58 protein-coding genes, 2 tRNA genes and 2 pseudogenes (2 of these 62 only partly in view) are annotated in these 55,349 nt (G+C 67.8%); 34 read left to right on the forward strand and 28 right to left on the reverse strand.

From position 1 onward, the window contains the following. The 3 genes from ASC77_RS09150 to ASC77_RS09160 all read left to right on the forward strand — a co-directional run. Window positions 1–1,048, forward strand: partial view of a purple acid phosphatase family protein gene (locus ASC77_RS09150; protein ID WP_056151272.1) — the 3' portion only. The gene continues 779 nt to the left of window position 1, outside the view; only the last 1,048 of its 1,827 coding nucleotides appear in the window; its start codon lies beyond the left edge, outside the window; its stop codon occupies window positions 1,046–1,048. Between the two features lie 140 nt (window positions 1,049–1,188). Next, window positions 1,189–1,265 (forward strand) — tRNA-Asp (locus ASC77_RS09155). Window positions 1,266–1,343: 78 nt separating this feature from the next. Then, complete coding sequence (locus tag ASC77_RS09160; RefSeq protein WP_056151274.1) at window positions 1,344–1,697, forward strand: metallopeptidase family protein; 354 nt, start codon at window positions 1,344–1,346, stop codon at window positions 1,695–1,697. Here ASC77_RS09160 and ASC77_RS09165 read toward each other — a convergent pair. Genes ASC77_RS09165 through ASC77_RS09175 form a run of 3 tightly spaced genes read right to left on the reverse strand, consistent with a single transcriptional unit; the run spans window position 1,688 to window position 3,317 of the window. Next, window positions 1,688–2,017 carry a fluoride efflux transporter FluC gene (locus ASC77_RS09165; RefSeq protein ID WP_056151276.1) on the reverse strand — a complete coding sequence of 110 codons (330 nt, stop codon included), beginning with the start codon at window positions 2,015–2,017 and terminating at the stop codon, window positions 1,688–1,690. The two genes, ASC77_RS09160 and ASC77_RS09165, sit on opposite strands and share 10 nt — an antisense overlap. Continuing rightward, window positions 2,014–2,436, reverse strand: a complete 423-nt coding sequence (locus tag ASC77_RS27700; RefSeq protein WP_056151278.1) for a fluoride efflux transporter FluC — start codon at window positions 2,434–2,436, stop codon at window positions 2,014–2,016. The genes ASC77_RS09165 and ASC77_RS27700 overlap by 4 nt, the downstream gene beginning before the upstream one ends. Continuing rightward, a complete protein-coding gene (locus ASC77_RS09175; protein ID WP_235547555.1) occupies window positions 2,433–3,317 on the reverse strand; it encodes an ATP-binding protein in 885 nt (294 codons plus the stop codon). The genes ASC77_RS27700 and ASC77_RS09175 overlap by 4 nt, the downstream gene beginning before the upstream one ends. Window positions 3,318–3,623: 306 nt before the next feature. Between ASC77_RS09175 and ASC77_RS09180 the strand changes: the two genes are divergently transcribed. Then, window positions 3,624–5,117, forward strand: coding sequence for an NAD(P)/FAD-dependent oxidoreductase (locus ASC77_RS09180; protein WP_056151282.1), 1,494 nt, complete (start codon window positions 3,624–3,626; stop codon window positions 5,115–5,117). A 3-nt stretch (window positions 5,118–5,120) separates the two neighbouring features. On the opposite strand, the gene ASC77_RS09185 is transcribed toward ASC77_RS09180, so the two are convergent. Further along, a complete protein-coding gene (locus ASC77_RS09185; protein ID WP_056151284.1) occupies window positions 5,121–5,726 on the reverse strand; it encodes a PaaI family thioesterase in 606 nt (201 codons plus the stop codon). A 50-nt stretch (window positions 5,727–5,776) separates the two neighbouring features. Between ASC77_RS09185 and ASC77_RS09190 the strand changes: the two genes are divergently transcribed. Next, window positions 5,777–6,322, forward strand: a complete 546-nt coding sequence (locus ASC77_RS09190; RefSeq protein ID WP_082574603.1) for a GNAT family N-acetyltransferase — start codon at window positions 5,777–5,779, stop codon at window positions 6,320–6,322. Window positions 6,323–6,457: 135 nt separating this feature from the next. Here ASC77_RS09190 and ASC77_RS09195 read toward each other — a convergent pair. After that, a tRNA-Lys gene (locus ASC77_RS09195) sits at window positions 6,458–6,533 on the reverse strand. 197 nt (window positions 6,534–6,730) lie between these two features. Next, window positions 6,731–7,405: a GAP family protein gene (locus ASC77_RS09200; RefSeq protein ID WP_056151286.1), complete on the reverse strand. Its 675-nt coding sequence runs from the start codon at window positions 7,403–7,405 to the stop codon at window positions 6,731–6,733. Window positions 7,406–7,698: 293 nt separating this feature from the next. Between ASC77_RS09200 and ASC77_RS09205 the strand changes: the two genes are divergently transcribed. The 4 genes from ASC77_RS09205 to ASC77_RS09215 all read left to right on the forward strand — a co-directional run bounded on the left by ASC77_RS09205 (window position 7,699) and on the right by ASC77_RS09215 (window position 8,811). Beyond that, window positions 7,699–7,902 carry a cold-shock protein gene (locus tag ASC77_RS09205; RefSeq protein WP_028644610.1) on the forward strand — a complete coding sequence of 68 codons (204 nt, stop codon included), beginning with the start codon at window positions 7,699–7,701 and terminating at the stop codon, window positions 7,900–7,902. Between the two features lie 204 nt (window positions 7,903–8,106). Then, the gene (locus tag ASC77_RS27175) at window positions 8,107–8,271 is read left to right on the forward strand and encodes a hypothetical protein (RefSeq protein WP_200944944.1); all 165 of its coding nucleotides are present in this window, start codon (window positions 8,107–8,109) and stop codon (window positions 8,269–8,271) included. 46 nt (window positions 8,272–8,317) lie between these two features. Then, window positions 8,318–8,611: a metal-sensitive transcriptional regulator gene (locus ASC77_RS09210; protein ID WP_056153920.1), complete on the forward strand. Its 294-nt coding sequence runs from the start codon at window positions 8,318–8,320 to the stop codon at window positions 8,609–8,611. Further along, a complete protein-coding gene (locus ASC77_RS09215; protein ID WP_056151288.1) occupies window positions 8,608–8,811 on the forward strand; it encodes a heavy-metal-associated domain-containing protein in 204 nt (67 codons plus the stop codon). Before ASC77_RS09210 ends, ASC77_RS09215 begins: the two co-directional genes overlap by 4 nt. A 14-nt stretch (window positions 8,812–8,825) precedes the next feature. Here the strand turns inward: ASC77_RS09215 and ASC77_RS09220 are convergent, their stop codons facing one another. Then, window positions 8,826–9,884, reverse strand: coding sequence for a hypothetical protein (locus ASC77_RS09220; protein ID WP_156391009.1), 1,059 nt, complete (start codon window positions 9,882–9,884; stop codon window positions 8,826–8,828). Window positions 9,885–9,929: 45 nt separating this feature from the next. On the opposite strand from ASC77_RS09220, the gene ASC77_RS09225 reads away from it, so the two are divergent. From ASC77_RS09225 to ASC77_RS09250, 6 genes are all read left to right on the forward strand, one after another. Further along, window positions 9,930–10,790, forward strand: a complete 861-nt coding sequence (locus tag ASC77_RS09225) for an NUDIX hydrolase (RefSeq protein ID WP_056151292.1) — start codon at window positions 9,930–9,932, stop codon at window positions 10,788–10,790. 168 nt (window positions 10,791–10,958) lie between these two features. Further along, window positions 10,959–12,068, forward strand: coding sequence for a phosphate ABC transporter substrate-binding protein PstS (pstS, locus tag ASC77_RS09230; RefSeq protein WP_056151293.1), 1,110 nt, complete (start codon window positions 10,959–10,961; stop codon window positions 12,066–12,068). 83 nt (window positions 12,069–12,151) lie between these two features. Then, window positions 12,152–13,072, forward strand: coding sequence for a phosphate ABC transporter permease subunit PstC (pstC, locus tag ASC77_RS09235; RefSeq protein ID WP_056151295.1), 921 nt, complete (start codon window positions 12,152–12,154; stop codon window positions 13,070–13,072). Next, on the forward strand, window positions 13,069–14,163 hold the full coding sequence (gene pstA, locus ASC77_RS09240) for a phosphate ABC transporter permease PstA (RefSeq protein ID WP_056151297.1): 1,095 nt from the start codon (window positions 13,069–13,071) through the stop codon (window positions 14,161–14,163). Before pstC ends, pstA begins: the two co-directional genes overlap by 4 nt. A 26-nt stretch (window positions 14,164–14,189) precedes the next feature. Beyond that, window positions 14,190–14,969, forward strand: coding sequence for a phosphate ABC transporter ATP-binding protein PstB (pstB, locus tag ASC77_RS09245; RefSeq protein ID WP_056151299.1), 780 nt, complete (start codon window positions 14,190–14,192; stop codon window positions 14,967–14,969). Between the two features lie 80 nt (window positions 14,970–15,049). Further along, window positions 15,050–15,784, forward strand: coding sequence for a response regulator transcription factor (locus ASC77_RS09250; RefSeq protein ID WP_235547556.1), 735 nt, complete (start codon window positions 15,050–15,052; stop codon window positions 15,782–15,784). Here ASC77_RS09250 and ASC77_RS26555 read toward each other — a convergent pair. The 3 genes from ASC77_RS26555 to ASC77_RS26975 are packed head-to-tail and all read right to left on the reverse strand — an operon-like array spanning window position 15,760 to window position 17,170. Continuing rightward, complete coding sequence (locus ASC77_RS26555) at window positions 15,760–15,933, reverse strand: hypothetical protein (RefSeq protein WP_156391010.1); 174 nt, start codon at window positions 15,931–15,933, stop codon at window positions 15,760–15,762. The two genes, ASC77_RS09250 and ASC77_RS26555, sit on opposite strands and share 25 nt — an antisense overlap. Beyond that, window positions 15,930–16,511, reverse strand: a complete 582-nt coding sequence (locus tag ASC77_RS26970) for a signal peptidase I (protein ID WP_056151304.1) — start codon at window positions 16,509–16,511, stop codon at window positions 15,930–15,932. The genes ASC77_RS26555 and ASC77_RS26970 overlap by 4 nt, the downstream gene beginning before the upstream one ends. Continuing rightward, window positions 16,508–17,170, reverse strand: coding sequence for a hypothetical protein (locus ASC77_RS26975; RefSeq protein WP_056151306.1), 663 nt, complete (start codon window positions 17,168–17,170; stop codon window positions 16,508–16,510). The genes ASC77_RS26970 and ASC77_RS26975 overlap by 4 nt, the downstream gene beginning before the upstream one ends. A gap of 266 nt (window positions 17,171–17,436) precedes the next feature. Here ASC77_RS26975 and ASC77_RS09265 point away from each other — a divergent pair, with 266 nt between their 5' ends. After that, window positions 17,437–18,486: a hypothetical protein gene (locus tag ASC77_RS09265; RefSeq protein WP_056151308.1), complete on the forward strand. Its 1,050-nt coding sequence runs from the start codon at window positions 17,437–17,439 to the stop codon at window positions 18,484–18,486. Window positions 18,487–18,573: 87 nt separating this feature from the next. Here ASC77_RS09265 and ASC77_RS09270 read toward each other — a convergent pair whose 3' ends face one another. The 3 genes from ASC77_RS09270 to ASC77_RS09280 form a co-directional block, all read right to left on the reverse strand. Further along, entirely contained in the window at window positions 18,574–19,584 is a 1,011-nt protein-coding gene (locus ASC77_RS09270; protein WP_056151310.1) for an inorganic phosphate transporter, read from the reverse strand. Between the two features lie 6 nt (window positions 19,585–19,590). After that, complete coding sequence (locus ASC77_RS09275; RefSeq protein WP_156391011.1) at window positions 19,591–20,208, reverse strand: DUF47 domain-containing protein; 618 nt, start codon at window positions 20,206–20,208, stop codon at window positions 19,591–19,593. A gap of 100 nt (window positions 20,209–20,308) precedes the next feature. Beyond that, window positions 20,309–22,462: an RNA degradosome polyphosphate kinase gene (locus tag ASC77_RS09280; protein ID WP_056153923.1), complete on the reverse strand. Its 2,154-nt coding sequence runs from the start codon at window positions 22,460–22,462 to the stop codon at window positions 20,309–20,311. 43 nt (window positions 22,463–22,505) lie between these two features. On the opposite strand from ASC77_RS09280, the gene ASC77_RS09285 reads away from it, so the two are divergent. Continuing rightward, on the forward strand, window positions 22,506–23,534 hold the full coding sequence (locus tag ASC77_RS09285) for an alpha/beta hydrolase (protein WP_235547557.1): 1,029 nt from the start codon (window positions 22,506–22,508) through the stop codon (window positions 23,532–23,534). A 285-nt stretch (window positions 23,535–23,819) separates the two neighbouring features. Here the strand turns inward: ASC77_RS09285 and ASC77_RS09290 are convergent, their stop codons facing one another. Both ASC77_RS09290 and ASC77_RS09295 read right to left on the reverse strand, forming a co-directional pair. Then, on the reverse strand, window positions 23,820–26,348 hold the full coding sequence (locus ASC77_RS09290; RefSeq protein ID WP_056151314.1) for a hypothetical protein: 2,529 nt from the start codon (window positions 26,346–26,348) through the stop codon (window positions 23,820–23,822). Window positions 26,349–26,398: 50 nt separating this feature from the next. Then, window positions 26,399–26,758, reverse strand: a complete 360-nt coding sequence (locus ASC77_RS09295) for a DsrE family protein (protein ID WP_056151316.1) — start codon at window positions 26,756–26,758, stop codon at window positions 26,399–26,401. Window positions 26,759–26,793: 35 nt separating this feature from the next. Between ASC77_RS09295 and ASC77_RS09300 the strand changes: the two genes are divergently transcribed. Genes ASC77_RS09300 through ASC77_RS09315 form a run of 4 tightly spaced genes read left to right on the forward strand, consistent with a single transcriptional unit; the run spans window position 26,794 to window position 29,394 of the window. Next, window positions 26,794–27,489, forward strand: a complete 696-nt coding sequence (locus ASC77_RS09300) for a hypothetical protein (RefSeq protein ID WP_056151318.1) — start codon at window positions 26,794–26,796, stop codon at window positions 27,487–27,489. 9 nt (window positions 27,490–27,498) lie between these two features. Next, a complete protein-coding gene (locus ASC77_RS09305) occupies window positions 27,499–27,993 on the forward strand; it encodes an FABP family protein (protein ID WP_056151320.1) in 495 nt (164 codons plus the stop codon). A 5-nt stretch (window positions 27,994–27,998) separates the two neighbouring features. Continuing rightward, a complete protein-coding gene (locus ASC77_RS09310; protein ID WP_056151322.1) occupies window positions 27,999–28,421 on the forward strand; it encodes a Fur family transcriptional regulator in 423 nt (140 codons plus the stop codon). Beyond that, entirely contained in the window at window positions 28,414–29,394 is a 981-nt protein-coding gene (locus ASC77_RS09315; protein WP_056151324.1) for a YgfZ/GcvT domain-containing protein, read from the forward strand. The genes ASC77_RS09310 and ASC77_RS09315 overlap by 8 nt, the downstream gene beginning before the upstream one ends. Here the strand turns inward: ASC77_RS09315 and mshD are convergent. Next, a complete protein-coding gene (gene mshD / locus ASC77_RS09320) occupies window positions 29,391–30,197 on the reverse strand; it encodes a mycothiol synthase (protein ID WP_056151325.1) in 807 nt (268 codons plus the stop codon). The genes ASC77_RS09315 and mshD overlap by 4 nt on opposite strands. A gap of 163 nt (window positions 30,198–30,360) precedes the next feature. On the opposite strand from mshD, the gene ASC77_RS09325 reads away from it, so the two are divergent. Continuing rightward, complete coding sequence (locus ASC77_RS09325) at window positions 30,361–30,555, forward strand: hypothetical protein (RefSeq protein WP_056151328.1); 195 nt, start codon at window positions 30,361–30,363, stop codon at window positions 30,553–30,555. A gap of 19 nt (window positions 30,556–30,574) precedes the next feature. Here the strand turns inward: ASC77_RS09325 and ASC77_RS09330 are convergent, their stop codons facing one another. Next, complete coding sequence (locus ASC77_RS09330; RefSeq protein ID WP_056151330.1) at window positions 30,575–31,312, reverse strand: response regulator transcription factor; 738 nt, start codon at window positions 31,310–31,312, stop codon at window positions 30,575–30,577. 138 nt (window positions 31,313–31,450) lie between these two features. Here ASC77_RS09330 and ASC77_RS09335 point away from each other — a divergent pair, with 138 nt between their 5' ends. Then, entirely contained in the window at window positions 31,451–31,702 is a 252-nt protein-coding gene (locus ASC77_RS09335) for a MoaD/ThiS family protein (RefSeq protein WP_235547558.1), read from the forward strand. Here the strand turns inward: ASC77_RS09335 and ASC77_RS26095 are convergent. Further along, on the reverse strand, window positions 31,643–32,095 hold the full coding sequence (locus ASC77_RS26095) for a VanZ family protein (RefSeq protein WP_056151334.1): 453 nt from the start codon (window positions 32,093–32,095) through the stop codon (window positions 31,643–31,645). The genes ASC77_RS09335 and ASC77_RS26095 overlap by 60 nt on opposite strands. Window positions 32,096–32,188: 93 nt before the next feature. On the opposite strand from ASC77_RS26095, the gene ASC77_RS26980 reads away from it, so the two are divergent. Then, complete coding sequence (locus ASC77_RS26980; protein WP_162249811.1) at window positions 32,189–32,425, forward strand: hypothetical protein; 237 nt, start codon at window positions 32,189–32,191, stop codon at window positions 32,423–32,425. Here ASC77_RS26980 and ASC77_RS09345 read toward each other — a convergent pair. Then, on the reverse strand, window positions 32,407–33,426 hold the full coding sequence (locus tag ASC77_RS09345; protein ID WP_056151336.1) for a GDP-mannose 4,6-dehydratase: 1,020 nt from the start codon (window positions 33,424–33,426) through the stop codon (window positions 32,407–32,409). The genes ASC77_RS26980 and ASC77_RS09345 overlap by 19 nt on opposite strands. 94 nt (window positions 33,427–33,520) lie before the next feature. Here ASC77_RS09345 and ASC77_RS09350 point away from each other — a divergent pair, with 94 nt between their 5' ends. The 7 genes from ASC77_RS09350 to ASC77_RS26100 all read left to right on the forward strand — a co-directional run bounded on the left by ASC77_RS09350 (window position 33,521) and on the right by ASC77_RS26100 (window position 40,938). Beyond that, window positions 33,521–33,997: a thioredoxin family protein gene (locus ASC77_RS09350; protein WP_056151338.1), complete on the forward strand. Its 477-nt coding sequence runs from the start codon at window positions 33,521–33,523 to the stop codon at window positions 33,995–33,997. Window positions 33,998–34,231: 234 nt separating this feature from the next. Continuing rightward, window positions 34,232–34,693 carry a DUF4395 domain-containing protein gene (locus ASC77_RS09355; RefSeq protein WP_056151339.1) on the forward strand — a complete coding sequence of 154 codons (462 nt, stop codon included), beginning with the start codon at window positions 34,232–34,234 and terminating at the stop codon, window positions 34,691–34,693. 48 nt (window positions 34,694–34,741) lie between these two features. Next, a complete protein-coding gene (locus ASC77_RS09360) occupies window positions 34,742–35,590 on the forward strand; it encodes a sulfurtransferase (protein ID WP_056151341.1) in 849 nt (282 codons plus the stop codon). Window positions 35,591–35,733: 143 nt separating this feature from the next. After that, entirely contained in the window at window positions 35,734–36,030 is a 297-nt protein-coding gene (locus ASC77_RS09365) for a DUF1416 domain-containing protein (RefSeq protein WP_056151343.1), read from the forward strand. 313 nt (window positions 36,031–36,343) lie between these two features. Continuing rightward, the gene (locus tag ASC77_RS09370) at window positions 36,344–36,745 is read left to right on the forward strand and encodes a hypothetical protein (protein WP_056151345.1); all 402 of its coding nucleotides are present in this window, start codon (window positions 36,344–36,346) and stop codon (window positions 36,743–36,745) included. Between the two features lie 123 nt (window positions 36,746–36,868). Continuing rightward, window positions 36,869–38,611, forward strand: a complete 1,743-nt coding sequence (locus ASC77_RS09375) for a DUF4012 domain-containing protein (RefSeq protein WP_056151347.1) — start codon at window positions 36,869–36,871, stop codon at window positions 38,609–38,611. Window positions 38,612–38,904: 293 nt separating this feature from the next. Beyond that, entirely contained in the window at window positions 38,905–40,938 is a 2,034-nt protein-coding gene (locus ASC77_RS26100; protein ID WP_268788422.1) for an acyltransferase family protein, read from the forward strand. A 184-nt stretch (window positions 40,939–41,122) separates the two neighbouring features. On the opposite strand, the pseudogene ASC77_RS09380 reads toward ASC77_RS26100, so the two are convergent. The 7 genes and pseudogenes from ASC77_RS09380 to ASC77_RS26560 form a co-directional block, all read right to left on the reverse strand. Beyond that, window positions 41,123–42,119: pseudogene (locus ASC77_RS09380) on the reverse strand (IS3 family transposase); the annotation flags it as partial. Between the two features lie 486 nt (window positions 42,120–42,605). After that, window positions 42,606–43,997 carry a polysaccharide biosynthesis tyrosine autokinase gene (locus ASC77_RS09390; protein ID WP_056151352.1) on the reverse strand — a complete coding sequence of 464 codons (1,392 nt, stop codon included), beginning with the start codon at window positions 43,995–43,997 and terminating at the stop codon, window positions 42,606–42,608. Window positions 43,998–44,423: 426 nt separating this feature from the next. After that, entirely contained in the window at window positions 44,424–45,503 is a 1,080-nt protein-coding gene (locus tag ASC77_RS26105) for an acyltransferase family protein (protein WP_162249812.1), read from the reverse strand. Window positions 45,504–46,859: 1,356 nt separating this feature from the next. Beyond that, on the reverse strand, window positions 46,860–48,233 hold the full coding sequence (locus ASC77_RS09395) for a hypothetical protein (protein ID WP_321163699.1): 1,374 nt from the start codon (window positions 48,231–48,233) through the stop codon (window positions 46,860–46,862). A gap of 13 nt (window positions 48,234–48,246) precedes the next feature. Then, window positions 48,247–48,408, reverse strand: a pseudogene (locus ASC77_RS27780) (DapH/DapD/GlmU-related protein); the annotation flags it as partial. A 262-nt stretch (window positions 48,409–48,670) separates the two neighbouring features. Continuing rightward, window positions 48,671–49,384, reverse strand: coding sequence for a glycosyltransferase (locus ASC77_RS26115; RefSeq protein WP_082574608.1), 714 nt, complete (start codon window positions 49,382–49,384; stop codon window positions 48,671–48,673). A gap of 386 nt (window positions 49,385–49,770) precedes the next feature. Next, complete coding sequence (locus ASC77_RS26560; protein WP_156391014.1) at window positions 49,771–50,028, reverse strand: hypothetical protein; 258 nt, start codon at window positions 50,026–50,028, stop codon at window positions 49,771–49,773. Window positions 50,029–50,073: 45 nt separating this feature from the next. Here ASC77_RS26560 and ASC77_RS09400 point away from each other — a divergent pair, with 45 nt between their 5' ends. Genes ASC77_RS09400 through ASC77_RS09410 form a run of 3 tightly spaced genes read left to right on the forward strand, consistent with a single transcriptional unit; the run spans window position 50,074 to window position 53,335 of the window. Continuing rightward, window positions 50,074–51,327, forward strand: a complete 1,254-nt coding sequence (locus ASC77_RS09400) for a glycosyltransferase (protein ID WP_056151357.1) — start codon at window positions 50,074–50,076, stop codon at window positions 51,325–51,327. Beyond that, window positions 51,324–52,367 carry a GDP-mannose 4,6-dehydratase gene (gene gmd / locus ASC77_RS09405; protein ID WP_056151358.1) on the forward strand — a complete coding sequence of 348 codons (1,044 nt, stop codon included), beginning with the start codon at window positions 51,324–51,326 and terminating at the stop codon, window positions 52,365–52,367. Before ASC77_RS09400 ends, gmd begins: the two co-directional genes overlap by 4 nt. After that, on the forward strand, window positions 52,364–53,335 hold the full coding sequence (locus ASC77_RS09410) for a GDP-L-fucose synthase family protein (RefSeq protein WP_056151360.1): 972 nt from the start codon (window positions 52,364–52,366) through the stop codon (window positions 53,333–53,335). The genes gmd and ASC77_RS09410 overlap by 4 nt, the downstream gene beginning before the upstream one ends. Before the next feature lie 174 nt (window positions 53,336–53,509). Here the strand turns inward: ASC77_RS09410 and cysN are convergent, their stop codons facing one another. Together cysN and cysD are read right to left on the reverse strand one after the other, a co-directional pair. After that, window positions 53,510–54,784, reverse strand: coding sequence for a sulfate adenylyltransferase subunit CysN (cysN, locus tag ASC77_RS09415; RefSeq protein WP_235547560.1), 1,275 nt, complete (start codon window positions 54,782–54,784; stop codon window positions 53,510–53,512). After that, window positions 54,784–55,349, reverse strand: the 3' portion of a protein-coding gene (gene cysD / locus ASC77_RS09420) for a sulfate adenylyltransferase subunit CysD (protein ID WP_056151362.1). 349 nt of this gene lie beyond the right edge of the window; only the last 566 of its 915 coding nucleotides appear in the window; the start codon falls outside the window, past its right edge — the gene reads right to left on this strand; the stop codon is at window positions 54,784–54,786. The genes cysN and cysD overlap by 1 nt, the downstream gene beginning before the upstream one ends.

Raw genomic sequence — 55,349 nt, forward strand, 5'->3', positions numbered from 1 at the left:
GACGCTGTCCGGCGGTGACTACTGGTACAAGTGGAAGGGCGTCCTGTTCATCGACCTGAACTCCAACGCCTACTCCGCCGTCAACGGCAGCGACCCGGCGCACGTCGCGTTCGTCACCCAGACGATCCAGGCACAGAAGGACGCCAACACCAAGCACGTCGTCCTCGTCTACCACCACTCGATCTACTCGCCGGCCGACCACGCCAACGACACCGACAACCAGCAGCGGCGTGGCGACTTCACCAAGGCGTTCTCCGACCTCGGCGTCGACCTGGTCCTGCAGGGCCACGACCACTCCTACTCGCGCAGCTACGCCCTCAAGGGCACGGCGCTCGGCTCGGCGCCCGTGAAGGCCGACGCCAACGAGCAGCCCGGTCAGGAGACCGTCGTCGAGAAGGTGGGCGGCGTCGTCTACGTCACCGCCAACTCGGCCTCGGGCTCCAAGTACTACGACCTGACGGAGCCGGACGCGAGCAAGGGTGGGTACGGCGCCGACACGAAGATCGGCGGACCGCAGTCGGTGCAGTCCGGCAACCACGCCCTGGCCCACGCGCGGCACTGGACGAACTCCGTGGAGAACCAGGAGCACGTCCAGACCTACATCGAGGTCACGGTCAACGACAAGGGCCTCCAGGTCAAGAACATCCGGGCTAACGACAACTCGACCAAGGCCGGCACCACGGCCGCGAACAAGACCCTGAACCCGGCGCTCGACCGGGGCAACGTCACCGGCGTCGGCCCCGAGCTGTCGGACTGGACGGCGCCGATCGGCTCCGTCCAGGACGTGTTCAGCGTCTTCCGCAACGCGAGCGACGTGTCGCCGATCTTCCCGCCGGCGGACGTGGTCACGAAGACCGAGACCGTCACCAACACGGTCGTCGAGAACCACACCGTGGTCAAGGAGGTCGTCCCGGCCAAGGTGAAGGCCAAGGTCGCGGCCAAGATCAAGCAGCTCACGAAGCAGGTCAAGAAGGCGAAGGGCTCCAAGAAGACGGCCCTCAAGGCCGAGCTCGTGGCGTACCGCGCGATCTGGAAGCAGCTGCACTGACGTTCTTCAGGTCGACCTAGCTCCACCCAGGACGGCCCCCGGAGTCACTCCGGGGGCCGTCGTGAGGCTCACTCCTCCCCGATTGGGACACCGGCGGTGGCGTGGGTTAGAGTTCCCTCGCTTCACCAGTGAAGTCACCTGGCCCCGTAGCGCAGTTGGTTAGCGCGCCGCCCTGTCACGGCGGAGGCCGCGGGTTCGAGTCCCGTCGGGGTCGCCAACGAAACGCTCCGGATCACCACGATCCGGAGCGTTTCTGCTTGTCCGGCACCCTCCACCCGTCCAGCACAATGGCAGCATGCCGGTCGAGATGGGTCCCGCCGAGTTCGACGCCCTCGTCGACCGCGCCCTGGACGGCATCCCCGACGAGATCGCCGCGCTCGTGCGCAACGTCGCCGTGCTCGTCGAGGACGAGCCGCCGGCCGACGACCCCGACCTGCTCGGCCTCTACGAGGGCATCGCGCTGACCGAGCGCTGGGGCGACCCGTCCATGCAGCTGCCCGACCGCATCTTCATCTTCCGCAACCCGCTGCTCGACATGTGCGAGAGCGAGGAGGAGCTGGAGACGGAGGTCCGGATCACCGTCGTCCACGAGGTCGCCCACCACTTCGGCATCGACGACGACCGCCTGCACGACCTGGGCTATGCCTGACCGATCGTGAACCCCAGCGCACACGCGAGCAGCCCGCCACCGATCGTCGCGACGGCGTACGCCGTGGCCCGCAGCCGGCCCAGGCCGTGGGTCTGCACGGCGAACGCCGAGTAGGTCGTGAAGCCGCCGCAGAAGCCGGTGCCGAGCAGTGCGAGCGGGTGCTGACCGAGCGCGAGCGCCGACACCAGCCCGAGCACGAAGGAGCCGAGCACGTTGACGGCCAGCGTGCCGACGGGGAAGCGCCCGTCGTACCGGCTCGCGACCTCGAAGCGCAGCGCGGCGCCGACGGCGGCGCCGAGGGCGACCAGCAGCGCCGTCACTCGTCGCCACCCTCGTAGGCGAAGACCCGGCGCTGCCGCGCCGTCGACCAGTGGTCGGCCACCCGGACGGCGACCAGGCACGCGGCCAGGGTGCCGACGACGTACACCGCGGCGACGAGGGCATGACCCCCGGCCAGCAGCGCGCGGGACTGCTCGGAGTAGGCCGACAGCGTGGTGAAGCCGCCGAGGATGCCCGGGCCGAGGAAGACGGTGAGGGTGCGGCTGCCGCGGACGGCGGCGAGGGCCGGCAGCAGCGCCAGCGCGAACGAGCCGACCACGTTGATCGCGAAGGTCGACCACGGGAAGTCGGCGCCGTGCGTGGGGAAGGCGTCGGTCAGGGCCCACCGCGCCACGGCGCCGATCGCGCCACCGGCCGCGACCACGGCGAGCAGCCGGGCGGGCGGTGACCCGGCGGTCACGACAGGGTGTTCTGGTCTTCGGGCTGCGACACGGGCGCATCCTGCCACGCGAGCGCGGGCTCGCCGCGCTCCTGCCGCACGAACTCACTCAGGAACCAGCGCTGGAAGCGCTGCTGCTCGGGGGTCCGGGCCAGCGAGAGGAGACGCTTCTCGCGGCAGAACTCGTCCGCGAGGTCGAGCAGCTCGATGAACCGTCCGATGGTCGCGGCGGTCGCGTGCGGCATCGCGACGCGGACGTCGGCGCTGGCCGCCCCGGTCGCGAGCGCCTCATCGATCTGGTCGGCGCCGATGCCGTCGCGCAGGTCGCGGTCGAGCGCCCCGAAGAGGTCCGAGAGGTCCTTGGCGAGCGGGTAGTCGGTCTCGTGGGCCAGGGAGAGCAGCCGGACCTCGCGACGCAGCTCGCGGTAGTGCCGCTGGAACTCGATGTACATCCGCAGCGGTACGCCGAGGATCGAGATCCGCATCTCGTCCGGGTCCGGGTCGTGGGTGGTCACGGGCGGCACCCCGGTCACGAGCCCCTCGACCGGGTCGCCGCCCGGCTGGTCGGCCGGCGCGAACCAGACGGTCTTGCCGTCGGGCTCGAGGTCGACGCCCCAGGCGGTCGCGCAGCGGGCGACGATGCCGAGGCCGCGCCCGAAGGTGAGCAGCAGGTCGTCGTCGTCCGGGTCCTCCGTCGGCATCAGCGGTGCGTCCGGGGAGCCGTCGTGGACCTCGACCCGGGGGTGCTCCACGGTGCCGCGCACCCGCACGGTCAGCGGCGGACTCGCGTGCAGGAGGGCGTTGGTCACCAGCTCCGAGACGCCGAGCTCGGCGCACTCGACCAGGTCGTCACGACCGATGTCGTGGCACGTCTCGACCACCCATCGGCGTGCGTCTTGCACGCCGCGGGGACCGGAGCCCAGCGAGAGGGCGGGCCGGTTCAGCGGCAAGGTCGTTCTCCACGTGACGGCTGATCAAGTTGTTGCCAGACGCGGCTCGTGTACCCATGGGATTTCTCAGCGAAACCTCGTCTGGACCACTGATTTCAGCGGTCCAGACCGGTGTTGACCACGGAACTCGTGGTCCGTCTCCACTGTGATCAAGGAGACCACCCCGATTGCGGGAATCGCGGTCGGGAGCGGAACAATGGGTACGGCGGAGCGTGTTCTCTTGGCACGATCCAAACGAGCGGAAGTGAAAGGTCCGTCATGGCAGCGACGCAGACGACCCAGCAGGCAACCGACCGACACCGGGTGGTGATCATCGGCTCGGGCTTCGGCGGTCTCTTCGGGACCAAGCAGCTGCGCCGCTCCGACGTGGACGTCACCATCGTCGCGAAGACGACCCACCACCTCTTCCAGCCGCTGCTCTACCAGGTGGCGACCGGCATCCTCTCCCAGGGCGAGATCGCGCCGCCCACCCGCGAGATCCTCAGTGGCCAGAAGAACGCCCAGGTGCTCCTGGGCGAGGTCACCGACATCGACCTCGACGCCCACACCGTCACCTCGCAGGTGCTCGGCCGGTCGACGGTGACGCCGTACGATTCGCTGATCGTGGCGGCCGGTGCCGGCCAGTCCTACTTCGGCAACGACCACTTCGCCGAGTTCGCGCCCGGCATGAAGAGCATCGACGACGCCCTCGAGCTGCGCGGCCGGATCTTCGGCGCCTTCGAGATGGCCGAGATCGGCGCGACCCGCGGCGAGAACGTCGACCACCTGCTGACCTTCGTGGTCGTCGGCGCCGGCCCGACCGGCGTGGAGATGGCCGGCCAGATCGCCGAGCTCGCGCACCGCACGCTGCACAAGGACTTCCGGGCGATCAACACCCGCCAGGCCCGCGTGATCCTGGTCGACGCCGCGCCCCAGGTGCTGCCGCCGTTCGGCGCGAAGCTGGGCGCCAAGGCCAAGACCGAGCTGGAGAAGCTCGGTGTCGAGGTCGTCCTCGGCGCCATGGTCACCGACGTCGACGAGCGCGGCATCGAGATGAAGTTCAAGGACGGCCGCGTCGAGCGCATCGAGAGCGTCGCGAAGATCTGGGCGGCCGGCGTGCAGGCCAACCCGCTCGGCCAGACCCTCTCCGAGCAGACCGGAGCCCCACTCGACCGGGCCGGCCGGATCGCGGTCAACCCCGACCTCACGCTGCCGGGCCACCCCGAGGTCTTCGTGGTCGGCGACATGATCAACCTCGACCACCTCCCCGGTGTCGCGCAGGTCGCCATCCAGGGCGCCAAGTACGCCGCCAAGGAGATCGACAACCGGCTCAAGTCGAAGGCCTCGCAGGGCCCGTTCCACTACTTCGACAAGGGCTCGATGGCGATCATCAGCCGGTTCCGCGCGGTCGCCCTCATCGGCAAGCTCCGGGTCACCGGCGTGCTGGCCTGGCTGATGTGGCTGGCCCTGCACCTCATCTACATCACCGGCTTCAAGAGCCGCGTCACCGCGCTGCTGCACTGGGCGGTCTCGTTCATCGGCCGCGGCCGCTCCGAGCGGACCACGACCGAGCAGCAGATCTTCGCCCGCTCGGCGCTGAGCCGGCTCAAGCGCGGCGCGACCGACCTGGTCTCCGACCCGGGGGCGTACGACGCCGCGCGGGCCATGCTGGAGACGACCCGTCGGGCCGAGCTCGAGGAGCGCGCGCTCGAGGAGGCGCGGCTCACCGACGCCGGCGAGCGCGGCGTGCCGGTCGAGTCCAGCGTCGGCTGAGCCCTACCCGTCCTGCCGCAACCAGCGCGGCACGATGAGCAGGCCCTCGGCCTCGACGGTCACGCCGTCCGCGTCGCTGATGTGACCGCGAGCCCAGGTCTTGATGCCCTCGTCGCGCTCCACCCACGCCTCGGCGCGCAGGTCGCCCAGCCGCGTGGGGCGGCGGTAGGTCAGGGTGAGGCTGGCGGTCATGCCGGGCTTGCCGCTCGCGCCCGTCGCCTCGCCGACCATCTGGTCGAGGATCAGCGACGAGACGCCGCCGTGCACGAGTCCCGGAGGGCCCTCGTACGCCGCGCCGAGGTGGAAGTCGGCCCACACCCGGCCGGTGCTCTCGCGGACCACCTCGAGCGGCGGCGCGAGCGGGTTGCGCAGGCCGACCACCGCGTTGCCCCAGGGCCGGCCGCGGGCGGCGGGGCCGTGGCTGGCGGCGTACGCGCCGTCGAGCTGCCGGGAGCGCAGCCGGGCCACGATGTCCTCGAGCTCGGCCTGGATCGTCCGGGCCTCCTCGTCGTCGACCTCGGTGCGGATCGTCGCGTCCACGAGCTCGCGGACGACCTGGGTGAACGGGCCGTAGAGCGCGGCCTCGTGCTCGATCTTCTCCAGGGTCACCGGCCGATCCTAGAACACGTTCCAGTTCCCCGGTCTGATGGGATGAGCCCATGACCGAGCTCGTGCCGCCCGACGTCCGCCTCCACGAGTCGTGGGCGGCGGCCGTCGCCGAGTTCGACGCGGCCGGTTCCACGCAGCACGGCTACGGGCTGTGGGACTTCCTGCCCCTCGACACGACCGAGGCGGGCTGCCGGAACGCGGTGGAGTTCCTGCTCGCACAGGCCGACCCGGCCACGCCGCTGCCCGAGCACCTGGTGCACTGCACCTACTTCTGGATCACCGAGGACGACACGTTCGTCGGCTACCTCGCGATGCGGCACTCGCTGACGCCGTGGCTGCTCGAGGAGGGCGGGCACATCGGCTACTCGGTGCGGCCGTCGCGCCGCAACGAGGGCCACGCGTCACGAGCCCTCGCGCTCGCCGTACGCCGTGCGCGGGAGCAGCTCGGCATCGACCGCGTGCTGGTCACCTGCGACGACGACAACGAGGCCTCGCGGCGCACCATCGAGCACTGCGGTGGCGTCTTCGAGGATGAGCGTCAGGGCAAGCTGCGCTACTGGATCGACACCGCGGGAGCCGCACCCGAAATGAAGTGAACCGCCGGGGTCTCGGGCCACCGACGGTTCAACTCTGGGGAAGATTAGGGGTCCCTGAGCGCGCTGGAAAGGTCTGGGCTGAAACCCTGGGGTCCGAGTAGCCCGCCCGCTCGACCAGGTGGACAGGGCTCCCACTGGTAGGCCCCGTGGGACTCGAACCCACAACCCGCGGATTAAAAGTCCGATGCTCTGCCAATTGAGCTAGGGGCCCCGCGGCCGAGCCTACCGGCGGCGCGCGGCGTGCAGGATGCCCGGTGGTTGTTTCTTCAAGGTTTCCGCAAGGGTTGCGGCATCCCCTTGGGAGCACCCAGGCGCGCGGCTAACGTTGTCCTCACAAGCCGCGCTGGTGACCCGAGACGCCAGCGCGGCTTGTTTCTATTTCGCCCGCGTCTCGCGCCGTACGTCGGGTCAGAGGCCGCCGACGCCCTGGCCGAGCAGCACGGTGCCGATCACGAGCAGCAGCACGCTCATCACGGCGACGTTGTTGGCCTGCAGCCAGACGCGCAGCTCGTCGAGGGGCCCGCGCAGTCGCTCGTGCGCGACGAGGAAGCCGAGCACCGGGAGGGCGACGGTGCTCGCCGCGATCAGGGTGAAGACTGCGATGGCTCCGACGGCCTGCCCCGTGCCGATGCCGGCGCCGCCGACGGCCGACCCGGCAGCCACGCACATGAGCAGGTTCTTCGGGTTGATCGCGGACAGCACGAACCCGAGCCCGACAGCCTTGACCGGGGTGAACGAGTCGATCGCCGCCATCCACCGGGGCAGGGGCGCGTCCTCGCCCGGCCGCGGGCGTCGGCGCCACTGCCGGACCGCGACGAGCAGCAGGAGGACGCCCAGCACGACCTTGATCCACGACGAGGCCGTCGAGGAGTCGTCGCTGCCGTCGTCCAGGCCAGCCGACGAGGCGATCAGCGTGAACACGGCTGTCGCCGCGACGATGCCGGAGACCCACCCGGCGAGGAAGCCGATGCTGGTCCCGCGGGCCCGCGGCGCGAGCAGCATCAGGATCGTGGCGATGATCGGGACGGGGCTGATCGCGACGCCGAGGGCGAGGGGCAGCAGGTCCCCGAGGACTCGGTTCACCTCCCCAGAGTGGCGCACGGATGACCGGTTCGTCACTGCGCCGTAGCACAACCTTCATCCGCGAACTGAGAAAAGGCGGCCGAGAAGGTTCGTTCTCCAGCGATGGTTGGTAACGTGTGTTCTGCAACAGGTGCAAGTTCCAGCAGGTATGACGCCGGCGGAGTTTGTGATCCAACGGCGTTTCTTCTTGCGTGTGTCTACCACTCACGTGAAGTCGGAGCGACGTGTCACCGCATCTGGTGTGGGACCGTCGAAGTGACGGTCTCTCGCCCCGACAGAGGAGTAACGAGCACATGGCTCAGGGCACCGTTAAGTGGTTCAACGCAGAAAAGGGCTTCGGCTTCATCGCTCAGGACGGCGGCGGCGACGACGTCTTCGTTCACTACTCGGCGATTCAGACCCAGGGCTACAAGTCCCTGGACGAGAACCAGAAGGTCGAGTTCGAGGTCACCCAGGGTCCCAAGGGCCCGCAGGCGGAGAACGTCCGCGCGCTGTGATCTGACGGCCGTCCGAGCGACGGCCTGAAGGGGTCCCACCTTCGGGTGGGGCCCCTTCATCAATTTCGACGGGTCCCCTCGGAGCAGGAGGCATGGCCCGTTCGGGTCAGATTTCGGGTGGTCGCGTTTGTGGGCGTGACGGTCGGGCACGCTGGGCGTTAGGGAGGTCACCGGGTGAAGCAGTCGAGAGCAGGGAGAGATCACGTGCACGATCAGTTCGACATCTCCCTCGAGGACTCGGATCTCCTCGGCGAGGTCGAGCTCACGACCAACCTGATCATCGCGGCCAGTGAGTCCGACGATCACCTCTCCGTCGACGAGATCGACCGGATCCTCGGGGTGGTTCCCCCACCGCGGAGCGAGGCCTGACCTCGAGCCCTCTGGTCCTATACCCCTCAGGGGTATGCTCGGGACCATGACTGAGCACCAGCACGGGTACATCCAGCGCAAGGATGACTACCTCCGCCGACTGCGTCGCATCGAGGGCCAGGCTCGCGGCCTGCAGCGCATGGTCGAGGAGGAGCAGTACTGCATCGACATCCTCACCCAGGTGGCCGCGATGACGAAGGCCCTCCAGGCGGTCTCCATCGGCCTGGTCGAGGAGCACCTGAGCCACTGCGTCGTCGACGCCGCTCGCTCCAGCGACGCGGAGGCCCAGGAGAAGATCGGCGAGGCCGTCGAGGCCATCACCCGGCTGGTGAAGTCATGACGACGTCGGTGTGGCAGGTGAGCGGCATGACGTGCGAGCACTGCGTCTCCGCCGTGCGCCAGGAGGTCGGCGAGCTCGGTGGGGTCCACGCGGTCGACGTGGTGCTCGAGACCGGCGCGGTCACCGTGACCGGGGAGGCGCAGCCCGACCGGGCGTCGATGGCGGCCGCGGTCGAGGAGGCCGGCTACCAGCTGGTCTGAGGCAACCGGCTGACTCAGCAGGTCGCGAACAGCACCGGGCCCGACGACAGGTCCGAGAAGACGTACTCGCCGGAGCGCGGCACGAGGTCGAGGGTGACCAGGTCGCCCTCCGCCGTGGCCGATCCCACCGAGAACCGGTCCGTGAAGTCCCCGCCCTGGCCGGGCGCCGGACCGGCCGCCAGCGCCGCCCGGCTCGCCGCGTTCGTCCGGGCCTGGTCGTCGCTCGCGAACGCCATCACCGCGCGCACGTGGCCGCCGGGCTGGACCGAGAGGGCGTACGCCGTCATCGGGTCGACCGTCCCGGCCTCCTCGACGAGCCGGTCGGCGGTGGCCTGGTCGTCGGCGTCCGCCTGGCTCATCGCCAGCGTCGAGCAGGCGTTGTCGCCGTCGTACACGGCGGCCGTCACCGGCTCCCCGGAGGCCTCGACCACCGACCTGACCGGGTCGGACAGGTGGTCGTCGCCCATCCCGTCGACCACCTGCTGCAGGTAGTCGCTGCGATCGCTCGTCAGGACGAGGCCGCGGTCGGCGTCGAGCGCGACGTACTGGAGCTCGGGGGACAGGTCCGCGCCGATCTCCGGCAGCAGGGAGTCCCCGCCGATCCAGACCCCGTCCTCGGTCCCGGGGCGCGTGAACCCGGCGTCCTCCAGGTCGTCGCCGACGGCGTCCAGGTCGTCGTCCGGGAGCCGGAGGATGACGACCGCGCCGGCGGTGGACTGGCTGAAGAGCTCCCACTCGACGTTGGCGGGGGAGAAGCCGAAGTGCGCCTGGAGCACCGGCGCCGACTGCACCAGTGCCGACGCGGAGGTGAGGTCCTGGTCGAACGCGTCGTCGAGGAAGCCCTGCACGTCGTCGGCCGACGAGGTCGCGTCGAGGTCGGCACCGGTCTTGCCGCGCACCGCGGCCCAGTCCGTCCACGACAGCCGAGCGGCGTCGGCGGGGGCGTACGACGCGGCCTGCGCGAACGCGGTCGTGTCCCGGTCGCGCCACCAGTGGACGCCGACGACGGCGAGTGCCGCGAGCAGGGCCAGACCCACCACCGCCACCACGACCACGGTCACGCGCTTGGACAAGGGTCGGGTCTCCTCTTCGGGCCGGGCTGGTGTGAGACTAGCCGCATGGCCACGAAGGACGTGCTCGCCGCGGGTGCCGTCGTCTTCCGCCCCGGCAAGCGGGTGCTCCTGGTGCACCGCCCGCGCTACGACGACTGGTCCTTCCCGAAGGGGAAGCTCGACCGGGGCGAGCACGTCACCGGGGCGGCGGTCCGCGAGGTCGCCGAGGAGACCGGCCTGCACGTGCGGCTCGGGGTGCCGCTGTCCCCGCAGCGCTACCCGGTGACCGGCGGGCGCACCAAGCAGGTGTCGTACTGGGTCGGTCGCGTGGTCGGCAGCGACGACGTGTCCGACTACCGGAGCAACGACGAGATCGACGTCGTCGAGTGGGTTCCGTACGACGAGGCGATGGACCGGCTGACCTACGACTACGACCGGTCGACGCTGAAGGAGGCCCGGCCCCGGCGGCGTCGTACCCACGCGGTGATCGTGCTCCGGCACGGCGCGGCCCGGTCCCGGCGGGGCTGGGGCCAGGACGATCGGCTGCGGCCGCTCATCCAGCTCGGCCGGAGCCAGGCGCAGCGGCTGGTGCCCGTGCTCGCGGCGTACGACGTCACGAAGATCGTCAGCTCGAGCAGCATGCGCTGCCTCGAGACCGTCACGCCGTACGCCGACACGACGGGGTGGGACCTCGAGCTGGACGACGGCGTGAGCGAGGAGGGAGCGAGCGCCGACTCGGTGGTCGACACGATCGACACGCTGATGGCGGCCGACGAGTCGTCGGTGCTCTGCACGCACCGCCCGGTGCTGCCCTCCGTCTTCGACGCGCTCGGTGTCGCGGACACCAAGCTGGACCCCGCGACGATGCTCGTGGTCCACCTGCGTCAGGGCACAGTGACCGCTACCGAACTCCACCGACTGGCCTGAGTCAACCGCTTCCGGGGCTTGTTCACGTGATTGCCGTCTCGTAAGCGACTGTCGGTCTCCGACTGGCCTATCCGAGTTCACCGCTCGTTCACCGACGACCCCGGAACCGTCCACTTCCGCTCCTTAACTTCGATGGCGTCACAGACATAGAAGACAGAGGAGTCTGAAGTGATCCGCACTTCCATCCGCCGGGCAGTCGTGCCCGGCATCGCCGTCATCGCGCTCGCCGTCACCGGCTGCGGTGCCAGCAACGAGAGCGACGGCGGCAGCGCCTCCGACGGGGACAGCGGCACGAGCCTCAGCGGCGAGCTCGCCGGCGGCGGCGCCAGCTCGCAGGACTCGGCCCAGCAGGCCTGGCGGGCCGCCTTCCAGGGCGAGAACTCCGGCGTCACGATCACCTACGACCCGGTCGGTTCGGGCGCGGGCCGCGAGAGCTTCATCAGCGGCGCCTACCTGTTCGCGGGCACGGACTCCTACATCTCGGACGACGAGGGTGAGCTCACGAAGGCCACCGACACCTGCGGCGCCGAGCCGATCGAGGTCCCGGCGTACGTCAGCCCGATCGCCGTCATCTTCAACCTTCCGGGCGTCGACTCGCTCAACCTGGACGCGAAGACGATCGCCGGCATCTTCGCCGGCAAGATCACGACCTGGGACGACGCGGCCATCGCCGCGCTCAACGACGGCGTCGACCTGCCGAGCACCAAGATCGCCCCGGTGCACCGCTCCGATGACTCGGGCACGACGAAGAACTTCACCGACTACCTGAGCAAGGCCGGCGACGGTGCCTGGACCGACGACCCGTCCGACACGTGGCCCCTCAAGGGTGGCGAGTCCGCGGAGGGCACCTCCGGCGTCGTCGCCGCGGTCAAGGGCGGCGAGGGCACCATCGGCTACGCCGACGACAGCCAGGCCGGCGGCCTCGGCAAGGTCTCGATCAAGGTCGGCGAGGCGTTCAACGCGCCGAGCGCCGACGGTGCCGCGAAGGCGCTCGAGGTCTCCAAGCCCGTCGAGGGCCGGGGCGAGGGCGACATGGCCTTCGACATCGACCGCACCACGACCGAGGAGGGCGCGTACCCGCTGCTGCTGACGTCGTACCTGCTGGCCTGCCCGACGTACGACGACGCGAACGACGCCGAGCTCGTGAAGGCGTTCCTGACCTACATCGTCTCCAGCGACGGTCAGCAGGCCGCCGCCGACGCCGCCGGGTCCGCCCCGCTGCCCGACTCGATCGCCCAGCAGGCGACCGACGCGGTCAGCGTCATCGCCGGCAAGTAGTCAGCACGTCCAGATACACCTGTGGTGTGCGGCGGCCCGGATGCACCGGGTCGCCGCACTCCCATGAACCCCAGGAGCCATGAGTGCCCCGCAACAAGCCGGTGACCAGCGTCGGCGACACCGTGTTCGCCGGCGTCGCCCGGACCGCCGCGTTGGCCATCATGCTGGCGCTGGCCGGCGTCTTCGTCTTCCTCTTCATCGAGGGCTTCCCGGGCCTCAGCGCCCCGACCGACGTCTACCGGCCCGCCGAGGACTTCCTGTCGTACGTCGGTCCGCTGGTCTTCGGCACGATCTGGGCGGCGCTGGTGGCCCTGATCATCGCCGTGCCGTTCGCGATCGGGATCGCGCTCTTCATCTCGCACTACGCGCCCGCGCGTCTGGCCGTGCCGATCGCCTACGTGATCGACCTGCTCGCCGCCGTGCCGAGCGTCGTCTACGGCCTCTGGGGTGGCCTGGCGCTGGCGCAGGCGCTGAAGCCGGTCCTGGTGTGGCTCGACACCCACCTCGGCTTCATCCCGCTCTTCGTCGGTCCCGCCTCGGTGACCGGTCGCACCATGCTCACCGCGGCCATCGTGCTCGCGATCATGATCGTCCCGATCGTCACCGCGATCTCGCGTGAGATCTTCGCCCAGACGCCCCGCCTCCACGAGGAGGCCGCGATGGCCCTGGGCGCCACGCGCTGGGAGATGATCCGGCTGGCCGTCTTCCCCTACGCGCGATCCGGCGTCATCTCGGCCGTGATGCTCGGCCTGGGCCGGGCCCTCGGCGAGACGATGGCCGTCGCCATGGTCCTGTCGGCGACGCAGGTCGTGACCCTGAACCTGATCTCGGACACCAACCCCGCCACCATCGCGTCCAACATCGCCTCCAACTACAAGGAGGCGAGCCCGGACCGGCAGGCCGTGCTGATCGCGACGGGCCTGGTGCTCTTCGCGGTCACCTTCGCGGTGAACTTCGCCGCCCGGATGGTGATCGCCCGCGGCGAGAGGAAGATCGCGCGATGACGACCACTCCGATCGAGCCCGAGCTCACCGGGATCGCCGCCGGTCTCGCGGCACCCCGCCTGCCGCGCATCGCGGTCATCCTGACCGCCGTGCTGGCGCTCGCGGTCTCCGGGCTGCTGGCCCTGCTCCTCGGCTGGGGCATCATCGCCCTGCTCGTCGTGGCGGTCATCCTCTTCGACATCGGGCTGCCGGTCTGGTCCCGGATCGTCGAGGGCGCGCGGTACGCCGCGGACCGCCTGACCACCTGCCTCGTCTACACGTCGTTCCTCGTCGTCCTCGTCCCGCTGGTCTGGCTGATCGGGCTGGTGCTCAAGAACGGCCTGTCCGCGATCAGCGTCGAGTTCCTCACCTACTCGATGCGCGGCGTGGTCGGCGAGGGCGGCGGCATCTACCACGCCCTGATGGGCACCCTGCTGGTGACGCTGGCGACCGCGATCATCTCGGTGCCGATCGGCATCTTCGCCGCGATCTACCTCGTCGAGTACGGCAAGGGCAACCGCCTCGCGCGGACGACGACGTTCCTGGTCGACGTGATGACCGGCATCCCGTCGATCGTCGCCGGCCTCTTCGCGCTGTCGCTCTTCGTGATCATCTTCGGCCCGGCGATCCGGATCGGCTTCGCCGGCTCGGTCGCGCTGTCGCTGCTGATGATCCCGACGGTGGTCCGCTCGACCGAGGAGATGCTGCGGCTGGTGCCGAGCGACCTGCGCGAGGCGTCGTACGCCCTGGGCATCTCGAAGTGGCGCACCATCGTCAAGGTGGTGCTGCCGACGGCCGTCGGTGGCATCGTGACCGGTGTGGTGCTGGCGATCTCCCGCGTGATCGGCGAGACGGCTCCGCTGCTGGTCGTGGCCGGCGCGACCGACTCGGTGAACATGAACCTGTTCAGCGGCCGGATGATGACGCTGCCCGTCTACATCTTCCAGCAGTACTCCCAGCCGGGCATCGTCCCCCACGACGGCGGCGACCCGCCCGGCTACGCGCGCGCCTGGGGCGCCGCGCTCGTCCTGATCGTCCTGGTGATGCTCCTGAACCTGATCGCCCGGATCATCGGCAAGATCTTCGCCCCCAAGACCGACCGGCGCCGTTGAGCCCGAAAGCTGAAACGAGAAATTCCATGGCCAAGAGCATCGACGTCTCCGACCTGAACATCTACTACGGCGACTTCCTCGCCGTCGAGGGTGTCAACATGACCATCCGCGCCAAGGCGGTGACGGCCTTCATCGGGCCGTCCGGCTGCGGCAAGTCGACCTTCCTGCGCACCCTCAACCGGATGCACGAGGTGATCCCGGGCGCGCGCGTCGAGGGCAAGGTGGTCGTGTCCGGCCAGTCGCTCTACGACTCCTCGGTCGACCCCGTCGCCGTACGCCGGCAGATCGGCATGGTGTTCCAGCGCCCGAACCCGTTCCCGACGATGTCGATCTACGACAACGTGATCGCGGGCTCGAAGCTGAACTCGAAGCGGCTCAAGAAGGCGGACGCCGACGCGATCGTCGAGAAGTCGCTGCGCGGCGCCAACCTCTGGACCGAGGTCAAGGACCGGCTGAGCAAGCCCGGCATGGGGCTCTCCGGCGGCCAGCAGCAGCGCCTCTGCATCGCCCGCGCCATCGCGGTCGAGCCCGACGTGCTGCTCATGGACGAGCCCTGCTCGGCGCTGGACCCGATCTCGACCGCGGCGATCGAGGACCTGATCCAGGAGCTCAAGTCCGAGTACACGATCGTGATCGTGACCCACAACATGCAGCAGGCGGCGCGCGTCTCCGACGACACCGGCTTCTTCAACCTCAAGGCGACCGGCGAGCCCGGGCACCTGGTCGAGTTCAACCCGACCACGAAGATGTTCACCAACCCGGACGAGGAGTCCACCGAGGCCTACATCTCGGGTCGCTTCGGCTGATTCGTCCACCGAAATCCTCAGGAACTCGTCGCCCGGACCGATGGTCCGGGCGATGAGTGTCTTCTGACCTGGGGGATTCGGTGCCTCGCTGTGCAGTGGTGATCGAGGACGACGCGGACACCGCGTCGCTCCTCGAGTTCGCCCTGTCCTCGCAGGGCTTCGACGTGGCGATCGCCCACGACGGCCAGGAGGGCGTCGCGCTGGTCACGGCGCTGCGGCCCGACCTGGTCACCCTCGACGTCGGCCTGCCGGGCATCGACGGCCTCGAGGTGTGTCGCCGGATCCGACCGGTCACCGACGCGTACGTCATCATGGTGACCTCGCAGGCCGACGAGATCGACCGGCTGATCGGCCTCGAGACCGGGGCGGACGACTACCTGGCCAAGCCGATCAGCGTGCGCGAGCTCAAGGCGCGGGTCAACGCGATGTTCCGCCGGCCGCGGCACTTCGTCGAGTCGGCCGATGCGGCGCCGGAGCCGGCGTACGTCGAGCTGCCCGCGACCGACGAGCACGAGGTGCTCCGGCACGGCGACCTGCTCGTCGACGTCGACGCCCACCGGGTGTGGCGGGCCGGCGAGGAGGTCGAGCTGACGCCGACCGAGTTCGACCTGCTGGCGACCCTGATGCGATCGCCGACGCGGGTGTGGCCGCGGGCCCTGCTGATGCAGGAGGTCTGGGGCCAGAGCTGGGGCGAGACCCACCACGTCGAGGTCCACATGGGCAACCTGCGCCGCAAGCTGGGGGACCGGCGGGGGCAGGTGCGGTTCGTGGAGACCGTGCGCGGCGTGGGCTACCGCTTGCGCGCCGCCAGCTGAAGCACCGCGGCGAGGCGGTCCTCGATCGGCTCGTTGACCAGCTGGCCGGCCCGGAACCGGGTGCCCGGCCCGTCGAGCGTGGTGCCGGGCGAGGCTGCCACCAGCCGGGGCGGCAGCAGCGGCTGGAACTTCGACGCGTCGGTGATCACGATCGCGGCTCCGATCCGACGAGGGTGAGGCGCGGTCGCGGAGCCGGTGCCGCTGCCGCTCGCCGATGGCGGGGCGGGTCCTGGCGCCAGATGAGGCTCAGGCCGAGCAGGACCACACCGGCGAGCGCGACCCAGATCGCGCCGTACCGCACGACGGTGGCGCGGAGCGCCTGCACGACGTGGCCGGCCTTCGGCACGACGTACGCCGTCTTCCAGACGGTGTCGCCGGAGATCGTGGCGCGCCACGGGTCCGGGGCGTCGTTGGCGTCGCCCTGGGTCCGCACGACCACGGTGCCGTCCGCGGCGTGGTCGACGGCGATCACCCGGTGCGTCTCGAGGTGGTGGTCGGCCACCGGCGCCTGGAAGGTGAGGATGTCGCCGACCTGGACGTCCGCGGCGGGGCGCGGGACCGAGACGACGACGTCGCCCCGGTCGATGGTGCCGGTCATGCTCCCGGTCAGCATCACCGCGGTGCGGTAGCCCAGGACGTGCGGGCCGACCGCGAGGGCCAGGAAGCCCAGCGTGCCGATCGTGACCGCCAGGCTCAGCGCCCAGCTCGCCAGTCGCTTGACCGTCACGGGGTCACGACGGTCGTCTTGGCCGTCCGCTGGGTGCCGGTCAGCGTCCAGGTGATGCCGGTGGTGAGGCCGGCGGTGTTGTTGCCCGCGCTGCTGGGCAGCGTCAGGGTCGCCCGCAGGTAGACCGGGACGTTGGTGTTGAGGGTCGGGACCCAGGCCGATGTCTGGCCCCACGCGCTGGTCGCGCCGTTGCCGACCAGGCCGCCGTCGGTCGACACGTTGGTCGTCGTACCCGAGCAGGTGACCGAGGCGCCGCTGACCGTCCACGGCTTCGTGCAGCTGTCGACGGTGAGCCGGAGCGCGTCGGTGAGCGCGTTCTGGTTGGTGATCGTGGTCTGCAGCGTCAGGTCGCCGAGCTCGGCGGAGCCCGTCTCGCGCTTGACCGAGACCGGGAAGACGACCTTGTCGCCGGGCACCATGCCCTTCGCGTCCACGTGGATGCCCGCGTCGTTGTCGTTCATCAGGACGCTGACCTTGGCGCTGCCGACACTGACGTCGGCCGTCGTGGTGTCCGTGTAGGCGCCGAACGTGCCGATCCCGGCGACGGCGGCGGCGCTGGCGACGAGGGCGACCGTCGCGAACAGCTTCGTGCCCATCTTGGCGCCGGTCTTCGTGCCGGCCTTCGTGGCCCTGCGACGAGCGGTGGTGGTGGTGCGCATCGGGTTCCTCCCCCAAGGTTCCCCCAGACATCCGTGTCTGGTGGTGCTGTCTCGATGCCCTGATCAAACTCCTCCGATCTCAAGACACCGCCCGCCCGAACCCCTGGTTTCCTACAAGACAAATGCAAGGTGCTCAGGTCGTCGTTGCGGATAGTCCCTGACGTTTTCGCCCTCGGGCGGGCCGGACCGGGCCGAAACGTCAGGGACTATCCCGACGCCTGTGGATGAGCGCTGCAGGAACTCACGGGAGCGTGCACCGTCTCCGCATGGACCTCTCGGGTGTCACGCGACCGGTCGTGGTGCCGGTGCGCCCGGATCAGACCGGACAGTCGGGGCCGAGCCCCAAGAAGGCGCGCGGTCCGGCTTGGAGAAAGACGAGCAGAGGCTGGTTCGTCCCGTCAGACGTCGACGGTTCGGACCTGGATCAGCGCGTCGTCGAGGCGGCGGTGACCCTGCAGCAGGACTGGGGCGCGGTCACGGGTTGGGCTGCTCTGGGCTGGCAGGGCGGCCGCTGGTTCGACGGCACACCATGGGGCGGTGGCCCGATCCGGCCGGTGACCCTCGCTGTCGGGGGAAACCGAGTGATCCGGCAGCAGCCCGCGTTCGGGATCAGGACGTCCGAGGAGCGTCTCGCGCCGTCGGACCTGATGGTCGTCGACGGTGTGCGCCTGACGACCGCCGTCAGATCGGTGTGCTTCGAGATGCGCTATGCCAGGACGGTGTGGGATGCCGTCACCACGCTGTGCATGGCGTGCTTCAACGACCTGGTCTCGATCGATGAGCTGGCCGAATACGCGCGTCTGCACCCGGGGTGGACCGGCATCCCGCAGTGCCGCGATGCCATCCCGCTCGCCGACGAGAACCTCTGGTCACCGAGAGAGGTGGTGATGCTGCGTGCTTGGACGAGCGTCGCGGGACTGTCGCGGCCACTATGCAACGCTCCCGTCTTCGACCTGAACGGGCGCCTGATCGGCGTACCCGACCTGGTGGACCCGGCCACGGGCGTCGTGGGGGAGTACGACGGCGGCATCCACTTCGTCGACGGGCACCGCCGCCCCCGTGACCTGGATCGGGAGGAGGACTTCCGGCAGCACGGCATGCATCCCGTCGTGATGATTGCTGACGATGCACAGGATCCGGGCCGGTTCGTGGCGAGGATGTTGGGTGCCCAGAGCCGAGCGACGGCGCAGCCGGCCAGCTCGCGTCGCTGGACCCTCGAGCGGCCGCGAGACTGGGTCGACACGACGACTGTTGCCGCGAGGCGTGCGCTGGGTCTCCGTCAGCGGGAGTGGCTGCTCGGCCACCGAGCGGCATGAACTCGAGCGTCGGGGTAGTCCCTGACGTTTCGGCCCTCGCTGGCCCGATCTGGGGCGAAAACGTCAGGGACTACCCCCGACGGACCCTCAGACCCCCAGGACAGCGTGCAGGACGACGTAGAACGCGGCGGCCACGAGACCGGCCATGGGGAAGGTGAGGACCCAGGCGGCGACGATCGAGCGGGCGACGCCCCAGCGTACGGCGGAGAAGCGCTTGGTCGCGCCGGCGCCCATGATCGCGGAGGTGATCGTGTGGGTCGTGGAGATGGGGGCGTGGAAGACGAACGCCGTCGTGTAGAGCACACCCGCACCGACCGACTCGGCCGCGAAGCCGCGGGCCGGGTCGAGGTGGATGATCCGGCGACCGAGGGTGCGCATGATCCGCCAGCCGCCGGAGTACGTGCCGAGCGAGATCGCCGAGGCGGAGAGGATGACGACCCAGATCGGGAGGTCAGCCTGGGGCTCGCCGGCCGAGTTCGTGTAGTAGCCGGCCGTCGTCAGCGTCAGGAAGATGACGCCCATCGTCTTCTGCGCGTCCTGCAGGCCGTGGCCGAGCGCGAGCGCGGCGGCCGAGAAGGTCTGCGCCATCCGGAAGCCGCGGAAGACCTTGTGCGGGTTCCGCTTCCGGAAGATCCACATGATCGCGAGCATCACCGCGAAGGCGGCGATGAAGCCGAAGACCGGCGACAGCACCATCGGGATCAGCACCTTGTCGACGATCGTCGGCCAGTGCACGACGGCACCCGCCGTGATCGCGGCGCCGACGAGGCCACCGATCAAGGCGTGCGACGACGAGGAGGGCAGCCCGAAGTACCAGGTGATCAGGTTCCAGGCGATCGCGCCGAAGAGCCCGGCGAGTACGACGACCAGGCCGGCGTTGCCGTTCACCTGGATCACGTCACTGACGGTGTGCGCGACCTCCTGGCCGAGCAGTGCGCCGACGAAGTTCATGATGGCCGCCAGCACGAGCGCGATGCGCGGGGTGAGCGCACGCGTCGACACCGAGGTGGCGATGGCGTTGGCAGCGTCGTGGAAGCCGTTCGTGTAGTCGAAGACGAGGGCGACGACGACGACCGCGATGACGATCGCGAGTTCCATGAGCGGTCAGGACTCCTTGACCGCGATCTGCTCCACGATGTTGGCGACCTTCTCGAACGCGTCGATCGCCTCCTCGAGGGACTCGACGATGTCCTTGAGCTTCAGCACCTCGATGGTCTTGAACTCGCCGCTGAACAGCTTCGCGATCGTACGGCGGTGGTTCTTGTCGCCGGCGTTCTCGAGCCGGTTGATCTCGATCCAGTACTCCTCGAGCGACTGCATCGACTGGAGGTTGGGCATCGACGCCGCGGTCAGCTCCGCGCAGCGCTGCAGGACCTCGACCTGGGTCGAGAGGTCCGGCGGCAGGATCTTGACCTCGTACAGCAGGATCATGTCGACGACCTCGTCCATCATGTCCATGACGTCGTCGAGGGCCGAGGCCAGCGAGTAGATGTCCTCGCGGTCGAACGGCGTCACGAAGGTCGTGTTGACCTTCCGGACGATCGCGTGGGTGGACTCGTCCGCGTTGTGCTCGGCCTCGCGCATCCGGCGGGCCACATCGGCGTGATCGGCACCCTCCGCGAGCATCTCGGCCAGCAGGGACGCGCCACCGACGAGGTGCTGCGCCTGCTCTGTGAAGAGGTCGTAGAAGGAGGTGTCGACCGGGCGGAATCGCAATCCCACGAATAACTCCTGGTGAGGAGGAAACGAACGCGATCAGACTAGGGGGTGGCCAGCCGAATCGCGCAAGTGCGCCCCCGACCCCCCTCCGAGGTGGTCCGGGTCACCGGCGGCGGCGCTGCGCCTCGATGAGGCTCTCCTGCAGGTGCAGGGTGCCCGAGTTCTGGCTCCAGCGGCCGTCGCTGTCGAGCTCCCAGGCACTGGTCTCGGGGTCGAAGGCGAGGTCGAGGAGCTCACCGATGGCGCGGACGTTGTCCTCGCCGGGCAGCCGGACGAGCACCTCGACGCGGCGATCCAGGTTGCGGTGCATCATGTCGGCCGAGCCGATCCACGCCTGCGGGTCGCCGTCGTTCTCGAACCAGAACACCCGGCTGTGCTCCAGGAAGCGGCCCAGCACCGAGCGCACCGAGATCGTCTCCGACAGCCCGGGTACGCCGGGCCGCAGCGCGCAGATGCCGCGGACGAGCAGCTCCACCTTCACGCCTGCCTGCGAGGCGAGATAGAGGGCGTCGATGACCGCCTCGTCGACCACGGAGTTGGCCTTGAGCCGGATGCCGGCCGCCCGACCGGCTTGGTGGTGGGCGATCTCGCGGTGGATCTGGTCGACCAGCCCGGAGCGCACCGAGTCGGGCGCCACCAGCAGCTGCTCGTACGACGCGTTGCGCGACCAGCCCGACAGGTTGTTGAAGAGGTGGGCGACGTCGTCGCCGATCCGCTCGTCGGTCGTGATCAGCCCGAGGTCCTCGTACATGCGGGACGTCTTCGGGTTGTAGTTGCCGGTGCCGATGTGGGTGTAGCGCCGGATCCCGTTGGGCTCGTCGCGGATCACCATCGCCAGCTTGCAGTGGGTCTTCAGGCCGACCAGGCCGTAGACGACGTGGCAGCCGGCCTGCTCGAGCTTGCGGGCCCACCGGATGTTGGCCTCCTCGTCGAAGCGCGCCTTGATCTCGACGATCACCAGCACCTGCTTGCCGCTCTCGGCCGCGTCGATGAGGGCGTCGATGATCGGGCTGTCGCCGGAGGTCCGGTAGAGGGTCTGCTTGATCGCGAGCACGTGCGGGTCGGCGGCGGCCTGCTCGATGAACCGCTGCACCGAGGTCGCGAACGAGTCGTACGGGTGGTGCAGGAGTACGTCGTGCCGGCGCGCCGCCTTGAACACGTCGACCGGCGCCGCGGACTCGACCTCGGCCAGCTGGTGGTGGGTGGTCGGGACGAACGCGGGGTACTTCAGCTCCTGCCGCGGCAGGTCGGCGATGTCGTGCAGGCCGCGGAGGTCGAGCGGGCCGCGGAGCTTGAACACCTCCTCCGCGGTGACGCCGAGCTCGGACACCAGCAGCTCGAGCACCTGGGGGGCGATGGACTCCTCGACCTCGAGGCGCACCGGCGGCCCGAAGCGGCGCCGGAGCAGCTCCTTCTCGAGCGCGGCGAGCAGGTTCTCGGCGTCGTCCTCCTCGACCTCGAGGTCCTCGTTGCGGGTGACCCGGAAGGTGTGGACCTCCAGCACCTCCATGCCCGGGAAGAGCCGCTTGAGGTGCTCGCCGATGACGTCCTCCAGCGGCACGAAGCGCTGGTTGCCGACCGGCACGAAGCGGGAGAAGATCGGCGGCACCTTCACCCGCGCGAAGTGCTCCTTGCCCGTCTTGGGGTTGCGGATCAGCACGGCCAGGTTGAGCGACAGCCCGGAGATGTACGGGAACGGGTGGGCCGGGTCGACGGCCAGCGGTGTCAGCACCGGGAAGACCCGGTCCTTGAACAGCCGCTTGCAGGTCTTCTGCTCCTCACGGTCGAGGTCGTCCCACCGCACCAGCTCGATGCCGGCCTCGCTGAGCGCGGGCACGATCTCGTCGCGGAAGAGCCGGGCCTGACGCTCCGCGAGCTCGCGGGTCGTCGACCAGATCAGCTCGAGGACGTCGCTGGGCATCAGCCCGGAGGCGGCGGGTACGGCGAGCCCGGCGGCGATCCGGCGCTTGAGACCGGCCACCCGGACCATGAAGAACTCGTCCAGGTTGCTGGTGAAGATCGCCAGGAACCGGGTCCGCTCGAGCAGCGGCAGCGCCCGGTCCTCGGCGAGCTCCAGGACCCGCTGGTTGAAGCGCAGCCACGAGAGCTCACGGTCGAGGAAGCGGTCGGCGTACTTCTCGACGGCGGCCAGCGCCTCGTCGTCGGGCTGGTACGGCGGCTCGACGTCGAACGGCTCCTCGGGGATCCCCTCGCCGTGGCTCGAGACCGCGTCGGGCGGCAGGCTGTCGAGCGTCATGGCCTCAGTCTTGCACTGCGAGGTGAACGGTAGGTTGCCCGTCGTGAGCCCAGCCGCGAGTGTCGTCGAGCGTGTGAAGACCGAGGCCCTGCGTGCCGTGATGTCGCTGCCGCCGCGCGTCCAGGGCGTGCTCGCCGGCCGCAGGGTGGTGGTCGACGGCGCCCCGCTGGCCGTCGACGTGCAGCTGATGCTCCGCCTGCAGCGCATGGCGCGTGAGCGCGGCGCCGAGACCATGCCGATCCCCGACGGCCGCCGCGCGATCCGTCGGCACACCCGGATGTCCGCCGGTCCGCGACCCCTCGGCGAGGTGCGCGACCTCGTCGTCGCCGGGCTGCCGGCCCGCCTCTACTCGCCGCCGCTCGCCCGCGGCGGGCTGCTGGTCTTCTTCCACGGCGGTGGCTTCATGTACGGCGACCTCGAGTCGCACGACCCGGCCTGCCGCTTCCTGGCCGAGCGCTCGGGCGCCCAGGTGCTCGCCGTCGACTACCGGCTCGGCCCGGAGCAGCCGTTCCCGGCGGCGTACGACGATGCCGTCGCGGCCTACCGCTGGGTCGTCGAGCACGTCGACGAGCTCGGCGCCGACCCGCAGCGTCTCGCGGTCGGCGGCGACTCGGCGGGCGGCAACCTCGCGATCGGGGTCGCCGTCGAGGCGGCCCGCACCGGGCTGCCGCTCGCGTTCCAGCTGCTCGTCTACCCGGTCACCGACGCGGTGCGCGACACGGCGAGTGCCAGCCTGTTCGCGGAGGGCTTCTACCTGACCCGGGGGTTCATGGACCTCGCCGGCGCGTCGTACATCGTCGACTCCGACCCGCGCGACCCCCGGGTCTCGCCGGCGTACGCCGACCTGCCCGCGGGCCTGGCGCCGGCGTACGTCGCCACCGCCGGCTTCGACCCGCTGCGCGACGAGGGCGAGGCGTTCGCACGCCGTCTGGCCGAGTCGGGGGCGGCGGTCGAGCTCCGTCGCTACGACGACCTCATCCACGGCTTCCTGAACGTCGGCCTGGGGCGCACGGCGCCGGCGGCCAACGCCGAGATCGCCGCCGCGCTGCGAGCGGGGCTGGCTCCCCCCTAGGCCTGAGCGCTAGTCGACGTGGAAGCGGCTGCGGCAGGGGCAGGCCCAGCCGAGGTCCGTCTGCTCGCCACACTCGACCCGCGGTGGCTTGCGACCGACCGCCTTGCGAGCGACCCGGGCGACGCCCCCGGTGAGGTGCCGTCGGGAGTGTCCGCACCGCCGGCACGTGGCTGCTTCCGGAGCGCTCTCTGACATGCGTCAATCCTGTGCACGCACGCACCCGGAAATCCAGGGAACCCAACAGAGACTGGGGTTTCGGGCGTTGAACTTTGTGTTAACGAGCGGTCAGCGTGACCTGCGCCACCCGCGCTTCTGGTTCTGGAGCTCGAGCAGCTCGGTGCGCACCTCGGCGATCTCCAGGGCGAGCGCGCGGGCCCGCTCCTCCGCCTCGACCCGCTCCTGCATGGCCTCCTCGGCGATCTCCGCCTGGTGGCGTACGGCGGCCTCGACGGCGCTCCGGTCGGAGGCACGGTCGGCGGCGACCTTCTCGGCCTCGGCGCGCAGCCGGGCCTGCTCGGCGGCGGCCTGCTCGGCGGCCTCGCGGGCGGCGATCGCCGCGCTCAGCTCCTCGGCCTGGCGGGCGCTGGCGGCCGCGGTGGCGTCGAGGATCTCGCGCAGCTTCTGCTCGGCGGCCTGACGCTCGGCCGCCGCGGTCGCGGCGAGCTCGGCGTGGTTGCGGGCGTCCTGCTCCGCGAGCCGGCGCGCCTCGAGCGCCTCGCTGGCGGCGACCTCGGCCGCCGCGCGGGCGGTGGCGTGCTCCTGGGCGGTGGCGTCGGCCGCCGCACGTGCCTCGTGGGCGGTGCTGGCCTGCTCGGCCTGCCGCTCGGCGCGCTGGTGCGCAGCGGACTGCGCGGTCGCGGCCTGGGCGGCCGCCTCGGCCTGCTCGCTGGCCCGGAGCTCGGCCTGCTGGCGGGCCGCCTGCGCCTCGTCTGCCCGGGCGGCCGCCTGCTCGGCGGCCTGCTCGGCGGCCGTGCGCTCCCGGTGGGCCACCGTGGCGAGGTCGACCTGGGTGCGGGCCTGCTGCTCGGCCTGCTCGCGGGCGGCGACGGCCTCGGCGGCGAGTCCCTCGGCGGCGAGCCGCGCTGCGTGCGCCTCCTGGGCCTGCTCGGCCTGGGCCCGTGCGGAGTCGTCGGCGGCCTGACGGGCCTCGTGGGCGAGACGTGCCGCCTCGGCCTGCTGCTCGGCACGCTGGTGCGCGGCCGTCTGGTCGGTCGCCGCCTGGGCGGCTGCCTCGGCCTGCTCGCTGGCGCGCATCTCTGCCCGCTCGCGGGCCGTCTGGGCCTCGTCGGCCCGCGCGGCAGCGGCCTCGGCCGCCTGCTCGGCCGCGCTGCGGTCGCCGTGCGCGGCCGCGGCCAGGTCGATCTGCGCGCGGGCCTGCCGCTCGGCGTCCTCGCGGGCGCTGACGGCCTCCGCGGCCGCCTCCTCGGCGGCGAGCCGGGCGGCGTGGGCCTCCTCGGCCCGCTCCGCCTGGGACCGCGCCGAGTCGTCGGCGGCGATCCGGGCGTCGTGGGCGCCCTGGAGGGCGACGGCCATCTCGGCGGCCGTACGCCGTGCCTGCTCCTCGCCTGCGGCGGCCGCCGCAGCGGCCTCCGCCTGCTCGGTCGCGGCCTCCTCGGCGCGGGTGCGCGCCGCCTCGGCGGCCTCGGCGGCAGATGTCTGCTGGCGCGCGGTCTCCTCGGCGGCGGTCCGGGCGGCGTGCGCCTCCTGGGCGAGCCGGGCGTGCTCGGCGGCGGCGTCGTCGGCGGCGGCGCGCAGCCGTCCGGCCTCCTCGCCCGCGGCCTCCGCGGCGGCGCGGGCGGTGGCCTGGTCGGCTGCCTCCTGCTCGGCGGCGGCCCGGCTCTCCTGGGCGACCCGGACGAAGTCCTCGTGCGCCTGGGTCGCCGCCGCCAGCTGGGCGGCCAGCTCGGTCGCGCGGGCCTCGGCGGCCTCCCTGTCGGTGTGCGCCTGCTGGGCGGCCGCGTGGGCCTCGGCCAGCGAGGCCTCGGTGGCGGCCACGGTCTCCCGCAGCGACTCCTCGGACCGGGCGGCGACCTCGCGCAGCGACTGCTGGGTGGAGGTGGAGACGTCGTTGAGCGAGGCGTGGGTGGCGGTGGCGACGTCGCGCAGGCTCTGCTCGGACGTGCCGGCGAGCTCGCGGAGGGTCTGCTCGGCGGTCTCGGCCGCCGTACGTGCGGCCTCCTCGGCCTGCGCACGGGCCTCGTGGGCGGCGGTCGCGGCCTCGGCGTGCTCCCGGGCAGCGGTCTCGGCCTGCTCGCGGGCCTCCGCGGCGGCGGCGGCCTGCTCGGCGGCGGTGCGCGCGGCCTCCTCGGCGGCCGTGCGGTCGACCGTCTGCTGCGCGGCGGCCTGCTCGGCGGCGAGCCGGAGCGCGGTGGCGACCTTCGCGGAGTCGACGAGCTTGCGCGCGGTCTCCTCGGCCTCGGTGCGGGCGCGGGCGGCCTCGGTCGCCGCCTCCTCGAGCCGGGTCCGCTCGGCCGCGTGGACCTCGCCGGCCTCCTCGGCGGCGCGGCGCGCGTCGTACGCCTCCTGTGCCTTCGCCGCGTGCTCGGCAGCGCGCTCGTCGGCCTCCGCCCTGGCCTGGGAGGCGGCCTGGGCGGCCTCCTCGGCGACCAGGCGCTCGGCGGCCTGCTCGGCGGCAGCCTGCTCGGCCCGGCGCCGCAGCTCCTTGGTGCGCTCGATCGCCGCGTCGAGGTCGACGGGCGTGCGAGGCGGTGCGGGGGGCGGCGGCGGCTCGGTCGCAGGCGCGGGAGCGTCGGCTCCCTCGGCCTCGGCCTTGCGCTGCCACCAACGGTTCGGAGTCGGATCGTTCGTGCTCATCACGGAGGAGCCTAAGCGTTGGCGGCGCCGCGGTGTGGAGAGATCCGTGGTCAGTACACCAGCGCCTGCGCATCGGGGGCGAGGGCCTCCTCGACGAAGGTCGACGCCCCAGCGATGCGTACGCCGGGCAGCAGGTCGGCCTCGGTGATGTCGCGTCGGGCGGCGCACTGGGTGCACACGGTGACCCGGCCCCCGGCGGCGACGGCGGCCACGAGGTCGACCGCCGGGGCGGCCTGGGGGAGCGTGAACCCCTCCCGCCCGGCCACGCCGAGCCACGCGCCCTCGCCCGTGAGCCACAGGCTCACCGCCGCCCCCGCGCTCACCGCGGTCGCGGCGACGGTCAGGCCCTGGTTGGCGCGCTCGGGGTCGTCGGCACCGCAGGTCACCTTCACGACGAGGGGTCGGCTCATGGGGCCACGGTAGAGGCCGCACCTATAGTCGGGCGGTGCCCACGTTCGAAGAGCTCCTCGCCGACCCGGATTGCAGCCTGGCCGTCGACGACCAGGGCTCCGACCTGGCGCTGGTCGCGTTCGGCGGCCTCAAGGGCAAGCTCGCGATCCCGCCGTTCGAGTTCTTCGGCCTCACCCGCGACCTGCCGGTCACCAAGATCTTCATCCGCGACCAGGCCCAGGCCTGGTACGTCGACGGGGTGCCCGAGCTCGGCCCCGACCTCCGCTCGGCCGCCCAGGGCGCGCGCGACCTGGTCGACTCGCTGGCCCGCGACGCCGTGCTCTTCGGCACGTCGGCGGGCGGGTTCGCCGCGATGGCGGTCGGGGTGATGGGCGGCTTTCAGACCGTGCACGCCTTCGGCGCCCAGGTCTCGATGCGTCGCAAGGTGCGCGCGGAGATGGGGGACCGGCGGTGGATGCCGCGGGCGCGGGCCCTCTGGAGGTCCGAGCAGCCGCACAAGGTGCTCGACGTACGCCCGCTCCTGGACGCCAGCGACGGGCACACCGCCGTCAACGTCCACATCGCCAACGACGAGCTCGACCTCGCGCACGCCGCGCTCATCGAGGGTCGCCCGGGGGTCACCGTCCACCGGCACCCGAAGGGCGGGCACTCCTTCGTCCGCAAGCTGCGCGTCGACGGGAGCCTGGAGCGCATCATCCGCGACTCCCTGGGTCTGGAGCCCGCGCCCTAGAGTGGCGTCATGGTGTTCGAGCTGCCCGACAACCTCCACCCCGACTGCGCCCCCGTGGCCTGGCTGCTGGGTCGCTGGGGCGGCCGCGGCAAGGGCGACTACCCGACGATCGAGCCGTTCGAGTACGGCCAGGAGCTGGTCTTCACCCACGACGGCCGGCCCTTCTTCCACTACTTCGCGCGGTCCTGGATCGTCGACGCCGAGGGTGAGAAGGTGCGCGACGCCGCCCAGGAGGCGGGCTTCCTGCGCTGCCGTCCCGGTGGCGACCTCGAGCTGGTCCTCGCGCACTCCTCGGGCATCTCCGAGATCTGGTACGGCAAGGCCGACGTCGCCAAGTTCGAGCTGCACACCGCCGGCGTGGGCTTCACGGAGTCGGCCAAGGAGGTCACCGGCGGCAAGCGCCTCTACGGCAACGTCGAGAGCCGCCTGCTCTACGCCTACGACATGGCCGCGATGGGTCAGGAGCTCCAGCCGCACCTGTGGGCGCAGCTCGAGCGCCAGTAGGGCCGATGACCGACGAGCTCGCCTCCCGGCTGCACAGCCTCGGCTACCGCCTCACCCCCCAGCGGCAGCTGGTGCTCCAGGCCGTCGAGAAGCTCGGCCACGCCACCCCCGACGAGATCCTCGTCGAGGTGCAGCAGCACGCGAGCGCCGTGAACGTCTCGACGATCTACCGCACCCTCGAGGTCCTCGAGGAGCTCGGCCTGGTGCGGCACGCACACCTGTCCGACCGCGCCCCGACGTACCACTCCGTGAGCGACCACGAGCACTTCCACCTCGTCTGCCGGAATTGTCACCGGGTCCTCTCCGTTGACCCAGAGGTGGTCGCTCCGCTCGCGGGCCGGCTCCGCGAGGAGCAGGGGTTCGTCATCGATGTCGGCCACCTGGCGATCTTCGGCGAGTGTGTGGAGTGTGAGGACAACAGTGAGTAGCCGGTTCCCGAGTCCCCTGCTGCAGCTGCCCGGGGCGGTCGCCGGCGACGGCATCGACCGCGACGTCGCCGCGCACTACGGCTCCTTCAACGGCGAGCAGCGGACGCTCGAGGGCGGCGACGGGTTCGTCGACCTCTCCCACCACGACGTGGTGCGGGTCTCCGGCCCCGACCGGCTGACCTGGCTGCACTCGCTCACCACCCAGCACCTCGAGGCGCTCGCACCGAAGGTGTGGACCGGAGTGCTGATCCTCAGCCCGCAGGGCCACGTCGAGCACGCGTTCTTCGGGTACGACGACGGCGAGGCCTTCACCGCCTTCACCGAGCCCGGCGCGGCCGAGGCGCTCGTGACCTTCCTCGACCGGATGCGCTTCATGATGCGCGTCGAGGTCGCCGACGTGACCGCGGAGCTCGCCCTCACCTGGCGCCCCCGCTCCTCGGCGGTCGAGCCTGCCGAGACCGCCGGGCCCTACGGCAACTACGAGCTCGTGCCGCGCGACCAGCTGCCGGCGTACGCCGAGGCGGCGGGTCCCGCCTGCGGCCTGTGGGCCTTCGAGGCGCTGCGGATCGCGCGGGGTGAGCCGCGGCTCGGTCTCGACACCGACCACCGCACGATCCCCAACGAGGCCGGCTGGATCGGCCCCGCGGTCCACCTCGACAAGGGCTGCTACCGCGGGCAGGAGACCGTCGCGCGCGTGCACACGCTCGGGCGGCCGCCGCGCCGGCTGACCCTCCTGCACCTCGACGGCTCGGAGAACCGCCTGCCCGCCGTGGGTGCGGACCTCCTGCACGGCGACAAGGTCGTGGGCTTCGTGGGCACCTCCGCACGGCACCACGAGCTCGGCCCGATCGCGCTCGCGATGGTCAAGCGCAACGTGCCCCTGGACGCCGAGCTCACCGTCGACGGGATGCCGGCCGCCCAGGAGGTCATCGTCGACCCCGAGGTCGGCCTGCACGTGCGGCCGCTGCGCTAACCGCGCCGGTACATCACGTGGGTGTCGGCGTCCGCGTGCGTGAAGCCCAGGCCTGAGTAGACGGCCACCGCCGGTGCGTTGTCGGACTCGACGTACAGCAGCACCTCGGCGACCCCGAGGCCGGCGAGGTGGTGAAGGCCGGCGAGGGTGAGCAGCTTGCCCAGCCCGCGGCCCTGGGCGCCGGGGTCGATGCCCACGACGTACACCTCCCCGAGGTCGGGGGAGTGCTGCTTGGTCCAGTGGAAGCCGAGCAGCCGGTCGCCCTCGACCGCCAGCAGGAGGCCGGCCGGGTCGAACCACGGCTCCGCCATCCGCTCGGCCAGCTCGGCGGCATCCATCGCGCCCTGCTCGGGGTGGTGCGCGAAGGCCGCCGCGTTGACGCGGATCAGCTCGTCGGCGTCCTCCGGCGTGTAGGTACGGATCTCGACGTCGGTCCTGCTCAGCTCCGGCAGCGGGAGGCTGGTTGCCCGGCGCATCACCCACAACGAGCGCACCCGCTCGAACCCGTGGCTGCGGGCGAGCGCGGCGGCCGCCGGGTCGTCGCCGTGCGACCACGCGCTGGCCGGCACGTCCGGCACCTGGGCCAGGAGTGCGCTCGCCACGCCGTGACCGCGCGCGTCGGGGCGTACGACGAGGCTCAGCTGGTCGCCGACGAGGAGCGCGAACCCGTCCTCGTCGGTCCAGGACCGGACCGTCTCCGGGTGGTGCCGCAGCGCGCGCCAGGTCGCCTCGTCGAGCGGGGCGGCCCCGTCCTCGGCCTCCGCTGCGGCGGCGATGGCACCCACGACGTCGAGATCGATCACTCGGGCAGCCTAGGACGCGGGCGCACGCGCGCGGTCGAGTGCACATGATCGGGTATCGGCGCGCGGAACTTGAGGTCGTCTGAACCAGGGCCCCGTTTAGCAGCGGGATGGCCCGGATCGGGTGTACGTTCCGTGATCCGCAAGCCCATCGGGGGAGGGGCAGATGGAAGCCGTGACACTGGTCGATCAGTCAGCAGAGGTAGCTCTGCAGCACGTCCTCGACCTGCACCGGATGATGCGCGACCAGCGCGAGTCGTCGGACCCGCAGGTCCGCGAGTGCTGCCGCCTCATCCATGAGCTCGTGGGGGACGTCGCCTCCGTGCGCAACGCCGCCTACCTGCTGCGCAAGACGGCCTGAGGCGTCGCTGCCGACGAGGTCAGACGGTCTCGTCGACCCGATCGGTCGACCGGGCATCGGCGGCGGCCTGCTGGTCCTTCGACGGGAGCACGAACCGGTAGCCGACGTTGCGCACCGTGCCGATCAGCGTCTCGTTCTCGACGCCGAGCTTGGCGCGCAGCCGGCGTACGTGCACGTCGACGGTGCGGGTGCCGCCGAAGTAGTCGTAGCCCCACACCTCCTGCAGCAGCTGCTGGCGGCTGAAGACGCGGCCCGGGTGCTGGGCCAGGAACTTGAGGAGCTCGAACTCCTTGAAGGTGAGGTCGAGCGGACGGCCGCTGATCTTGGCGGTGTACGTCGCGTCGTCGACCACGACCTCGCCGGAGCGGATCACGTGCGACTCGGGGTCGTCCGCGTCGCGGCGCGCGTTGAGGCGGCCGAGGGCGAGCTTGATCCGGGCCTCCAGCTCGGCCGGGCCGCAGGTGTGCAGCACGACGTCGTCCATGCCCCAGTCGTGCAGGACGACGGCGAGGCCGCCCTCGGTGCAGACCAGCAGCACGGGCACGTCGGTGCCGGTCGTGCGGATCAGACGGCACAGGTCGCGGGCGTGGGCGAGGTCCTGACGGCCGTCGACGAGCAGCAGGTCGGAGTCCGGCGCCTCGAGGAGGGCGCTGCCCTCGGCGGGCAGGATCTTCACCTGGTGCCCGAGGAGCGCGAGTGCGGGCAGCACCTCGGCGGACGGCTGGAGGGCGCTGGTGAGAAGCAGGAGCGTGCTCATGAGATGGTCTCCTCCCGGATGGGGCGGGGACCGAAACGCAACGCTGGGCTTCGGCCGATCACTCGTCTTCGTGAACAATACCGAAACATGGGTGTCGCATTGGAAGGTTCCAAGGGAAATGAGACCGACACCATTCGCGTGCACTACTGGGCCTCGGCCCGTGCAGCGGCCGGTGTCGGCGCCGACGAGCTCGCCGTCGACGGTCCGATCACGCTGACCGAGGTGGTCCGTCGCGCGGTCGCGCTGCACCCCGGGACCCGCCTGTCCGAGGTGCTCCAGGTCTGCTCGACGCTGGTCGGCGACCAGCCGGTCGCGAGCGCCGACCCCGCCCTAGTGCTCGTCGAGCCGGGCTCGTCGGTCGAGTTCCTCCCGCCCTTTGCGGGCGGCTAGCACCACCACGGCGCCGACGAGCCCGCCGAGGGTGTTGGCCACGATGTCGACCTGAGACGCGGTCCGGCCGGGAAGCAGGAGCCCCTGGCACGCCTCCACGCCGACGGCGATGACGAATGCGTACGCCGTCCAGTCGCGCCAGGTCGTGCTCGGCCAGACCAGCGAGCCGAGCGCCGAGACCGGCGCCAGGATCGCGACGTTGCAGAGGAACTCCGCCCGCGCCTGGCTCGCCGTCTCCGGTGCGAAGCCGATCCACGTGCCGAGGTCGACGACCCACGACGCCATGCCCGACTGGGTGCCCGAGGTCGGCGCCAGCAGCGCGATGCCCAGCAGCACCGAGTAGACGACGAGTGCCGCTCCGAGCAGGCGGTGCGTCGGCGGGGAGGGGCTCATGGGGTGCAAGACTTTCACGGTCCTCGTCCCCAACATCGGGGAGATCGCCCCGCAGACGCCTCGCCGTGACGTAGGTCGCCGTTCCATCGGAGCATGACGGCTCTCGTCTCGCTCCCGCTGCCGGGCCACCGCGCACGCGCGGTGGTGGCGTGCCCGACCTGCCACCACGACGACCTCGCTGAGCGTTCGTCGCTCAACCGGCTCTCCTCGGTCCTCGGCCATCCGCGGACCTGTGCGACCTTCGGCGACGAGTACGTCAGCCCGCTCCGCAATGAGTCCTGCGGATGTGATGACCCGCTGCACTCGGTCGGTCAGCGCGCAAACAGGTAGTCCATCGACTCCTCGACGCCACTGCGGAGTCGGTCGACGTCCGCCCGCACCATGTGCTCGATCACGTCCTCGAACCCCAGGGTCGGTTTCCATCCGAGCTGTTCGCGGGCCTTCGTCGGATCGCCGTAGAGATCGACAACGTCCGCAGGTCGCATCAGCGCCGGGTCCTGCTCGACGTGGTTCGCGGGGTCGTCGATCCCGATGGCACCGAAGGCCACCGTCAACACCTCGGAGAGCTGGCGGGACTGGCCGGTGGCGATGATGAAGTCGGCGGGCTGGTCCAGCTGCAGCATCAGGTGCATGGCGCGGGCGTAGTCGCCGGCGAAGCCCCAGTCACGCCGCACGTCGAGGTTGCCCAGGGTGACGCTCTTCCGCAGGCCGAGAGCGATCTCGGCGACCGAACGGCTGATCTTGCGCGTCACGAACTGAGGTCCGCGGATCGGGCTCTCGTGGTTGTAGAGCGTCCCAGTACAGGTGAAGAGGCCGTAGGACTCTCGGTAGTTCACCGTGATGTGATGGGCGAAGCTCTTGGTCGCGGCGTACGGGCTGCGCGGGTGATGGGGCGTGCCCTCGGTCTGCGGCTGCTGGTCCGAGACGCCGAACATCTCCGAGCTCGACGGCTGGAAGTACTTCGGCGCGGTGCCGTGGCGCTCGCGGTAGCGGACCAGCTCCTCGAGGATGCGGACGACCGCGAGGCCATTGGTCTCCGTGACCAGCTCCGCGTTGCGCCAGCTAGCGCCCACGGACGTGAAGCCGGCCAGGTTGTAGATCTCGTCCGGTCGTGTCTCTTCCAAGACCGTCGCGAAGCCGTCGCGGTCCCGCTGGTCCAGCTCGACCAGCTCGACGCCGTCGAGGTACACGATGCGGTCGGCGGGACCGGTCTCGGGACGGACGGTGCCGACGACGCGATAGCCAAGGGCCACGAGATGGCGCGCGAGGTAGATGCCGTCCTGCCCGGCGACTCCCGTGATGAGGGCCGTCGGCCCGAAGCTCTGAGTCATAACCGGGGAATGCTATCCGTCGGTCCGCCGACAGATGGAACACGTTCCAAGATGTCCCCAGGAATGAGCACGTCGTCGGGGAGGTTGGTCCTGCGTGAGCAGTGGTGCCTGGGTCGTCGTGGTCGCGGTCGTGCTCGGCCTGAGCTTCGGTGCCTACCGCCTGCTCACCGACGGGCGCTTCCGCGGCACGCACCGGGTCCGCCGGGCCGCGTCGGTGGTTGAGGAAGGCGCTCTGGCGCCTGTCTCGAAACCTCCGACCCCGTGGGACGACGTCCTCACGGCGCTCCCCGACGCTCGTCTCGGTGAGAAGGCGACGCTGCTGCAGTTCTCCTCGGCGTTCTGTGCGCCCTGCCGGGCGACCCGTCGGACCCTGTCCGAGGTCGCGGAGCTGGTGCCGGGGGTCGAGCACCTCGAGGTCGACGCCGAGCACCACCTCGAGCTGGTCCGGCGCCTCGGCATCCTGCGGACGCCGACGACGCTGGTGCTCGACGCGGCCGGCCACGAGGTCACCCGGGCGGCCGGCGCGCCCCGCAAGGAGCAGGTCCTGAGCGCCCTCGGGAGCGCAACGTGACCACGATATGGACAACCGTCTCGCTTCGTGAGACGAGGATTGTCGGTGCGGCGCCCGCCGTACCTACTCTGGTCGACATGTCCTCGACCATGCTGACCAAGCGCCGCGCAGTGGATCACTGCCGCACGCGCTCGTCGCTCTGTCGAATGCGCTGACCGGCCGCGCCTCAGCTCTCCGATCCACCTTCGGACTGACCTGCGTGGCTCCGCCCGCACAGCCGTCCGCAGGAGAGACATGTCCACGACCAGCACACCGCAGCAGGCCCGGCCCGGTGCCGGGATCGACCCGCGTGGTCCCCAGTTCGCCGCTGGGCTGACCTCGCTGGTGCTGATCGTCGTCCTGCTCCTGGCGCCCAGCCCGGTCGCGACGGCGCTGCTCGCCGTCCAGGCCGTGCTGTTCGCGATCGGGGCCACGCGCGGCGTCCAGCACACGCCCTACTCGTGGCTGTTCCGCACGCTGGTGCGGCCGCGGCTCGGCGCTCCCGACGAGCTCGAGGACCCGGCGCCGCCGCGGTTCGCGCAGGCCGTCGGTCTCGGGTTCGCCGTGGTCGGGCTGGTCGGCTTCGTCGCCGGCGTCGACCTGCTCGGCGAGATCGCGGTCGGCTTCGCGCTGCTCGCGGCCCTGCTCAACGCGGTCTTCCGGTACTGCCTCGGCTGCGAGATGTACCTGCTCCTCAAGCGCGCGACGGCGCGCTGACCCACCAGACCCCGCGCCCCTTCCTCGGCGCACAAGAAAGGTAGAGACATGACCCGCGAGAACACCCTCGTCACCGCCCAGTGGGTGGCCGACAACCTGAGTGACCCGAAGGTGGTGCTCATCGAGGTCGACGAGGACACCACGGCGTACGACAAGGGCCACATCGAGGGCGCCATCAAGCTCGACTGGACGACCGACCTGCAGGACCAGGTGCGTCGTGACTTCGTCAACAAGGCCCAGTTCGAGGAGCTCCTCTCGAGCCGCGGCGTCGCGAACGACGACACCGTCGTGCTCTACGGCGGCAACAACAACTGGTTCGCCGCCTACGCCTACTGGTACTTCAAGCTCTACGGCCACCAGGACGTCAAGCTCCTCGATGGCGGCCGCAAGAAGTGGGAGCTCGACTCCCGCGAGCTGACCGCGGACCTGCCGAGCCGCGAGACCACGTCCTACACCGCGACCGAGCAGGACTCCTCGATCCGTGCCTTCCGCGACGAGGTCGTCGCCGCGATCGGCACCCAGAACCTGGTCGACGTCCGCAGCCCCGACGAGTACGCCGGCCGGCTGCTCGCCCCGGCCCACCTGCCGCAGGAGCAGGCCCAGCGTGCGGGTCACATCCCGACCGCGGCCAGCGTCCCGTGGAGCAAGGCGGCCAACGACGACGGCACCTTCAAGTCCGACGAGGACCTCAAGGAGATCTACACCGAGGCCGGCGTCGACTGGGACAAGGACACCATCGCCTACTGCCGCATCGGCGAGCGCTCCTCGCACACGTGGTTCGTGCTCAAGGAGCTCCTCGGCCAGGCCAACGTGAAGAACTACGACGGCTCGTGGACCGAGTACGGCTCCCTCGTCGGCGTCCCCGTCGCCCTCGGCGACGAGGCCGGCGAAGCCTGACCCATCTCGGTGGTCGAGGAGGGCCGTTAGGCCCGTCTCGACACCGCACACCTCGGTGGTTGAGGAGGGCCGCTAGACCCGTCTCGAAACCCCCGCAGCCAACCCAGGCACCCCAGCAAGCATCGAACGAAAGAAGCAACGACATGTGTGGAGCAACCGAAGGCGGCCTCTCCCTCGACGGCATCGACGTCAAGAAGGAGGCGATCGTCCAGGGCCAGGTGCTGCGCTCCGGTGAGCCGGTCGGCAACGCCTACGTGCGCCTGCTCGACCGCACCGGCGAGTTCACCGCCGAGGTCCCCACCTCGGCGAGTGGCCACTTCCGCTTCTTCGCCGGCGACGGCGAGTGGACCCTGCGCACGCTGGCCCCGCAGGCCGACCCGGTCGACAACAAGGTCGTCGCCGCCGTCGGCAGCGTCGCCGAGGTCGTCGTCGCGATCTGAGTCATCTGTCGGAAGGGCCCGCGCCGATCGTCGGCCGGGCCCTTTCGCCTGTTCGGATGGTCTGGACCGCGTCTCAAAGTGGTACAGATCACTCCATCAATTTCGGGTAGACCACCTGGCCCGTACGACGTCTTTCCATAGCCCAAACGGGTCACTATCGGCCCTCGGGAACCCAATATGAGGGAAAGCTGCCGACCGGTCCGTGACAGCGGCGTAAATTCTGCTAGCGCTCTCGCGGACTGTGGTCACCCTCACTCAAATCCTGTGATTGGATTGCCGCTCCACACCCACACGTACTCATGGGGGAGTCCCAATGAAGAAGCTCATCTCCGGCCTGATCGCGGCGTTCCTGCTGTCGGCCGGTTTCGTTGCGGTCTCCGCAGAGACCGCGTCCGCCGCGTGCCAGAAGACCCAATACACGCCCTGCCCGGTCACCGTTACCAAGGCTGCTGGCGCAAAGACGGTCAAGAAGGGCAAGAAGCCCAAGGCGATCGTGTCCATCAAGTCCGCGGGCAACGTGAAGCCGAAGGGCAAGGTCACAATCATCATCACCGGCCCCGGCGTGCGGTCTGCCAAGACCATCACCTACAACGGCAAGTCGGTGTCCTACGTCGGCCCGGCGCTCAAGAAGAAGGGCACCTACAAGGTGACGATCTCCTTCAAGGGCACCAACACGCGAGACTCCAAGACCTCGTACACGATCAAGGTCAAGTAGCAACTCGACTTGCACAGCGCGAAGGGAGTGCCGGCGATGCCGGCACTCCCTTCGTCACGCTCTGACCCCTATCCACGGCGAGATCGCGGCGAGCTGTCGTCGCGCACTAGGTAGGTTCTCCGCATGCGTACACGCACGGTCTGGATAGGCCTGGCCATTCTCCTGGGCGTGCTCCTCCTCGGGGCCGCGTGGGCGGGGTGGATGGCGTACCGGGTCAACCAAGACCTGACGGCCGCTGTCGACGACGTCACCGTCCTCAGGGCCGCCATCGAGGACGGCGACGACGCCGCCTCCGACGCCGCGTTGAGCCGCCTGGAGGACCACAGCGGAGCTTCAGCGGATCGCACCGGCGGTGTGACCTGGTCAGTCCTGGAGCACCTACCAGCGTTTGGCGACGACGCCCGCGGCGTCGCCGTCGTCAGTTCCGTCGTCGACGACCTCACGACTTCCGGGATTCGTCCACTGGTGCAGGTCTCCGGCGACCTCGAGTCGATCGTGCCGAGCGGCGGCAAGATCGACCCGTCCAAGGTCGAGGCTCTCCAGGAACCGACAGCGACCGCGAATGCCGCCTTCGCCGCAGCGGATCGCCGGCTCTCGGCGGAGGACTCGAGCGGCTACGTCGAGCGTCTACGCACCAAGTACCGCGAGCTGGCAAGGCAGGTCAATGATGCCTCCGCCGCCCTGGCAAGCGCCAATACGGCCGTCAAGGTGCTCCCGACAATGCTGGGCGCAGATAGCCCGCAGAACTATCTACTCGTCTTCCAGAACAACGCAGAGATCCGGGCGACCGGCGGCCTCCCTGGCGCTGTGTCGCTCGTGCGGGCTGACCAGGGTGCGGTCAGCATGACCCGCCAAGTGGCGGCGAGCTCATTCGGATACACCGACGAGCCCGTCCTGCCGCTGACCTCGGCTGAGGAGGAGATCTACGGCGACATCCTGGGCACGTTCTTCCTGAATGCCAATCTTCAGCCCGACTTCTCGCGCGCCTCGGATCTATGGAAGGCGCGGTGGGAGCAGGTCTACCCCGAGAAGATCGACGGCGTCCTATCGATCGACCCGGTCGCCATCTCCTACCTGCTGGCTGCGACAGGCCCCGTCGAGGTCGACGGAGTGAAGTTGAGCGAGGACAACGTCGTCGACGAGCTGCTGCACGATACGTATGTCCGTTACGCGGACCCGGCCGAGCAGGACGCCTTCTTCCGGGCGGTGGCTAGCGCGATGTTCGACAAGATCTCGTCCGGAACTGAGTCGCCGCGCGACCTGATCGCCGGACTAGCCAGGGGAGCGGATGAACACCGGCTCTTCGTTCATGACTTCGACGACACGGTCCAGGCGGGCATTGAGGGCACTGCCGTCGCCGGAGACCTCGTTACCGACGCGGGATCGGCTCCGCAGGTCGGCGTCTACCTCACCGACGGGACCGGCTCAAAGATGTCCTACTTCCTTCGGTACGACGTGAATGTCGACGCGACATATTGCACGAACGAAGTGCAGGGCTTGTCCGGGCACATGCGGCTTGCCTCCGAGGCTCCGTTGGATGCGGCGTCGCTGCCGCGCTACATCACGGGCGGCGGGCAGTACGGTGTCGAGCCCGGCAATCAGTCGGTGTTTGTCTATCTCTATGCCCCGGTGGGCGGCGGTGTGTCGGGCATTGCGCTCAATGGAAGGCCGGTAACAGGCTTCCCCTCCGTCGATTACGAAGGGCGTGAAGTCTTCACGGCTGTGGTCGAGTTGAAGCCGCAGCAGAAGGCGGACCTCACCTGGCGGATGAAGAGCGGGCCTGGGCAGACCTCCGATGTTCAGGTGGCGGTCACGCCGTCGATTAGATCGGGCTCAAGTTCGACCAAAGTTCACACCGCATGTTGATCGAACATCGAGCCGTCTAGATGGTCAGCCGGCGCCGCTGCTCGACCCGTAGGTCTGCGAAACGTGCGTAATCGGGCAAGTGGGCGCAGCGCCACGATGTCGGGCTCACAAAACAACGCACGGTGAATGGGGGCTTAACGAGTGCTCTGGTGAAGGTCGAAGCGCGATCTTCGCCGAGTTCGATCTGTTGCCACTTCCCTTGATTCGAACCAACACCCTTCTGACAGACGGAGGCGAGAACGATCACGGACCAGAAAGACAGGAAGAGCTCCTTCCGCGGCGACATCCAGGGCCTGCGCGCGGTCGCCGTGCTTTTGGTGATGCTCTGGCACGCGGAAATTCCTGGCCTTCCCGGAGGCTTCGTGGGAGTCGACATCTTCTTTGTCATCTCCGGCTTTCTAATGAGTGGGATCTTGGTGCGCCAGTTCGGGCAACACGGTGCGCGACCGTCGTTGACGGAGTTCTATGCGCGACGGGCACGACGTCTCCTCCCAGCCAGCCTCCTGACAATCGTCGTCGTCGTCTTCTTGGCTTGGACGACCCTTCCGGACATTCGAAAGACGGATGTCATGAAAGACGCGGTCGCAAGCACTGTGTTTGGCATGAACTGGAGGATGTCCGCCGAGTCGATAGATTACCTATCCGCGACTACGGGTCCTCCGAGCCCGCTGCAACACTACTGGTCCTTGGGTGTCGAAGAGCAGTTTTATTTCGTTTGGCCCGCCCTGCTAATTGTGGCCGCAGTTGCCGGGCGAACAATAGGAATATCAAGGGCAAAGATGTTCGCTGCAACAATAGCGGCGACTATCGGGATATCGCTCGCGTACTCGATACATTTCACGTCCGTGAATCCGGCTCAAGCCTACTTCGTCACATGGACTCGTCTTTGGGAGTTGGCCGCAGGCGGCCTAGTTGCGGTCTGCATGCTCAAACTCGGTGCTCTTTCGAAGCTGATCGGCGCGTCGCTGGCTTGGCTTGGCTTGCTACTGGCGGTTGTGCCGGCACTGTTCTATACGGACTCAACGCCGTTTCCAGGCTCCGCCGCAATAGTTCCCGTTGTCGGCACCATGCTGATCATCGGCGCAGGCCCCGCGGCCGGTCGCGCGGGCCCAGTCTTGGTCTTGAGCCGTCTTCCAATGCGACGAATAGGCGACTGGTCCTATTCGCTGTATCTCTGGCACTGGCCGGTCCTTGTATTCGGAGCGGCTTGGGTAGGGCGCGAACTGACGCAAACTGAAGCCCTGCTGATGCTCGGGGCGTCATTCGGTCCTGCGCTGCTCGCGTATCGATATGTCGAAGAACCAGCGAGGCGAGCCAAGAGCATTAGCGTGGACGCCGACGCTTTGCGGTTAGGCGGAATCTCTATTCTGATGGTCGCGGTGGTGCCAGTCGTCATGCTCGCCGTAATACCGAAGACTCCTCCCACGAACGGCTCAATGGCGAGTGCGATCGCTGCCATCGGTGGAGCACAATCGGCGGGGGATCCATCAATCGCAAAGGCGGGTGCGGAGGTACTTCGAGCCGAGCCAAGGAACGATCCGGCGGGTGCCCCCACTGACGTTGAAGCCTTCTACCCGTCCTTGGCGCAGGTAGCTAGTACATCCTTCGGATGCTCGGCCGAGACGACGGCTAATGAGCTCAAGTTTTGCACGTTCGGCGACCCTGAATCGAACATTGATGTGGTGCTGGCAGGAGACTCTCACGCCGTGCAATGGTCGCGGGCGCTGGCGACCATCGCCAAAGACAACGCTTGGAATCTGACCGTGGTGACAAAGGACTTCTGCCCCTTGGTCGTCGGTGTGTCGATTGCTTCCGATTGGGCATCAAGTTGCGAAGCGTGGCAGCGGAGCGCGTCCGCGTGGCTCCAAGATGACCCGCCGGACCTACTTATCGTCAGCCAGTACGACTATACGGTCCGCCGAAACGGAAAGGACCTGACTCGGGATGAGAGTGACCAACTTGTTGGAAGTGCGCAGCAACGACTGTTCAGTGTCCTAGCAGCGGCTGGGTCAAAGATCGCAGTTATCAAGAACACACCTCAACTCCGCACCGACTTTGCTGCTTGTGTAGCGAGGTATCAGAGCGAGATCTCTAAGTGCTCGGTCTCGCGAGACAGCGCACTCAGGGGAGTGGGTGGCGCACAACGTCTGTCTGTAATCGGGGTCAAAAACAGCGTGATGATCGATCTCAACGACGCGATATGTCCGACAGATAGGTGCGCTCCGGTCATTGGAGGCATCCTCGTGTATCGCGATGGGAACCATATGACCACGACGTATGGCGAGTCGTTGGCTCCTCGACTCAAACTCCAACTTCCATTGCCATAGAGGCTTTCGACACAGCGGAATGTCTTCTTGCACTACGGCCCGGCAACACAAATCCTTCACATTTGGTGGCGTAGCGAAACTGGAGCTCAGCCCTTCGATTGCGGCTGGCGCAAAATGGGTCTGCTGCACGAACGGGTGACAGTTTCGGGTAGGCCGCCTGGACGACGGCTGGAGCCATGATCAGTTCGTTCGGGGTCAACCAGCCGAGAGCGGCCTGTCGACGGCGGCGGAGGGGTCCGTTCGATCCAGGTCACGATCGCGATCCGCAGTTCCTCGCGGGTCTTCCAGACCCGACGGTCGAGGACGTTCTTCTGCAGCAGCGAGAAGAACGACTCCATGGCGGCGCCGTCGCCGGGGCGACGGCGTTGTCGAGCGCGGCCACGGCCAAACGTGACTTCATGCGTGAGCCGATGGAGTAGCCCACGATCCGGTTCGAGAAGACGTCCTTGACCGCGCAGAGGTAGAGCTTCCCTTCACCGGTCCAGTGCTCGGTGATGTCGGAGAGCCACAGCTGGTTCGGGGTCAGCGCGGTGAAGTCGCGCCCAACGAGGTCGTCATGGACCGGTGGACCGGGCTTCTTGCCGTTGCGGCCGCGCTTCTTGCCGAACACGCTCCACCAGCCCCGCAGGGAGCAGACCTTCCACGCAGTCCCCTCAGCCATCTGCTGACCGGCTTTGCGAGCCTCGTCGACCAAGAACCGGTAGCCGGACTCGGGGTCGTCGCGATGGGCGTCGAACACCGCGTTGGCCCGATAGGCCGCGGAGATCTCGGCATCGGTGACCGGTGCTGCGAGCCACCGGTAGTAGGGCTGGCGGGCGAACTTGAGGACCCGGCACGTCACCGCCACGGGATCCCGTCGCCGGCAAGCTCGCGGACGAGCGGGTACAACATTTTCCCGGCAGGTTCGCCTGGGACAGGTAGGCCGCCGCACGGCGCAGGACCTCGTTCTCCTGCTCGAGCAGCTTGATCCGCTAACTGGCCTCACGCAACTCGTCGGACTCGCTCGCCGCCCGACCGGCAGGCGAGGGACTGGCCGACTTCCGGTCGTCGATGATCAGCCAGCGCTTCAGACACGACGCGGAGATCTTGAAGTCCTTCGCGACCTGGGCCATCGAGGCATCCGAGTCGCGATCGACCCGAATCACGTCCTCGCGGAACTCCTTAGGGAACGGCTTGGGCACGGTGCACATCCTTCCAGCGCCAACACACGTCGACGCAGATCAGATGTCACCTATCCGTGCAGCAGACCCAATGTCATCCGGACCGAGGTGGATCGCTTCCGTTGGGGTTAGTGACTGCGCGCTCTATGCGCCCACGAATGCAGTACCTTCCGTGGGCGGCTTTCCACCGCGACATCGGTGCAACTGGCGCACTCGGGACTGCTTGATGGTCTGAGGCGAAAGGGTGCTGAACCCCTCGTCACGACGGTTGAGCTCACGCTGTGATCGCTCACGCACCCCAGGGTTTGCGACTGAGTCTGCCTGCCGGGGGCGACACCACTCGCGGCTCGTTGAGATGCATTTGCCCAAAGTCTCCACCCGACGAAATTCAACCCTGTCGTGCTCGCGGCGACGAAGCAGGGCGCCGTGACCGCAAGCCTTCCTATCGGCCCCGCGAGTCCACTCATCCCCATCGCGGAGCTTGCCGCCGACGCGCGTGAAATAACGTCAGTCGCCTAAAGGTTGGTCGGGCGCGTAGCCGTAGCCGTAGCCGTAGCCGTAGCCGTAGCCGTAGCCACCAGATCGTCGCTTGTTGGGCACCATGTTGAGAACGACGCCAACCGGTTGGGCATCAACCTGCGTCAGGCGTTGCACAGCTTGGGCGACCTGATCTTTGGTGGTCTTTCCATACCTTACGACGAGGAGCGCTCCATCGGCCTGTGAAGCTAACAGCGCAGCGTCGGTGACGGGCAGCAGCGGCGGCGCGTCGATTATGACCATGTCGTACTTGTCGCGGATCTGCTTGAGCAGATCAGACATGGCGTTTGACTGCAGCAGCTCTGCCGGATTCGGTGGAATGGTGCCGCTGGCGAGCACATCAAGATCAGTGGCTGTATGGTGCTGAATTGCGTCCGACAACGACACCTTGCCCAGAAGCACCGTGGTGACCCCGACCGAATAGTCAAGGCCGAGAGCGGCTGTCGCCTTGGGACGCCGGAGATYCCCCTCAATCAGGAGAGTCCGGTGGCCCGCCTGAGCCATAGTGATCGCCATATTGACCGAGGTTGTCGACTTGCCCTCCTCTGGCAGGGCAGATGTAACCACGAAGACCTTGTCGGGGTTGTCCACCTTGACAAATTGAAGATTGGTTCGGAGGACCCGAAACGCCTCAACGCGCGGAGCGTGCGGCTCCAGCGACGTAACGAGCGGGCGTTGACGAGTAGCAGAGTCGAATGCGATTCCGCCCAGAATGGGCGCGTTGGTCACTGCGGCAAGGTCATCAGGAGACTTCACGGAAGTATCAAGCACCTCGCGAAGCAGTGCGAGGCCGACCCCCAACAGAAGGCCAACCATCAGGCCAAGCACTAGGTTCCGTTTGGGCTGCGGGGATACAGGTACTGTCGGCAGGCTCGCTGGATCAACGATGGTCGCCTTCACGGGCGCGCTCGACCCGTCGTCGGGAGTCTCGAGTTGGCGGATGAGGTCAACAAGGCCTTCGGCATATGCTTGCGCCTTTGCTTGCGCTGCCGCTGGGTCTGGATCTGTAACTGTCACCTCAAGATTGACCGTGTCAGGAACAACCTGGGCCGAAACCTGGCCACGGAGTTCACTCGGAGAAATGTCTAGGCCAAGATCGTCTATGACTGAGCTCGCGAGATCGGTGCTCTTTGTCACGAGGTCTGCGTACGACGTAACGCGCTGCACCGAGAACAATCCGCCCTGATAGACATCTGATGCGGTATCGCTCTGTTGGGTGGAAATGAACAACTGGGCGGTCGACGAATATTGGGGTGTCGCCAAAGCTGTATAGCCGGCAGCAGTCCCCAGGCCCACCACAGCCGTGACGACTACAACGATCCAGCGACGTCTAAGCACCCGCACGTAGTCACGGAATTCCACATGAGCTCCAGTCAGTCATCAGTCGACACCACTCTAGTCGTAGGGACTGCCCGACATGCGGGCGGTCGGGGCGGTCGGCAGATCCATCGGCCGAGCGAGGTCCTGGGTGCACAGTTCCTCCGTAGCCCTGCAGTCGGAGCAAGCGCGCCGGATGAACGGCGTGCACTTGACGGTGACCGACCGGGCGCAGGCATGCGCCAGATGACAGGGGCATCCTGGACCAGCGGTCGACTTGCGAGCCGACCGCCACACTTCCTTCGGCGGAACTCTCGACGAGCGCGAGCACTCGCGCGAAGTGTCGAGAGTGATTCACTCGGGTGGTGTCTTCGCGTGCGCGCCCGCACTTGTGCGCCCGGATGCACTCGCGGAATCGACGCGATAGTTCTGGAGTCGACCCCTCTCGGACGGGTCACCGCTGACCGCTGCCTACGCTCCGACGTGTGCTGATCGAGACTCCCGATCCTGCACTCGACGAAACGTACGAAGAAGGGCGGCTTGCGCAGGAAGTTCGAGCCACGCGTGCAGTGCCCAGGCCAGAAGAATGGAGCAGGCAAGACTAGCTGTTGCGGCGCCCACTCCAGCGGCACCGCGGTCCGGCACCCATTCGACGGCTAGGCGAAGCACCAACTGATGCACTAGGTAGAAGGCGAACGACCATTCGCCAAGACGTATGAGCCAACTCGTGCGGAGGAGAGCCAGCCCGGGTGACTCGCGCGCAACAGCGACGAGAACGATCAGGGCCGCAAAGACCGGAAGAAGGACGAAATTCGCGACCGCACGCGGGCAGATGGAAGCGACAGCGATCAAAGGGATCGCCGCGAGCATCCAAATGCCGAGCCAACGTCCAGGACGTCGAACCCTCACATCGGACCAACTCAGGATCATCAGTGCGAGAAAGATCCCGACAATGAACTCCGACGACCTGATGAGTGGGTTCACATATGCCTGAGCCGTGAACCCGAATGCCGCGAAGCCCACGTACAGCAGGGCACATGCCGCCACCCAGGCGATGGTCACCACCTTGACGACGCCAGGTCGTTGCCGATGAAGCACGAGGAATACCAGCGGGAAGGCCGCGTAGAACGCAAACTCAGTGGAGATCGACCAATCAACTCCGTTTACGGCGAATATCATCCCGTCCGACGGCGACCATGATTGCAGTGCGAACAGATGAATGACGACTTGCCAAACGGATGGCCTTGGATCCAAGATGCCAAGCATCTCGATGACGACGGCAAAGACCAAAACGGCAAAGTAGACAGGAAAGATCCGGGCAAAGCGCCGGAAATAGAACTCTCTGTTAGACCGCTCAGTTCTGTGAGACAAAGTAAGGACGAAGCCCGACAGTATAAAGAAGAACGATACTCCGTTGTAACCCCATGAAAACATGCTTGTGCCAACTAGACCGAGGTGTTCGGCATGATACGCAAAAACTAGGATGGCGGCAACGAACCGAAGGGACGTCAATTCGGCAATCCGCAGCGTCGATGATTGGTTTGTCGTCACCGAACGGGCTCCTGTGATCCCGAGCGCAGATTCTGCGTGCTGTGCCGCGAGCTTCCCAGGTGCAAAATTGCCAATGTTATCCCTATCGTGTATATGAGCCACCATGAAGCAAGGATGGTATTGGTACGAACTAGCACGATGGCGTACGAGGTGAACACTGCTGGAAGAACCAGCCTCGGGTTGCCCGGACTGGCAGACAGGAGCGCCTTCCCAACCGACGCGCTGAGCCATCCGAATAGAATAGTGCCGAGCGCAACGCCCAACAATCCGAAGTCAAATAGCAAGACCCCCGGGAGGCTAGCCACGGGACATGCCGACTGACCGCAGCCATTTCCTCCGAAAAGGCTTCCAAGAAGCTGATTGGAGTAGCCTTCGCTCACTGAAACTGGAAGCGGACGCGTGATGAATTCCAAAAATGTACCACGTCCATCGCCGTATGGAATCGTCACACCCAGGTGGGGGCCAACGTAGGCAATGTAGTCAAACATCTCAGTGTCATAGGACGTGAAGAACGACAGCAGCGTGTCGGACGCCCCTTGCTCCCGAAATACCCTAACCGTCGCCTCGATTACATTTTCGTTCGGGAGTCGCCCCCCAGCCGAACGCGTCAAAGGCAGGAGGAGCATGAAAACGCCCAGCGGGATGGCAACGCACCAATGCCACAGACGCAACCGCAGGCTCCGCGAGTACACCAAGCAGATTAGGGGGATCAGGAGAGCCGGAATCATGAAGCGACGGGTGCCCACCAAAGACAGTGTTGCGGCACAAGCGAGAACTGCGACTATGGCCGCGATAGCCAGAGAAGTTGGGATTCTTCGTTCCCGTGGCGCCACCGCAATAGACATGCCAGCGGCGATCGGGCCGGTCAACGGGAGTACAGAGAAGAGTTCCGGCAGAGATATGTCGAACTGGGCAGATCTTCCGCCAACTAGATTGACGACACCTTGAGCGCCCTGAGCTAGGAGTAGCGCTCCCAAGTAGGCCGCGATACCGGCGGCCGCCCACCGAACTGTCCAGCCCGCTCGCGCCGCGGCATCTGATGGCTCTCGCTGGTTCGAGCGACTCGAACCCCGGATCCCTTTGGAATGACGCGCGAAGAGGATTCCAACGGTCAGACCGCTGAGCGCGACGGCGCCAACCATCAGGCCAAAGTCGCGGCCAGCAAAGCTGACGGCGCGGCCGTGGAAGTTGACCATGTCCCCGCGTGTCAGCAATGGACGGACGCAGAAAATCGCCACTAGCATCAAGGATGCCTGTGTCTCGGGTAGGAGGACTCGTTGGAGCAGCGTTCCCCTGCCGGACAGGGAAACAACCAGAGCGACAACTCCTGCGATGCAGGAGGCAGCCAGAAGTGTGTCACTGAGCAACCGAAACCAGCCTCCTCGATCGGTACGACATGAGTGCTGCAGGAGAGAGGAACCAGATCGGATAAAGCAAGCCTGCCGCGATGGCCCCGCAGAGGAGCGCAGCGTAGGTGTCGGAGGACGAGGCGACTGCCACGTAGACGGTGAAGGTGCAGGACACCAGTCCGATTCGCGAAACCAGAACGACCCCGGAACGCCGGAGCGCACGAAGCGCGACTATGAACGGGCCAGCCATCGCCCCGCCAATGGCCAGCAACCCGTTCGCGACGAACGCTCGAAACAGGTCAGATGGATCCACGGCTTGGGCCAACCCCTGAACGATCGGGACCGCCAGCAGGAGAATCACTGTGAGTGCCACTGCGAGGGCGGTCAACCTGACGGAGTAGAACTGCGCTCTCCGCAGCGAACGAAGAACCTCGCGGGGATCGCTCGATGACCACGTCGCGCGCTCCGTTAGTTGCCTCAAGTTGATGGCCGTGAACAGTAGATTCATTGGGCCTATCAACGATTGGGCAAGTCGGAACGCCCCGACGCCTGGGGACGGGGCAACGGTTGCGATAACCAAGATCGGGAAGACAACCAAGGTCTGGCCGACTCCGAACTCCGCGAGCTGCGTTGCCGACTGACGTAGCCAGGACCGGTTGACGACGATCCTTGCGCCCGACTGCCTCCGACCGGTGACGAGCAGGACACCCGGAATGACAGAGACCGCAGACACCAAGGCAAATGCGACTGTCCCTCCCTTGTTCGCCAGCATTGGCCCAAACGAGAGAAGGAGAACAGCCATTCGTGCCACATCAGCGGACAGAAGGCTCGTATCGCGATCCGCGGTAATTTGCACGTGCCGCAGTGCGTCGTACGCGAGCACCAAGAACGTGCCTCCGGCGACCAGCGACGGCCCAGCGATACTTCCCAGGTAGGCCAGCGCGAACGCAAACTGCAAGCCAGTGCCGATGGTGAGTCCAGCTAAAATAGGAATGACGGGAAGTCTGTCCGCCTCGCGATATCGGCGCTCAACCAAACTTGGGTAGTAAATTCCTGCGCGCGCTGCACCAACTAAAGTGGTCTGCGAGAGAATGAGGACGCTGTAGCGCGTAAAAGACGACGAGGATAACTGGTGCGCTGCCCCTAGAACAGCCACCGCCGAACCGGCGCTATAGAAGGCCTGGCTTAAGGCAATTTTTTGCCCTGCGAGTCGCTTAAGAATACGTCCTGGCGAGCGTCGTGTTGCGATGTCAGCGCGATCCATCTTCGTCCAAGCCATCCAGGGCTGCGGAATGTTGGGCCCGTTGAGAATCGGACCGAAAACGCGCAGAAACGGATCTCGCTGGATTGCCGGCGACGACGCTAAATGCCGCAACGTCATTTATAACGACCGAACCGGCCGCAATTACCGCAGAATCGCCGATCGAGACACCAGATAGGATTATGGCGCCTGCTCCTATCCACACATCCCTTCCGATTGAGACGATGTCTCCGGCTTCCAGGTCGCGGTTTCCGATCCAGGTCGAACTCACAATCGGAGCCCCAACCTCGTGCATAGCGTGATCCCGCCTGCCGACCACGAGTACGCGACTTGCGAACAGGGTTCGCGCACCGATCGTCCCATTGGCCTCGATGATGCAACCGGGCCCGACCCTAGTTGAGTCGCCGATCTGTAATCCGTGAGTCGCCCGGATACTAACGCCGCGGCTAATTCGGACGTTTTGACCAAGTGAAACTGGTCCACTGACCGCTAGACGAGTCAATACTCGGCGGAGCGGTCTCTGAGCCCAACCTGGGATTCGCGACTGGCTGTCAACTTCATCTCCTGAGGTCACGCCAAGGCTCCAAGTCGCCGTCAGTGTCCAGATTTTCAAGCGCACTTACGATCCCGTTGGCCATCTTCTCAGCGGAATAGAGGGTGGAAACGAAGTTTGACAAGCCCTGACGGTCGATTTTCGCACCCTGAAGCTCCCGCAGACTCGTCGCGAGCGACTGTGCGGAATCCCCATCAAAGTAGCGAACGCCGCCCGACCTTTCGAGTTCAATCTCGGGGGCGTGCGGCTCGCCTGTCGGGACAAGGATCGGGACGCCGAAACCAATGCTCTGAGTTATGGAGAGTCCAGCATATCCCGGTGATACGGCGGCAAATGCCGATCGGTAGAGGAGATCCAGATCCGAGGTCTTATAGATCTCACCATGAAACCGAACGGCATCTCGCATGTCTCTTTTGTCGACCATTTCCTGCAATATCTGGAGTTCCGGCCCAGTCCCAACAATATCGAGCACCTGACCGGACTCATGTAGCTCCGATTGACAGAACGCGTCGATGAGAAGTGCGACCTTCTTTTCTTTCACGAGACGGCCGACGTAGATTATGGAGTTTCGCTGAAATGAGTCGGGCTCAGCGTGTATTGACTTTCGCGGATACAGTGCATTCGGCGCGACCCAGACGGGCTGCTTGGGCTCTAATTGTTGGATTCTCTCAGCGCTCGTGTAGTCGTATGCAACGTAGCCGTCAGCAAGTCTCCGCATGAAGTTCCGTAGTGGAACCGTACGTGCGGACTCGCCTCCACGGGGGAGTAGGTGACCCCAGACGAGCGTTCGCTTTCGGCTGAGGCGACGTGTGAGTAGGAAGATCCAAGCGCTGACGGAACGAGGATTGAGGTCGGTAATGAGGTTCTGCGCTCGCAAGGTCTTCCAGAAGGCGCCGGTCTGAAAGAGCAGGCGCCGTTGAAAGAGTGCATGATTTTTCACAGGTACAAAGTTTGGCGAGACTATACCTGTTCTAACCGTCTCAACCAGATGTGCTTCTCCGGCATAGTACGAAACTGAACTTCCTAATCTATCGTCAATTTGGTCTATACACGTCTGTCGATATGCCGGCAGGACAGCGAGATACAACGCGTTTCGGGTCCCCCTCACGAATCCTCCGGAAAAGGGGCGCTGTACAGGGTGCGAGTGAGCGCGCCGGCCTGTTGCGGGTCGGTTGTCCCACCATGCCAGCGACCGTGATCGACGCGGCGAATCTGGGAGGTCCACGGTTCTGGTGGTGCCGCCGATGTCGCACCCGTCACAGTACGTAACTGGTCGAACCTGTGTGCCTTCTGATCCAGCACTGGCAACATGCCGCGCTCGTTCAGCAAGGGAGCCCCCGGGGAGCGCGCGGTCATCAGCATGGCAGGATCGTACGGGAGTAGATCGTCAACCGAGAGGCGGAGTGGATGGAGTCACACCCGCTCCGAGTGCTTGTGGTGGGCTTGAACTATTCGCCAGAGCCGACTGGGATTGCCCCGTACACGGCGAAGCTCGCTGAAGGTCTCCAGCAGCGCGGTCACTCAGTGCGGGTGCTGACGACGTACCCGCATTACCCGCACTGGCGAGTCGCTGATGGCTACTCAGGATGGTCGAGCGCCGAGATCGCAGGTGGTGTCGAGATCCATCGCGCCCGGCACTATGTGCCGGCCCGTCCTACGAGCGCGCGGCGAATTCTGTCGGAGGTTTCATTTGGCGCTCGTGTCGTCGGCGCACGATGGGCTTGCCCAGACGTTGTGATCTGTCCGAGCCCAGCCCTCCTCAGCACGGCGATGACCTGGCTTCGGGCTGGTGTCCCGGGCGTTGGAGCGGCGACCGGCGTCATCGTGCAGGACCTGTACTCGGCCGGGCTAGGCGAAACAGGGGTCGGTGGTCGCCGGGCCGCAGATGCGATGTCGATTCTGGAGAGCTGGGTTCTACGCCGTGCCGACGGCGTGGTAGTCATCCACGACAGATTCAAGCAGCGGGTCCGGGAGGGACTCGGCGTGCCGGAAGACCGCGTTGATGTCATCCGGAACTGGACGCACGTCCCGGCGCTTGAAGTTCCGTTCGACCGGTCTGCCTTTCGGCACTCCATGGGGTGGGGAGACGAGACGATTGTGCTCCACACTGGCGCGATGGGCGCCAAGCAAGGGCTGGCGAACGTGGTGTCCGCTGCCCGCTTAGCTGAGTCGACCGGAGCGCCGATCAGATTCGTTCTGATCGGCGACGGCAAGGAGCGGACGGCATTGGAGGTCCAGGCGGGTGACTGTCGCGCGGTTGACATCCTCGATCCGCTGCCAGGCGACGACTTCGTGCGAGCATTAAGGGCGGCGGACCTTCTCCTCGTCAACGAGCTGCCTGGGCTCAACGAGATGGCAGTACCCAGCAAGCTCACCAGCTACTTCAGCGCCGGCGTCGCTGTCCTGGCGGCGACGAGCGAGGCGAGCACTACTGCTGGAGAGATCGCGGCCGCTGGTGCCGGAGTGCGGGTCGAGCCGGGCGATCCGGCAGTCCTCGTTAACGAGGTGTTGCGGTTGCGCGAAGATTCCGAGCAACGGCTAGAGATGGGCACGCGGGGTCCGGCGTACTGTGAAAGGCTTCTTTCGGAAGAAGCAGCCCTTGACGCATACGAAGCGTGGATACAGAAGCTGTACCGACGCAAGCAGGAGACCCAGAGATGACGAAGAAGGCCCTCATCACCGGCATCACGGGGCAGGACGGGTCGTACTTGGCCGAGCTGCTCCTCGGCAAGGGCTACGAGGTGCATGGCCTGATCCGGCGTGCGTCGACGTTCAACACGTCGCGAATTGACCACCTCTATCAGGACCCGCATGACCCGACGGCGAAGCTCTTTCTCCACTACGGGGACCTGTCCGACGGTGCCCGCCTCGTCACGCTGCTACACGAGATCGCTCCCGACGAGGTCTACAACCTCGCGGCGCAGTCGCATGTGCGCGTCAGTTTCGACGAGCCAGAGCACACCGGTGATACGACCGGTGTCGGTGCGATGCGGCTGCTCGAGGCAGTCCGAATGGCCGGCATTGACTGTCGCTATTACCAGGCTTCAAGCTCCGAGATGTTCGGCGCAACGCCGCCGCCTCAGGACGAGGAGACGCCCTTCTACCCGCGTTCGCCCTACGGCGCCGCGAAGGTCTACGCCTACTGGGTGACCAAGAACTACCGCGAGGGCTACGGCATGTTCGCGGTCAACGGCATCCTCTTCAACCACGAGTCTCCCCGTCGCGGAGAGACTTTCGTGACCCGCAAGGTGACCCGCGCAGTGGCCCGGATCCAGGCTGGCCTGGCCGACTACGTGTACATGGGCAACCTCGACGCCGTTCGCGACTGGGGCTACGCGCCCGAATACGTCGAAGGTATGTGGCGGATGCTGCAGGCCGACGAGCCGGACGACTACGTGCTGGCGACTGGTGGCAACTTCACCGTCCGCGACTTCGTAGTCACCGCGTTCGAGCACGCCGGGCTCGACTGGGAGAAGCACGTCAAGTTCGACGAGCGCTACCTGCGTCCGACCGAGGTCGACGCCCTGATCGGCGACGCTGGTAAGGCGGAGCGCAACCTCGGCTGGAAGGCGACCGTGCAGACCGACGAGCTGGCTCGGATCATGGTGGACGCCGACATCGAAGCGCTCACACACGCGGGACGTCCCTGGATCGACCAGGTGCGGCTCGGTGGCTGGCCGGAGTTCGGCGCCGGCGCATGACCGGCCCCGGTTCGTACGTCCTCGAGAAGGACGCGCCGTTCTACGTCGCCGGTCACCGGGGTCTGGTCGGTGGTGCGATCTGGCGTGCCCTCGAGGGGCGTGGTCACACCAACCTGGTGGGCCGGCCGTCGGCCGAGCTCGACCTCCTCGAACGCGATGCTGTCTTCGATTTCTTCGCGTCCGAGCGTCCTGAGTACGTCGTACTGGCCGCCGCGAAGGTCGGCGGGATCATGGCCAACAACACCTACCCGGTCGACTTCCTGTCCGAGAACCTGCGCATCCAGACCAACGTGATGGATGCAGCGCTCGAGCACGGAGTCGAGCGGTTCCTCTTCCTCGGCTCGTCATGCATCTACCCCAAGTTCGCGCCGCAGCCGATCAAGGAGGACACCCTCCTGACGGGTCACCTGGAGCCCACCAACGACGCGTACGCGATCGCGAAGATCGCGGGCATCCTTCAGGTACAGGCCGTGCGACGTCAGTACAACAGGCATTGGATCTCGGCCATGCCGACCAACCTCTACGGCCCGGGCGACAACTTCTCGCCGACCGGAAGCCACGTCCTCCCGGCGCTGATCCGCCGCTACGACGAAGCCCGAGAGGCCGGTCTGTCCTCCGTCACCAACTGGGGAACTGGCACGCCGAGGCGTGAGTTCCTGCACGTGGACGACATGGCTGCTGCTTGTGTATTCCTCCTCGAGAACTACGACGGACCCAGCCAGGTCAACGTGGGCGCCGGTCGCGATGCGACGATCAAGGAGATCGCCGCCGTTGTTGCCGAGGCAGTCGGCTACGAGGGCGACACCCAGTGGGACACCAGCAAGCCCGACGGCACGCCGCAGAAGCTGCTCGACGTGTCCTTCCTTCGAGAGATCGGCTGGGAGGCGCAGATCGGGCTGCGGGAGGGCATCGCGTCGACGGTCGACTGGTTCCGTGAGCACCATGGCTCGCTGCGTGAGGCGGGCTGACTCGGAGCAGTAGGTCCGGGGTTTCGAGGCTCAGGCGCCAGGGCGCCTTCGCACGTCAACCGCCGGCCGGCCGGTTAGGGCTGGTTCGCGCCTCAGCCTGGCGAACCATCGAAGACGCAAACGGCGGTTGAGCGGGATCAAGGTCCCGGCTCAACCGCCGTTGTCGTATGAGTGTCAGCTGCCGCTGTTGATCATCCCCGCGCCGACGGTCACGCCGGTCGCCTCGTCGATCAGGATGAACGAGCCCGTGGTGCGGTTCTTCGAGTACGGGTCGCACAGCAGGGGCACCGTGGTGCGCAGCTGGACGCGGCCGATCTCGTTGACGCCGAGCTCCTTGGTCTCCTGGTCGCGGTGCAGGGTGTTGACGTCGAGGCGGTACTGGATGTCCTTGACCAGGGCCCGCGCGGAGCGCGTGGTGTGCTTGATCGCGAGCTTCTGACGGGGGCGCAGCGGCTCGTTGGTCATCCAGCAGATCATCGCGTCGATGTCCTGCGAAGGCTTCGGCGCGTTGTTGGCGCGGGCGATCATGTCGCCGCGCGAGACGTCGACGTCGTCCTCGAGGCGGACGGTCACCGACATGGGCGGGAACGCCTCGGCGATCTCCTGGTCGAAGAGGTCGATGCCGGCGATCTTGGAGGTCATGCCCGAGGGCAGGACCACGACCTCGTCGCCGGGCTTGAGGACGCCGCCGGCCACCATGCCGCCGTACCCGCGGTAGTCGTGGTGCTCGTCGGACTTCGGGCGCACGACGTACTGCACCGGGAAGCGGACGTCGACCAGGTCACGGTCGGAGGCCACGTGGACGTGCTCGAGGTGGTGCATGAGCGTGGGACCGGAGTACCACGGCATGTTCTCGGAGCGGTTGACCACGTTGTCGCCGGCCAGCGCCGAGATCGGGATGACCTCGAGGTCCGGGATGTTGAGCTTGGTCGCGAACGCCGTGAACTCGGCGTGGATCTTCTCGTAGACGGCCTGGTCGAAGTCGACGAGGTCCATCTTGTTGACCGCGAGCACCAGGTGCGGGACCCGGAGCAGCGAGAGGATCACCGCGTGCCGGCGGGACTGCTCGGTCAGGCCCTGGCGGGCGTCGACGAGCACCAGGCCGAGGTCGGCGGTCGAGGCGCCGGTGACCATGTTGCGGGTGTACTGCACGTGACCCGGGGTGTCGGCGATGATGAACTTGCGTGCCGGGGTCGCGAAGTAGCGGTAGGCGACATCGATGGTGATGCCCTGCTCCCGCTCCGAGCGAAGCCCGTCGGTCAGCAGCGCCAGGTCGGTGTAGTCGTAGCCGCGGGACTGCGACGTCGCCTCGACGGCCTCGAGCTGGTCCTCGAAGATCGACTTCGAGTCGAGCAGCAGCCGCCCGATGAGGGTCGACTTGCCGTCGTCGACCGAGCCGGCGGTGGCGAAACGGAGCAGGTCCATCTGCTCGCTCTTGACGGTGGCCATCAGAAGTAGCCTTCCTTCTTCCGGTCTTCCATGGCTGCCTCGGAGAACCGGTCGTCGCCACGGGTGGCGCCGCGCTCGGTCACCCGGGCCACGGCGACCTCGTCGATGATCTCGTCGATGGTGCTGGCGGTGGACTCCACGCAGCCGGTGAGGGTCAGGTCGCCGACGGTACGGAACCGGATCGTGCGCTCCTCGACGGTCTCGCCGGAGCGCAGGGGGTTGTGCTCGCTCTCGCTCAGCAGCATGCCGTCACGCTCGAAGACGCGACGCTGGTGGGAGAAGTAGATGGAGGGGATCTCGATGCCCTCGCGGCCGATGTAGTCCCAGATGTCCAGCTCGGTCCAGTTGGAGATCGGGAAGATCCGCATGTGCTCGCCCTCGTGGAGCCGGCCGTTGTAGAGGCTCCACAGCTCGGGGCGCTGCATCTTCGGGTCCCACTGCCCGAACTCGTCGCGGTGGGAGTAGACGCGCTCCTTGGCGCGGGCCTTCTCCTCGTCACGCCGGCCACCGCCGAAGGCAGCGGTGAAGCCGCCCTCCTCGATCGCGTTGAGCAGGGTGCCGATCT

It is taken from the genome of Nocardioides sp. Root1257 (assembly GCF_001425175.1).
Classification (GTDB): Bacteria; Actinomycetota; Actinomycetes; order Propionibacteriales; family Nocardioidaceae; genus Nocardioides.

What these genes read in the sequence shown, in the direction of transcription:
- ASC77_RS09160 (WP_056151274.1), top strand. Translation starts at nt 1,344, where the DNA reads ATGCCGGTCGAGATGGGTCCCGCCGAGTTCGACGCCCTCGTCGACCGC.
- ASC77_RS09180 (WP_056151282.1), top strand. Translation starts at nt 3,624, where the DNA reads ATGGCAGCGACGCAGACGACCCAGCAGGCAACCGACCGACACCGGGTG.
- ASC77_RS09190 (WP_082574603.1), top strand. Translation starts at nt 5,777, where the DNA reads ATGACCGAGCTCGTGCCGCCCGACGTCCGCCTCCACGAGTCGTGGGCG.
- ASC77_RS09205 (WP_028644610.1), top strand. Translation starts at nt 7,699, where the DNA reads ATGGCTCAGGGCACCGTTAAGTGGTTCAACGCAGAAAAGGGCTTCGGC.
- ASC77_RS09210 (WP_056153920.1), top strand. Translation starts at nt 8,318, where the DNA reads ATGACTGAGCACCAGCACGGGTACATCCAGCGCAAGGATGACTACCTC.
- ASC77_RS09215 (WP_056151288.1), top strand. Translation starts at nt 8,608, where the DNA reads ATGACGACGTCGGTGTGGCAGGTGAGCGGCATGACGTGCGAGCACTGC.
- ASC77_RS09225 (WP_056151292.1), top strand. Translation starts at nt 9,930, where the DNA reads ATGGCCACGAAGGACGTGCTCGCCGCGGGTGCCGTCGTCTTCCGCCCC.
- pstA (WP_056151297.1), top strand. Translation starts at nt 13,069, where the DNA reads ATGACGACCACTCCGATCGAGCCCGAGCTCACCGGGATCGCCGCCGGT.
- pstB (WP_056151299.1), top strand. Translation starts at nt 14,190, where the DNA reads ATGGCCAAGAGCATCGACGTCTCCGACCTGAACATCTACTACGGCGAC.
- ASC77_RS26975 (WP_056151306.1), bottom strand. Translation starts at nt 17,170, where the DNA reads ATGCGCACCACCACCACCGCTCGTCGCAGGGCCACGAAGGCCGGCACG.
- ASC77_RS09265 (WP_056151308.1), top strand. Translation starts at nt 17,437, where the DNA reads ATGGACCTCTCGGGTGTCACGCGACCGGTCGTGGTGCCGGTGCGCCCG.
- ASC77_RS09270 (WP_056151310.1), bottom strand. Translation starts at nt 19,584, where the DNA reads ATGGAACTCGCGATCGTCATCGCGGTCGTCGTCGTCGCCCTCGTCTTC.
- ASC77_RS09280 (WP_056153923.1), bottom strand. Translation starts at nt 22,462, where the DNA reads ATGACGCTCGACAGCCTGCCGCCCGACGCGGTCTCGAGCCACGGCGAG.
- ASC77_RS09290 (WP_056151314.1), bottom strand. Translation starts at nt 26,348, where the DNA reads ATGAGCACGAACGATCCGACTCCGAACCGTTGGTGGCAGCGCAAGGCC.
- ASC77_RS09295 (WP_056151316.1), bottom strand. Translation starts at nt 26,758, where the DNA reads ATGAGCCGACCCCTCGTCGTGAAGGTGACCTGCGGTGCCGACGACCCC.
- ASC77_RS09305 (WP_056151320.1), top strand. Translation starts at nt 27,499, where the DNA reads ATGGTGTTCGAGCTGCCCGACAACCTCCACCCCGACTGCGCCCCCGTG.
- ASC77_RS09310 (WP_056151322.1), top strand. Translation starts at nt 27,999, where the DNA reads ATGACCGACGAGCTCGCCTCCCGGCTGCACAGCCTCGGCTACCGCCTC.
- ASC77_RS09325 (WP_056151328.1), top strand. Translation starts at nt 30,361, where the DNA reads ATGGAAGCCGTGACACTGGTCGATCAGTCAGCAGAGGTAGCTCTGCAG.
- ASC77_RS09330 (WP_056151330.1), bottom strand. Translation starts at nt 31,312, where the DNA reads ATGAGCACGCTCCTGCTTCTCACCAGCGCCCTCCAGCCGTCCGCCGAG.
- ASC77_RS26095 (WP_056151334.1), bottom strand. Translation starts at nt 32,095, where the DNA reads ATGAGCCCCTCCCCGCCGACGCACCGCCTGCTCGGAGCGGCACTCGTC.
- ASC77_RS26980 (WP_162249811.1), top strand. Translation starts at nt 32,189, where the DNA reads ATGACGGCTCTCGTCTCGCTCCCGCTGCCGGGCCACCGCGCACGCGCG.
- ASC77_RS09345 (WP_056151336.1), bottom strand. Translation starts at nt 33,426, where the DNA reads ATGACTCAGAGCTTCGGGCCGACGGCCCTCATCACGGGAGTCGCCGGG.
- ASC77_RS09355 (WP_056151339.1), top strand. Translation starts at nt 34,232, where the DNA reads ATGTCCACGACCAGCACACCGCAGCAGGCCCGGCCCGGTGCCGGGATC.
- ASC77_RS09360 (WP_056151341.1), top strand. Translation starts at nt 34,742, where the DNA reads ATGACCCGCGAGAACACCCTCGTCACCGCCCAGTGGGTGGCCGACAAC.
- ASC77_RS09365 (WP_056151343.1), top strand. Translation starts at nt 35,734, where the DNA reads ATGTGTGGAGCAACCGAAGGCGGCCTCTCCCTCGACGGCATCGACGTC.
- ASC77_RS09370 (WP_056151345.1), top strand. Translation starts at nt 36,344, where the DNA reads ATGAAGAAGCTCATCTCCGGCCTGATCGCGGCGTTCCTGCTGTCGGCC.
- ASC77_RS09375 (WP_056151347.1), top strand. Translation starts at nt 36,869, where the DNA reads ATGCGTACACGCACGGTCTGGATAGGCCTGGCCATTCTCCTGGGCGTG.
- ASC77_RS09395 (WP_321163699.1), bottom strand. Translation starts at nt 48,233, where the DNA reads ATGACGTTGCGGCATTTAGCGTCGTCGCCGGCAATCCAGCGAGATCCG.
- ASC77_RS26115 (WP_082574608.1), bottom strand. Translation starts at nt 49,384, where the DNA reads ATGCGGAGACTTGCTGACGGCTACGTTGCATACGACTACACGAGCGCT.
- ASC77_RS26560 (WP_156391014.1), bottom strand. Translation starts at nt 50,028, where the DNA reads ATGCTGATGACCGCGCGCTCCCCGGGGGCTCCCTTGCTGAACGAGCGC.
- ASC77_RS09400 (WP_056151357.1), top strand. Translation starts at nt 50,074, where the DNA reads ATGGAGTCACACCCGCTCCGAGTGCTTGTGGTGGGCTTGAACTATTCG.
- gmd (WP_056151358.1), top strand. Translation starts at nt 51,324, where the DNA reads ATGACGAAGAAGGCCCTCATCACCGGCATCACGGGGCAGGACGGGTCG.
- ASC77_RS09410 (WP_056151360.1), top strand. Translation starts at nt 52,364, where the DNA reads ATGACCGGCCCCGGTTCGTACGTCCTCGAGAAGGACGCGCCGTTCTAC.
- cysN (WP_235547560.1), bottom strand. Translation starts at nt 54,784, where the DNA reads ATGGCCACCGTCAAGAGCGAGCAGATGGACCTGCTCCGTTTCGCCACC.